Source organism: Enterobacter sp. 302C9 (assembly GCF_034106085.1).
In the GTDB taxonomy this organism is placed as follows: Bacteria; Pseudomonadota; Gammaproteobacteria; order Enterobacterales; family Enterobacteriaceae; genus Enterobacter; species Enterobacter asburiae_B.
The window spans coordinates 1-57,671 of the sequence record NZ_JAWNBW010000016.1 but is presented as its reverse complement, the minus strand read 5'-3'; the positions used below and the strand labels follow the sequence as shown (position 1 = coordinate 57,671).

At 56.1% G+C, this 57,671-nt stretch carries 49 protein-coding genes, 1 other RNA gene, 1 pseudogene and 1 other annotated feature (1 of these 52 running past the window's edge); of the genes and pseudogenes, 23 read left to right on the top strand and 28 right to left on the bottom strand.

The window, feature by feature from the left end; translation table 11 throughout:
- From UR289_RS20670 to UR289_RS20660, 3 genes are all read left to right on the top strand, one after another.
- Positions 1 to 254: the 3' end of a LysR family transcriptional regulator gene (locus tag UR289_RS20670; protein WP_033146345.1), read on the top strand. It extends 634 nt beyond the left edge of the window; the window shows 254 of its 888 coding nt (coding positions 635-888); its start codon lies beyond the left edge, outside the window; it ends in the stop codon at positions 252 to 254.
- Between the two features lie 20 nt (positions 255 to 274).
- Positions 275 to 1,456, top strand: coding sequence for a PLP-dependent aminotransferase family protein (locus tag UR289_RS20665; RefSeq protein WP_320711485.1), 1,182 nt, complete (start codon positions 275 to 277; stop codon positions 1,454 to 1,456).
- Positions 1,457 to 1,540: 84 nt separating this feature from the next.
- Positions 1,541 to 2,059 (top strand): DUF6622 family protein, encoded by a 519-nt coding sequence (locus tag UR289_RS20660; RefSeq protein ID WP_069303206.1) that lies wholly within the window; start codon positions 1,541 to 1,543, stop codon positions 2,057 to 2,059.
- 2 nt (positions 2,060 to 2,061) lie between these two features.
- On the opposite strand, the gene UR289_RS20655 is transcribed toward UR289_RS20660, so the two are convergent.
- Positions 2,062 to 2,481, bottom strand: coding sequence for a nuclear transport factor 2 family protein (locus UR289_RS20655; protein WP_039263434.1), 420 nt, complete (start codon positions 2,479 to 2,481; stop codon positions 2,062 to 2,064).
- Between the two features lie 97 nt (positions 2,482 to 2,578).
- On the opposite strand from UR289_RS20655, the gene UR289_RS20650 reads away from it, so the two are divergent.
- Positions 2,579 to 3,310, top strand: a complete 732-nt coding sequence (locus UR289_RS20650) for a helix-turn-helix transcriptional regulator (protein WP_320711482.1) — start codon at positions 2,579 to 2,581, stop codon at positions 3,308 to 3,310.
- On the opposite strand, the gene nudI is transcribed toward UR289_RS20650, so the two are convergent.
- The 7 genes from nudI to UR289_RS20615 form a co-directional block, all read right to left on the bottom strand.
- Positions 3,282 to 3,707 (bottom strand): nucleoside triphosphatase NudI, encoded by a 426-nt coding sequence (nudI, locus tag UR289_RS20645; RefSeq protein WP_064673552.1) that lies wholly within the window; start codon positions 3,705 to 3,707, stop codon positions 3,282 to 3,284. The two genes, UR289_RS20650 and nudI, sit on opposite strands and share 29 nt — an antisense overlap.
- 44 nt (positions 3,708 to 3,751) lie before the next feature.
- Positions 3,752 to 4,099, bottom strand: a complete 348-nt coding sequence (locus tag UR289_RS20640) for a HigA family addiction module antitoxin (protein WP_033146339.1) — start codon at positions 4,097 to 4,099, stop codon at positions 3,752 to 3,754.
- Between the two features lie 10 nt (positions 4,100 to 4,109).
- Positions 4,110 to 4,409, bottom strand: a complete 300-nt coding sequence (locus UR289_RS20635) for a type II toxin-antitoxin system RelE/ParE family toxin (protein ID WP_224979509.1) — start codon at positions 4,407 to 4,409, stop codon at positions 4,110 to 4,112.
- Between the two features lie 251 nt (positions 4,410 to 4,660).
- Entirely contained in the window at positions 4,661 to 5,830 is a 1,170-nt protein-coding gene (locus tag UR289_RS20630; RefSeq protein WP_320711505.1) for an HlyD family efflux transporter periplasmic adaptor subunit, read from the bottom strand.
- Positions 5,831 to 5,840: 10 nt separating this feature from the next.
- Entirely contained in the window at positions 5,841 to 8,039 is a 2,199-nt protein-coding gene (locus UR289_RS20625; RefSeq protein ID WP_048976740.1) for a type I secretion system permease/ATPase, read from the bottom strand.
- Positions 8,036 to 9,439 carry a TolC family outer membrane protein gene (locus UR289_RS20620; protein WP_039263438.1) on the bottom strand — a complete coding sequence of 468 codons (1,404 nt, stop codon included), beginning with the start codon at positions 9,437 to 9,439 and terminating at the stop codon, positions 8,036 to 8,038. The genes UR289_RS20625 and UR289_RS20620 overlap by 4 nt, the downstream gene beginning before the upstream one ends.
- An 81-nt stretch (positions 9,440 to 9,520) precedes the next feature.
- Entirely contained in the window at positions 9,521 to 19,576 is a 10,056-nt protein-coding gene (locus UR289_RS20615; protein ID WP_320711478.1) for a BapA/Bap/LapF family large adhesin, read from the bottom strand.
- 761 nt (positions 19,577 to 20,337) lie between these two features.
- Here UR289_RS20615 and UR289_RS20610 point away from each other — a divergent pair.
- From UR289_RS20610 to UR289_RS20600, 3 genes are read left to right on the top strand one after another with little or no spacing between them, the layout of a single operon-like run.
- On the top strand, positions 20,338 to 20,865 hold the full coding sequence (locus tag UR289_RS20610) for a tetratricopeptide repeat protein (protein ID WP_023294382.1): 528 nt from the start codon (positions 20,338 to 20,340) through the stop codon (positions 20,863 to 20,865).
- A gap of 7 nt (positions 20,866 to 20,872) precedes the next feature.
- Positions 20,873 to 21,403 (top strand): RNA polymerase sigma factor, encoded by a 531-nt coding sequence (locus UR289_RS20605; protein WP_318592465.1) that lies wholly within the window; start codon positions 20,873 to 20,875, stop codon positions 21,401 to 21,403.
- Positions 21,400 to 22,191: a hypothetical protein gene (locus tag UR289_RS20600; protein WP_320711475.1), complete on the top strand. Its 792-nt coding sequence runs from the start codon at positions 21,400 to 21,402 to the stop codon at positions 22,189 to 22,191. Before UR289_RS20605 ends, UR289_RS20600 begins: the two co-directional genes overlap by 4 nt.
- Here UR289_RS20600 and UR289_RS20595 read toward each other — a convergent pair.
- The 7 genes and pseudogenes from UR289_RS20595 to smpB all read right to left on the bottom strand — a co-directional run bounded on the left by UR289_RS20595 (position 22,183) and on the right by smpB (position 31,315).
- Positions 22,183 to 22,740 carry a YceI family protein gene (locus UR289_RS20595; protein ID WP_320711473.1) on the bottom strand — a complete coding sequence of 186 codons (558 nt, stop codon included), beginning with the start codon at positions 22,738 to 22,740 and terminating at the stop codon, positions 22,183 to 22,185. The two genes, UR289_RS20600 and UR289_RS20595, sit on opposite strands and share 9 nt — an antisense overlap.
- Positions 22,741 to 22,914: 174 nt before the next feature.
- Entirely contained in the window at positions 22,915 to 23,271 is a 357-nt protein-coding gene (locus UR289_RS20590; protein WP_029740047.1) for a hypothetical protein, read from the bottom strand.
- 692 nt (positions 23,272 to 23,963) lie between these two features.
- Positions 23,964 to 24,626: a DUF4225 domain-containing protein gene (locus tag UR289_RS20585; RefSeq protein ID WP_320711471.1), complete on the bottom strand. Its 663-nt coding sequence runs from the start codon at positions 24,624 to 24,626 to the stop codon at positions 23,964 to 23,966.
- A gap of 549 nt (positions 24,627 to 25,175) precedes the next feature.
- Positions 25,176 to 28,811 carry a DEAD/DEAH box helicase gene (locus UR289_RS20580; RefSeq protein ID WP_320711469.1) on the bottom strand — a complete coding sequence of 1,212 codons (3,636 nt, stop codon included), beginning with the start codon at positions 28,809 to 28,811 and terminating at the stop codon, positions 25,176 to 25,178.
- A 138-nt stretch (positions 28,812 to 28,949) separates the two neighbouring features.
- Positions 28,950 to 30,176 (bottom strand): annotated as a pseudogene (locus UR289_RS20575) (integrase domain-containing protein).
- A gap of 203 nt (positions 30,177 to 30,379) precedes the next feature.
- Positions 30,380 to 30,743: a transfer-messenger RNA gene (ssrA, locus tag UR289_RS20570) on the bottom strand.
- 89 nt (positions 30,744 to 30,832) lie between these two features.
- Positions 30,833 to 31,315 (bottom strand): SsrA-binding protein SmpB, encoded by a 483-nt coding sequence (smpB, locus tag UR289_RS20565; RefSeq protein WP_008502505.1) that lies wholly within the window; start codon positions 31,313 to 31,315, stop codon positions 30,833 to 30,835.
- A 156-nt stretch (positions 31,316 to 31,471) separates the two neighbouring features.
- Here smpB and UR289_RS20560 point away from each other — a divergent pair, with 156 nt between their 5' ends.
- Both UR289_RS20560 and UR289_RS20555 read left to right on the top strand, forming a co-directional pair.
- Positions 31,472 to 31,909: a type II toxin-antitoxin system RatA family toxin gene (locus UR289_RS20560; RefSeq protein WP_024908332.1), complete on the top strand. Its 438-nt coding sequence runs from the start codon at positions 31,472 to 31,474 to the stop codon at positions 31,907 to 31,909.
- Positions 31,899 to 32,186, top strand: coding sequence for an RnfH family protein (locus UR289_RS20555; RefSeq protein ID WP_025759268.1), 288 nt, complete (start codon positions 31,899 to 31,901; stop codon positions 32,184 to 32,186). The genes UR289_RS20560 and UR289_RS20555 overlap by 11 nt, the downstream gene beginning before the upstream one ends.
- 103 nt (positions 32,187 to 32,289) lie before the next feature.
- On the opposite strand, the gene bamE is transcribed toward UR289_RS20555, so the two are convergent.
- From bamE to nadK, 3 genes are all read right to left on the bottom strand, one after another.
- Complete coding sequence (bamE, locus tag UR289_RS20550) at positions 32,290 to 32,628, bottom strand: outer membrane protein assembly factor BamE (RefSeq protein WP_008502502.1); 339 nt, start codon at positions 32,626 to 32,628, stop codon at positions 32,290 to 32,292.
- A 138-nt stretch (positions 32,629 to 32,766) separates the two neighbouring features.
- The gene (gene recN, locus UR289_RS20545; protein WP_033146256.1) at positions 32,767 to 34,428 is read right to left on the bottom strand and encodes a DNA repair protein RecN; all 1,662 of its coding nucleotides are present in this window, start codon (positions 34,426 to 34,428) and stop codon (positions 32,767 to 32,769) included.
- An 85-nt stretch (positions 34,429 to 34,513) separates the two neighbouring features.
- Positions 34,514 to 35,392 (bottom strand): NAD(+) kinase, encoded by an 879-nt coding sequence (gene nadK / locus UR289_RS20540; protein WP_008502500.1) that lies wholly within the window; start codon positions 35,390 to 35,392, stop codon positions 34,514 to 34,516.
- Positions 35,393 to 35,514: 122 nt separating this feature from the next.
- Here nadK and grpE point away from each other — a divergent pair, with 122 nt between their 5' ends.
- Positions 35,515 to 36,108 carry a nucleotide exchange factor GrpE gene (gene grpE, locus UR289_RS20535; protein WP_023333122.1) on the top strand — a complete coding sequence of 198 codons (594 nt, stop codon included), beginning with the start codon at positions 35,515 to 35,517 and terminating at the stop codon, positions 36,106 to 36,108.
- A gap of 51 nt (positions 36,109 to 36,159) precedes the next feature.
- On the opposite strand, the gene UR289_RS20530 is transcribed toward grpE, so the two are convergent.
- Both UR289_RS20530 and UR289_RS20525 read right to left on the bottom strand, forming a co-directional pair.
- Positions 36,160 to 37,446 (bottom strand): HlyC/CorC family transporter, encoded by a 1,287-nt coding sequence (locus UR289_RS20530; protein ID WP_025759264.1) that lies wholly within the window; start codon positions 37,444 to 37,446, stop codon positions 36,160 to 36,162.
- An 18-nt stretch (positions 37,447 to 37,464) separates the two neighbouring features.
- Positions 37,465 to 38,256 (bottom strand): inner membrane protein YpjD, encoded by a 792-nt coding sequence (locus UR289_RS20525; RefSeq protein WP_014884879.1) that lies wholly within the window; start codon positions 38,254 to 38,256, stop codon positions 37,465 to 37,467.
- A gap of 166 nt (positions 38,257 to 38,422) precedes the next feature.
- Here UR289_RS20525 and ffh point away from each other — a divergent pair, with 166 nt between their 5' ends.
- The 7 genes from ffh to UR289_RS20490 all read left to right on the top strand — a co-directional run bounded on the left by ffh (position 38,423) and on the right by UR289_RS20490 (position 43,840).
- Complete coding sequence (ffh, locus tag UR289_RS20520; RefSeq protein WP_014884878.1) at positions 38,423 to 39,784, top strand: signal recognition particle protein; 1,362 nt, start codon at positions 38,423 to 38,425, stop codon at positions 39,782 to 39,784.
- Between the two features lie 116 nt (positions 39,785 to 39,900).
- Positions 39,901 to 40,149, top strand: a complete 249-nt coding sequence (gene rpsP, locus UR289_RS20515) for a 30S ribosomal protein S16 (protein ID WP_003863133.1) — start codon at positions 39,901 to 39,903, stop codon at positions 40,147 to 40,149.
- A gap of 15 nt (positions 40,150 to 40,164) precedes the next feature.
- A complete protein-coding gene (gene rimM, locus UR289_RS20510) occupies positions 40,165 to 40,704 on the top strand; it encodes a ribosome maturation factor RimM (RefSeq protein ID WP_029741020.1) in 540 nt (179 codons plus the stop codon).
- A gap of 31 nt (positions 40,705 to 40,735) precedes the next feature.
- Positions 40,736 to 41,503, top strand: coding sequence for a tRNA (guanosine(37)-N1)-methyltransferase TrmD (gene trmD / locus UR289_RS20505; protein WP_014832949.1), 768 nt, complete (start codon positions 40,736 to 40,738; stop codon positions 41,501 to 41,503).
- Between the two features lie 43 nt (positions 41,504 to 41,546).
- Positions 41,547 to 41,894: a 50S ribosomal protein L19 gene (gene rplS, locus UR289_RS20500; protein ID WP_002914145.1), complete on the top strand. Its 348-nt coding sequence runs from the start codon at positions 41,547 to 41,549 to the stop codon at positions 41,892 to 41,894.
- 132 nt (positions 41,895 to 42,026) lie between these two features.
- Positions 42,027 to 42,431, top strand: coding sequence for a DUF2946 domain-containing protein (locus tag UR289_RS20495; protein WP_058841144.1), 405 nt, complete (start codon positions 42,027 to 42,029; stop codon positions 42,429 to 42,431).
- 38 nt (positions 42,432 to 42,469) lie between these two features.
- On the top strand, positions 42,470 to 43,840 hold the full coding sequence (locus UR289_RS20490; protein WP_320711462.1) for a PepSY-associated TM helix domain-containing protein: 1,371 nt from the start codon (positions 42,470 to 42,472) through the stop codon (positions 43,838 to 43,840).
- 1 nt (position 43,841) lies between these two features.
- On the opposite strand, the gene UR289_RS20485 is transcribed toward UR289_RS20490, so the two are convergent.
- The 4 genes from UR289_RS20485 to UR289_RS20470 form a co-directional block, all read right to left on the bottom strand.
- Positions 43,842 to 44,327 carry an OmpA family protein gene (locus tag UR289_RS20485; protein WP_029741023.1) on the bottom strand — a complete coding sequence of 162 codons (486 nt, stop codon included), beginning with the start codon at positions 44,325 to 44,327 and terminating at the stop codon, positions 43,842 to 43,844.
- A gap of 12 nt (positions 44,328 to 44,339) precedes the next feature.
- A complete protein-coding gene (gene dgcN, locus UR289_RS20480; protein WP_029741024.1) occupies positions 44,340 to 45,560 on the bottom strand; it encodes a diguanylate cyclase DgcN in 1,221 nt (406 codons plus the stop codon).
- Positions 45,553 to 46,089, bottom strand: a complete 537-nt coding sequence (locus UR289_RS20475) for a YfiR family protein (protein ID WP_033146572.1) — start codon at positions 46,087 to 46,089, stop codon at positions 45,553 to 45,555. Before UR289_RS20475 ends, dgcN begins: the two co-directional genes overlap by 8 nt.
- 152 nt (positions 46,090 to 46,241) lie before the next feature.
- The gene (locus UR289_RS20470) at positions 46,242 to 46,616 is read right to left on the bottom strand and encodes a DUF2799 domain-containing protein (protein WP_047059300.1); all 375 of its coding nucleotides are present in this window, start codon (positions 46,614 to 46,616) and stop codon (positions 46,242 to 46,244) included.
- Positions 46,617 to 46,830: 214 nt separating this feature from the next.
- Between UR289_RS20470 and aroF the strand changes: the two genes are divergently transcribed.
- The 3 genes from aroF to UR289_RS20455 are packed head-to-tail and all read left to right on the top strand — an operon-like array spanning position 46,831 to position 49,966.
- Positions 46,831 to 47,901, top strand: coding sequence for a 3-deoxy-7-phosphoheptulonate synthase AroF (gene aroF / locus UR289_RS20465; protein WP_033146251.1), 1,071 nt, complete (start codon positions 46,831 to 46,833; stop codon positions 47,899 to 47,901).
- Between the two features lie 10 nt (positions 47,902 to 47,911).
- Positions 47,912 to 49,033, top strand: coding sequence for a bifunctional chorismate mutase/prephenate dehydrogenase (gene tyrA / locus UR289_RS20460; protein WP_033146250.1), 1,122 nt, complete (start codon positions 47,912 to 47,914; stop codon positions 49,031 to 49,033).
- Between the two features lie 60 nt (positions 49,034 to 49,093).
- Positions 49,094 to 49,966, top strand: a complete 873-nt coding sequence (locus tag UR289_RS20455) for an SMP-30/gluconolactonase/LRE family protein (protein ID WP_167819641.1) — start codon at positions 49,094 to 49,096, stop codon at positions 49,964 to 49,966.
- Here UR289_RS20455 and pheA read toward each other — a convergent pair.
- The 4 genes from pheA to bamD all read right to left on the bottom strand — a co-directional run bounded on the left by pheA (position 49,963) and on the right by bamD (position 52,737).
- Positions 49,963 to 51,123: a bifunctional chorismate mutase/prephenate dehydratase gene (pheA, locus tag UR289_RS20450; protein WP_069303190.1), complete on the bottom strand. Its 1,161-nt coding sequence runs from the start codon at positions 51,121 to 51,123 to the stop codon at positions 49,963 to 49,965. The two genes, UR289_RS20455 and pheA, sit on opposite strands and share 4 nt — an antisense overlap.
- A gap of 30 nt (positions 51,124 to 51,153) precedes the next feature.
- Positions 51,154 to 51,279, bottom strand: a sequence feature (Phe leader region).
- On the bottom strand, positions 51,231 to 51,278 hold the full coding sequence (pheL, locus tag UR289_RS20445) for a pheA operon leader peptide PheL (RefSeq protein WP_100249759.1): 48 nt from the start codon (positions 51,276 to 51,278) through the stop codon (positions 51,231 to 51,233). It overlaps the preceding feature by 48 nt.
- A 110-nt stretch (positions 51,280 to 51,389) precedes the next feature.
- Positions 51,390 to 51,731: a ribosome-associated translation inhibitor RaiA gene (raiA, locus tag UR289_RS20440; protein ID WP_003863162.1), complete on the bottom strand. Its 342-nt coding sequence runs from the start codon at positions 51,729 to 51,731 to the stop codon at positions 51,390 to 51,392.
- 268 nt (positions 51,732 to 51,999) lie between these two features.
- Positions 52,000 to 52,737 (bottom strand): outer membrane protein assembly factor BamD, encoded by a 738-nt coding sequence (gene bamD / locus UR289_RS20435; protein WP_023308867.1) that lies wholly within the window; start codon positions 52,735 to 52,737, stop codon positions 52,000 to 52,002.
- Between the two features lie 131 nt (positions 52,738 to 52,868).
- On the opposite strand from bamD, the gene rluD reads away from it, so the two are divergent.
- From rluD to clpB, 3 genes are all read left to right on the top strand, one after another.
- Complete coding sequence (gene rluD, locus UR289_RS20430) at positions 52,869 to 53,849, top strand: 23S rRNA pseudouridine(1911/1915/1917) synthase RluD (protein WP_033146247.1); 981 nt, start codon at positions 52,869 to 52,871, stop codon at positions 53,847 to 53,849.
- Positions 53,846 to 54,577 carry a purine nucleoside phosphorylase YfiH gene (gene yfiH, locus UR289_RS20425; protein ID WP_087823337.1) on the top strand — a complete coding sequence of 244 codons (732 nt, stop codon included), beginning with the start codon at positions 53,846 to 53,848 and terminating at the stop codon, positions 54,575 to 54,577. Before rluD ends, yfiH begins: the two co-directional genes overlap by 4 nt.
- Positions 54,578 to 54,706: 129 nt before the next feature.
- The gene (gene clpB / locus UR289_RS20420; protein ID WP_048977006.1) at positions 54,707 to 57,280 is read left to right on the top strand and encodes an ATP-dependent chaperone ClpB; all 2,574 of its coding nucleotides are present in this window, start codon (positions 54,707 to 54,709) and stop codon (positions 57,278 to 57,280) included.
- Positions 57,281 to 57,671: the final 391 nt, after the last annotated feature.

Sequence of the window (57,671 nt, the reverse complement as noted above, 5' to 3'; positions counted from 1 at the left end):
GGAAGCGGGACGCGGTCTTAAGATGCAACGACGGCTACGGGCTGCGGATGGCCGCGAGAGCCGGGGCGGGACTGCTGCTGCAGCCGGAAGTGCTGGTGGCGGAAGATCTGGAAAGCGGCAGGCTGGTGCGGGTGCTGGAGGCGTATATTCCGGCGCCGAGACCCGTGCATTTGCTGTGGCGTCAGGATTTACGACCTCTCCCTAAGCTAACGGAATTTATCGCCCATATTCTGCTAAGATTGGGCACACTATAAAAAAAGAAGGTATGCAAAGAATGTCTGTGAATAAACTCGCCAGCAGCGCGCAGGGCCTGCAATCATCTGCCATCCGTGAATTGTTAAAACATAGCAAAATGGCCGGCGTCATTTCGCTGGGTGGGGGGATTCCTAACCCGGCCTTGTTCGATCACGAAGGGCTGAAAATTGCCGCTGATGCCGTATTATCACAGCATTTTGGTGAGGCCTTTCAGTACGGTCTGACCGAAGGCGTACCGGGGCTACGGGAAGAAATTCAGCGCATCTGTGAAGGGCGCGGGATCCGCTGCAAGGCGGATGATGTGGTCGTGACCTCCGGTTCACAGCAGTCCCTCGACGTGCTGGCGCGTGCATTAATTAACCCGGGCGATACCGTTGTGGTTGAGCGTCCAACCTATCTTGCTGCGCTGCAGGTATTTGGCCTGGCGCAGGCGAATTTTGAATCCGTTGGCACCGACGGCGACGGAATGAAGGTCGACGAGCTTGAAGCGCTGGCGGCAAATAAAACCATCAAAGCGGTCTATATTGTTCCGACGTTTGGCAACCCTGGCGGGGTAACCCTTTCTGAGGCGCGTCGCAAACAGCTGGTGGAATTATCGAAGCGCTATGACTTCGTCATTATTGAAGACGATCCGTACAGCGAAATTAATTATACCGATGAAGTTTTCCGCCCGTTAATTGCCCATGCCAAAGATATCGGCAACGAAGAGAACGTGGTGTATACCTCAACCTTCTCCAAAATTCTTGCTCCAGGAACCCGCGTGGGCTGGGTGCTGGTGCCGGAATGGCTGAAGCGCGCAGTAGTAAACCTTAAGCAAACCACCGACCTGCACACCAGCACGCTGTCGCAGCTGATGACGTATGAATACCTGAAAACCGGTCGTCTGCCCGCTCAGATTAAAACGATCCGCGAAGCCTATCGCCAGAAATACCAGACGTTCGCAACCGAGCTGGAGGCCGAGCTGGGCGATGTGATGTCGTTCCACAAGCCGAAGGGCGGCATGTTCCTGTGGGCGAATATGAAAAATGGTAGTAATACCACCCGCTGGCTGGAAAAAACGTTAAGTAACGGCGTAGTATTTGTGCCGGGCGAATTTTTCTACTGCAATGAGCCAGACCATTCTACGCTGCGTATGTCGTTTGTCACGCCAACGGATGAAGAGCTGAAGGAAGCGGTTAAACGCCTGAAAAAATCGCTGTAAAAGACCTGCGCATAATGGTTTTCCTGCCGTTATGCGCAATACGCGTTCAGGCGGCACGGGCCGCGATCGTCCATGGAGATCTCCATGTTTGAATTTCTGTTCGGTGTCGTTACGCACACGCCCGCCTGGGTGTGGGTGCTGTTTATCTTCCTTATCTCTCGCGGCATTAAAGCCCGCAGGCCTGCCACCGTTACGCTGGAGAGGCTTGCCATCATTCCGGCAATATTTCTAATCTGGGATATCTACGATCTGGTGGTCTACCGCACCCTGACGCCCGGAACTGTCGCATTGTGGACGGCGGGGATCCTCGCCGGGGCCGCGCTGGGGTATATCCTGATTAAGCAGGCGGTTATCACCCGCGCAGATGCGCCGCGCACCCTTTACCGCCAGGCAGACTACACCGCGCTGCCGTTTATGATGCTGGCGTTCGGCGTCAAGTATGTGCTGGGCGTGATGAGCGCGGTCTCTCCCCAGACGATGCAGCAGCCCGCCATGAGCGCGCTGGCGATCGTCTCCGGCGGTGTGTTTGCCGGCGTGTTTCTCGGGAAATTTGCGCGTTACGTTGGGGTGTATAACAGCGCCGCACCGCGCCCGGCGGAGTAAGGTTATTCTGTCGCGTGTGCCAGCGTGCGATCTGCAGCATCGCCGCTGAGTGCTCGCGTGACTTCATGGATCCGCCAGATTTTCCCTTCACGCAGCGCGGCAAACAGGTAAACCTCGATCTCTGCCTGACGACCATCAGGATAGGTGACCGTTACGATATGCCGGTCAGCCAGAAGTTCGTCATGGCAGGCTATCTCCACCACGGTAAAGGCGATTGCGCGGATCTGTGAGCTGACGTGGCTCAGATGCTGGACAAAACCCCGGTAGTCAAGCGCGTGACCGTCCGTAAACTGCTGGTAATCGGGCGTAAATACCTCTGCCGGATCGATATCGCCGTTGAATAAGCGGGTTAACAGGCAGGCCATCTTTTCGCGCTGCGCGGCGTTGTCGGTGTGGGCTATCAGGGACGTGATAATGCTCATGCGGGCTCCTTATGTGGTTGAATCACCATTATCCTTGACAGCAGAAGTCGCAGTTTCTCTAATATGCCGAAGAATAACGATTTTCGGTCAAAATGATATGGTCAGTGTTGAAACGCTCCTTCATCCCGGCGGGTACCGAACGCCCTGGCACAGTCATCGCACCGGCCAGCTGTGGCGCATTGCAGCGGGGCTGCTGGTCATTGAGACGCAGCAGGCGCGAGCGGTCGTACCGGCAAAACACATCGGCTGGATCCCTCCGGATCGGCAGCACGCCGCTTTTTCCGAAAGTGCGGTAGAAGGCTGCGCTATCTTTCTTGACCCCGCCGGGTGCGCAATGCTTCCCGATGCGCCCGCGCTGTTCGAGCCCGACGATCTCACCCATGCACTGTTTTCCCGTTTATGCGATGCAGAGAGCGAGTACGATCCGCGAAAGCTTGCTTTGCTGCTGGATGAGCTTGCCCTGACGCCCCAGGCTCGCTTTTCTCTGCCCGTGCCGACGGATCCGCGTCTGAAGAACGTGGTCAGCCATTTGCTGCAGTTTGTCGATGATAACCAGACGGTCGAGAGCCATGCTATTCATGCTGGGATGAGCGTGCGTACGTTCAACCGTCGGTTTAGCGCCCAGACCGGAATGAGTTTTGTTAACTGGCGGCAGCTGGCTCGCGTCATGCGGGCAATGGAGTGGCTGGCGGCGGGGAAGCCGGTAGGGTGGATTGCGCTGTCCTGCGGCTACAGCAGCGTCAGCGCATTTATTGAGGTTTTCAGAGCATGGACCGGTAAAACGCCGGGGCAGTGGGTGATTAAAGAAGGCCCTTTTGGGCGAAGGTAACACGCGTGGCTGCGTTGAGATCCAGCTCTTTTAACGATTCCGGATTAACCCAGGCGATCTCCTGAAACTCTTCATTAAACGTGACTTCCCGGTTGGCGCTGATGCAGTCGAAGATCAGATAGATCATGTAAATCTCCTCAGTGGTGCCATCGGCGTAGGTTTTCACCCTGATGTCATCGCGAAAAGCCCATGGCGTAACCGAGACAATCTCCAGCGCTTCGCCCAGCTCTTCGCGGATCTCACGGCGCAACGCCTGTTCCATGGTTTCGCCCGGCTCCATTCCACCGCCGGAGAGAGCCCACTGGCCGGGGAACACGCCGCGATCGTCGGCCATTTTACACAGGAGGTAGGCACCGTCATTCTGGATGATGGGGCAGACAATGGTTCGTTGGCGCATGATTTCTTCCTGAAAAAGTATTAATAGGTGAAGTGTTTACCGAATCAGGCTACATCCGGCTGGCCAGATTTTCGCTTAGCCATGACGTCCGCAACGGTCTTTATACGGCTTAGCTCCTCCTGCGTCCTGGGGTTGGATTGCGCTTCCCAGATATCGACGTTCAGCTGTAAGTTAAGCCAAAATTCAATCGTGGTATCAAAGGCTTTTGCCAGTTTGATCGCCATATCGGCAGTCAGCTTGCGATTGTTATTGACCAGCGCGCTGATGGTGTTGCGGTGAACATTGAGCATCTCCGCCAGATCGCTGATTTTCAGATTGAGCGGTTCAAGATACTCATACTGCAACACGTCGCCCGGCGTGGTGGGTTTGCGGAGTGCCTGTTGAAGTGTCATAGGTGATGCCTCACTTGTGTTGCGTGTACTTGTGTGGAGAGAGGTAGAGATCTTCTGCTTTACCCTCTGTCCAGCGAAATACGAGCCTGTATTGCCTGTTTACCCGGATTGAGGAATATCCCTTCAGCGGAGGATTCAATGCTTCATACATATTGCCCGGTGGCGATCGCAAATCCCTGTGCGAGGTTGCTGCCCTGATGATATCGAGCTTTCTCGCAAGCGCTGTTTCCAGATTTGCAGGAATAACATTGTTCAATCTGCCGTAAAGAAAAAAATCCTCAAGCCATTGATCCCGAAAATAACTAATCATAATGGTGCTGAGCTCCAGTCCTTGAAGCTGATTGAATAGTAATGCACTCCCGCACTGTGCGCAAGTGCGTTTTTGTCTGCGGTTAATATTACCTTGGCGATGGCTGAAGGGAAGTGGGATGCATGACTAAAGATTAATATTTCGAGGTAGGTTCCAGTTCTGACGTGCGGTTAAATACCCGGCGGCGCTGCGCTTGCAAGGGCCTCCGGGTATGTAGGCCGGGTAAGGCGGAGCCGCCACCCGGCGATTGACTATCGCTCCCTCAGCGCCTCTTTCGCCCGGTTAAACGGCTTGATCAGATAATCCAGCACCGTTTTCTCGCCGGTCTTAATGTCCACCGTCGCAATCATCCCCGGCACAATCGAGAAGTGCCTGCCGGCCTTATTCACCAGGTAATCCTGGCTGGTGCGGATAAACACCCGGTAATAGAACACTTCCGGCTTGGCCTCGTCCTGGATGGTGTCCGGAGAGATTGTTTCGACGACCCCGTGCAGGCCGCCGTAAATGGCGTAATCGTAGGCGGTGATTTTAACCAGCGCCTCCTGGTTCGGGTGGATAAAGGCGATATCGCGCGGCGACAGGCGGGTTTCGATCAGCAGGTGATCGTCCACCGGCACAATCTCCATCAGCTCGCCGTTGGGCGGGATCACGCCGCCGATGGTGGTGACCTTAATGTTTTTCACGATCCCGCGCACCGGGGATTTTACCGTCAGACGGGTGAAGGAATCCTGGCGGCCTTTGAGGATCGCCGAAACCATATCCACCTCGGCGTTGGCCTTGGATAACGCCTCGCGCGCCTGAACGTAATACTGCGAGCGTACGTCGGTGAGCTTCAGCTCCAGATCGCTTTTCTGCCGCTGCAGGCGCAGCACCTCCACGTGGCTGGCGGCGCCGGTTTTGACCAGCCGCTGGGTGATGGCCAGCTCCTTATTGGCGAGATCTAACGCGGCGCGCAGCTCCCGCTGGGTATCCTCCAGCTGCGCGCGGCGGGAGTTGTAGAGGCGCGTTTCGTCAGCAATCAGATCCGGCCACTTTGCCAGCGAAGGGGGGAACTTCAACGGGAGATCGTTCACCTCGGCGTACAGGCGGGCGCTGGAGGCCAGTGAAGCCCGGTAGCGCGCCGCGCTTTCGCCGACGTTCGATTCGGAACGCGTCGGATCGAGCCGCGCCAGCACCTGTCCGGCCTGCACCTGATCGCCCTCGTGGACGTTCAGCTCGGTGAGGATCCCGCCGTCGAGAGACTGTAAGACCTGCTCGCGCGAGCTGGGGATCACTTTACCCGAGCCGGTTGATACCTCATCCAGCACGCCAAACCACGCCCAGACGCCCAGCACCACAAACATCAGCAGCGAGAAGATCACGATCCGACGCGCGCCGGTATAGCCGCTTTCGGAGTCGAGGGCGTTATCCAGATCGTCCATTGCCGCCACGTCACGCTGACTGATTTTCATTTTTCCACTCCCGTCCGGTTGCTGCCTGCTGCTGTTGCTGCTGCATACGGCTGTTGTTCAGCGCCTGGGCCTTTGGCGCGTCCATCACCAGCATCCCCTCTTTCAACACCACGACGCGCTCCACCAGTTCCAGCACCGGTACGCGATGCGTGGCGACAATCAGTGTGCGATGCCCGAGCCAGTCGCCAAGACGCTGGATGAATTCCCGCTCGGTGTGCTCGTCCAGCGACGCGGTGGGTTCATCCATCAGCACGATATTCGGATCGCGCAGGAGCATCCGCGCCAGCAGAATCGACTGGCGTTGCCCGCCGGATAATCCCACGCCGTTTTCCATGATCGGGTAGTCCAGCCCCTTGGGCAGCTTCTGCACGAAGCCTGCCGCGCCGGTCAGCTCCAGCGCCTCGAAAATCTCTTCGTCGGTGGCGCGCGGCATGCCGAGGGTGATGTTTTCGCGCAGGGTGCCGTAAAACAGCCGGGCGTTCTGGGTCATAAAGCCGACGTTGCGCCGGACGTCGGCGACGTCGAGATGCGGCAGGCTGAAGTTATCAAGCCGCAGCTCGCCGGCCGCCAGATCCATTCCGCCCGCCATGGCCTGCAGCAGGGTCGATTTGCCCGCGCCGTTGCGCCCGAGGATCGCCACTTTCTCACCCGGCCTGATCTCCAGCCGGTTAATGCGCAGCGCCATGCGCGGATCGTCCGGCTGATAGCGGAACTGCGCCTGCTCGAAGAGGTAATGACCGCGCAGCACGTCCTGGCGGATCGGCGTCTCCTCGCGCTGATTTTCGGTGGGAAGCTGCATGATGCTGTCCAGCCCTTCTTTTGCCGCTTTGACCTGCTGCCAGCGCGCCAGCACGCCGCACAGCGTCGCCATCGGGGCGATCATGCGGGAGGCCAGCATCGACGCGGCGACCACCGAACCGGTGGTGAGGGTGCCGTCGATCACCATCGGGGCGCCGACCACAATCACCCCGGCGTAGACCAGGCTCTGAATGGTCATCCCCCAGCTAATCAGGTTCTGCGTCAGCTCGCGGGTGCGCAGGCCGGATTCCGCGGTGATCTGGATATAGCTGTTCCACTGCTGCAAAAAGCGGTTTTCCGCCTGCATCAGCTTGATGTCCTCCAGCCCCTGCACGCTCTCCACCAGCACCGCGTTGCGCAGGGTCGATTCATGGGCCGACTGCTTTGCCAGCTCCGCCAGCTTCTTCTGCAGCAGCAGGCCGGGCAGGACCATGATCACCGCCGCGACCGGGGCGATCCACGCCAGCTGCGGGGCGATGATCGCCAGCACCACCACGAACAGGAGAAAGAACGGCAGGTCGACAATGGTCGAAATGGTGGACGAGGTGACCATCTCGCGGATCTGCTCCAGCTCGCGCAGCTGAGAGATAAAGCTGCCGGTGGAGCGGGGGATCGCGCTGTTGCGCAGCCGAAGCGCGTGGCCGAAGACGCGATCCGAAACGCGCATGTCCGAGCGCTTGCCGAGCAGATCCATAATGTGCCCGCGCGCCACGCGCAGCACAAAGCCAAACAGGGTGGCAATCAGCACCCCGATGGTCAGGACGTAAAGCGTCGGGTAGGACTGCGCGGGGATCACCCGGTCGTACACCTGCATGGAAAAGACGATCCCGGATAGCGACAGCACGTTGATAAAGAGGGCGGCCAGCATGACCCAGCTGTAGGGGCGCAGGTCGCGCATCACCAGCCGGTAGAGCCAGTCCGGGCGGTATTTTGAGATATAGGCATCCACGCGGCTGTCCTTCAGCGCGGCGAGTGGACGCAGGGCAATGACGTGGCGGATAGCGGGCAGCATCGCCGTCATCGACAGCCGGTTGGTGTAGGTGTCATCGTCGAAAAAGCTGACCTCCAGTGTATCGTCCCCGTCGAAATGCTCGATCACGCCGATCCTGCCGTCATGCATCGCCACTACCACCGGCAGACGCCAGCTGTTGATCGCCTGCCGATCGTCGGTAAGAAGCTGAAACGACAGCCCCGCTTCGCGGGCCAGCTGGGTGAGGGCGGGCACCATCGGTTTGCCTTTCAGCCACGGCGCGCCTGCGATCAGCGCGCCGGGAGAGCAGGCCACGCGGTAGCGCGTGGCGACAAAGCCAAAGGCCTGCGCCCACTGCGCCAGCGCCTCATCCGTCATCGTTTCGCCCTGCGGGATTTCGCGTTGCTTCATGGCTGGATCTCCACGGTCTGGATGGTGCGGTTATCAAGATCGAACGCGTGACGCAGCTGCCCGGTGTTATACAGGCAGTTGAGCTGCAGCTGGTGCAGCTGACCGAGGGTCTGCTGCTGGGTGAAGCGCGCCTGGTAGACCTCCTGCTCGGCGTTGAGCACGTCGAGGAGCGGGCGCGAGCCGAGATCGAGATACTGCTGCTGGTACAGTTCGCGGGTGCGGGCGCTGAGGGCTTCCTGGCGACCCTGGATTTGCAGCGTGCTTTGCAGGCTCATCACCTGGCTGCGGGCTTCCAGCAGTTTCTGGCGGACATCAAGGCGCGTACGCTGAACGGTGGACTGCGCCGCCTCCACCGCGTGTCCGGCAGCGTTACGCCGGGCGGTGAGGCCGCCGCCCTGGTAGAGCGGCATCTGCACTTTCACCCATGCGGAATACTGGGTGCGATCCCGGGTTTCGCTCCCCGCGTAGCGATCGTTCATGTAGTGACGCACCTCCGGCTCCAGCGAGACGGTTGGCGTCATCTGCGCGTCGGCGTAGTCGAGGTTAGCCTGGGCGACGTTAGCCTGCGCCCAGGCGGCAAGCACCGCGGGCACCAGACGGTCATCCGGCTCGGCAATGTCGCAGCTCCGGCCCAGCTTTTGCGGAAAGTCATTGCTGATTGCGTTCAGGCTGTTCCAGCCGAGAAAGCTCATCAGCGTGGCGCGGGCGCTGTCCAGGCTGGCCTGGTACTGCATCAGCTGGGCGCGCGCGCCTTCGATACGGGCATCGGTCTGCACCACGTCAGAGAGCGACGTGGCCCCTTCGTCGTTACGCTGGCGGGTCAGCGTGCCAATCGAGGAGAGGGCGTCGAGCTGCTCTTTAGCGGTCTCGACCATCTGCTGCCAGGTTTGCACCTGCACCATGGCGATGGCGGTATCGTGAGCGATGGTGTCGATACTCACCAGCACGTTGGCCTGCTGCTGGGCAACGCCCGCGCTCTCGGCCCGCACCTGGCTGTCCACTTTGCCAAAGTCGTAGAGCATTTGTGACAGAGAAAGCACCAGCGACGGGGTAAAGCCGTTCTGGTCGCCGTCATGGGAATAACCGTTGTCCACGCCGGCATTAATCTGCGGATAGTATTTTGATTTAGCGACGTCCACCTCTTCGCTCTGCTGGTAGAGTTTCCCCACGGCTTCGCTGATGGCCGGGTGCCAGGTGACGGCGCGGTTGACGGCATCGCCAAGCTGCAGCGAACCGGGGGCGGCTTTGCCAGCCGCAGGTGCGACGCGGCCATTGAGCGAGGGGAGTTCCTGCGTTTCGCGAAGCTGTCCGGTATTGATGATTGCCGCCGGGTTCGCGCAAAGAGCGGGCACAGATATCAGGCAGCACGAGAGCCACCAGTGAGGCATCTTCATTCCCATGTCATGTCCCTATTAAAAAGAGTATGTCTTTATTATTTATGCCCGGGCGCTGTGCGCCCGGGTCATCTCTTGCAGGTGCTATCAGGTAATGATGTGTTGCTGGTTAACAAGCTCGTCGTAGGTGGTCTGAACGCCATCAAGCGTAACGAGCGTGGTATTAGTGTAGGTGCCTCCCGCACCGTCACGGTCGATGGAGATCACGGTATTGCCATTACTATTAGTGACATGGAGATAATTCCCCAGCGTCGCGGCGCTACCGTTCCAGCCCACCAGCAGATCGCCGATGTCGATTTTGTCCCCCTGCGCCAGCGAGAAGCCGGTCCAGTGATCGCCCGCGGTGCTGCTGACGTTACCCGCCGTGGCATTCCCCACCGTACTGTTCAGCACCTGGTAAATCAGCGTATCGCCGTAAGCCGTACCGGTGATGGCGTCGTTATGTTCCGAACTGATGAACTGCGGCGCCATATTGATGGTCAGCGTGGCGCTGTCCGTTCTCCCGGTAGAGTCGGTCAGGGTGTAGTTGAAGGTCTCCTTCGACGTCATGGATGAGAGCGATACCCCGCTGTTGAGGGTATAGGTGTAATGGCCGTCAGCGCCGATCGCCAGGACGCCGTAATGGCCGGTGATGTTCACCGTTGCGCTGCCGGTATACGGATCCAGCGTGGTGGTCACGCCGTTGTACCCGGTCACGCTCAGACGGGTATCCACCGAGTGGAGCTGATCCAGCACGCCGCCAGAATCGGTGCCGTTAAAGATATTGCCGTTGACGGTGTGGCTGCCGGTGACGTCGAAATCACTCAGCGAGTAGGTGGTGCCGTTCACGCTTGGTGTGATGGTGATGTTCCCCACGCTCAGCCCCGGTACGCTACCGGTAAAGTTCAGCGTATAGGTTCCGGCGTTCAGATCCAGCCCGGTGAGCGGGATGTCGATATTGCCGCCCAGCAGTGAGCCGCCGCTGAAGGAGCCGCTGCGTATCACGCCCGAGCCGTCGCTGATGGACCAGTTTACCGTTAGCCCGCCCAGCGCCAGCAGCGAGGCCACGTTAAAGTGGAGCGACACGTTGTGCAGCGCGGTGTTCGCGTCGACCACGAAGGTTCCGCTGCCGGAGCCCTGGGTTGACGAGAGCAGGGCCGTCGTCCAGCTGGCGGTGCCCACGGTCGTATCCGAGTATGCCGACGTGTGGTGCACCGAGGTGAGGTCCATCGTGGCGCTGACATCGTTCACGGCATCCATCGCCCGGGGGGTTGGGGTGATGTTGAGCGATGCCGTATCCTTCGAGCCGTCAGGCGCGGTAACGGTGTAGACGAAAGTATCCGGCGTGCTGATATGGTCCGCTCCCACGCCGCTTCTCAGGGTGTAGGTGTACTGTCCGGACGAATTGATGGTCAGCGTGCCGTATTCCCCCTGAATGGTGGTGGTTCCACTGCTGTTGACCGCCACGCCGTTCACTTCGGTGACCAACGTGCCGGGAGGAACTGGGTCATTCGCCAGCACGTCGCCCGTGGTGGTTTCGCTGATGCTCGCCACGCTGTAGACATGATCCTGCAGGACGCTCAGCGTGTAGCCCGTCAGGACGGCGATCCCCGATGCGGTATTGAGTAAGAACAGGTACTCCCCGGCCGGCAGATTCAGCGTCAGCTGGGATGACGTGCCCCCCAGCAGCGGAGCGCGCAGCCAGCCCGACTCGACGCGAACCTGCTCGAAGGTCTGGGTGGCGTTGTTGAACTTATAGACGTACAGATCGAATACCGACGCCAGCGCCACGCCGCCCACGGAGGCCTGGATGGTCATGGTGCGGGTCGTGCCTTCCTCCACGTTGTAGATAATCGGGTTGGTCATGTCGTCCAGCAGGTTAAGCCCCAGCGTGCTGCCGAGATTAATGCCCACCAGGGTAAAACCGTTCTGAGACGAGGCGCCGTTATTAATCTCGCTCACGGTGGTGTCAAAGGTCAGCGAGGCCGTATCGTCCACCGCCACAATGCCGTTGATTACCGTACCGGCACCCAGAGACAGCACCAGCTGCGCCGATGCGCTGACGCCGTTATGGGTGATGGTGTAGGTGAAGTTCTCCGTCCGGCCAACGACCGCGGCGCTGGTGTCGGTCAGGTTGTAGGTGTAGCTGCCGTCGCGGTTGATGGTCAGCGTACCGTATTTGCCCTGGATCACCGTGCCGTCGGCGTTCACGCTGGTGGTGACGCCCTGGGCGTTAGTGACTGCGGAAATGGTGGTTCCGGCCGGCGCGTTGTCGCTGCCGGCTGTCGGGTCCGTATCGAGGATCACGTTGCCGTTGAGGCTGGTATCGCCCGTGACCGTACCCGGACCGGTCTCTTTCACCGCCACGTCGAGGCTGGTGTAGGAGCCGGTCGCCAGCAGGTTGGTGTTGTAGCTGAGCACGCGATAGTTGCCGTCGGCCAGCCCGGTCAGGTTCAGCGATACGCCGGTTGCGCCGAGGGTCAGGAGATCGGCAAACTGCGGTTGGCCGGTATCCACCACGGTGGTCCAGGCGCCGTTGACGTAATGCTGAACCACCAGCTCAAGGGTGTTGAGCAGAGAGAGCACCGCACCCGTGGCGTTGGCGTTCACCACGATATCCGCGCTGCCGCCGCTACCCACCGTGAAGTTGACCTGGGCCGTATCATTGCCCAGCAGCGTCAGGACGTTGCCCACGGCGCCGACCAGCAGGAAGCCGTAATCGCTGTACTGGCTGTTGGTCACGGTTGCCGTGGTGCTGAGGTTCAGCTCTTCGACGTTATTGCTGGCGGAGAGCGGCACCACCGGCGCAAGAGCGGAGCCCGGCAGCGAGGTGTTGCCCGCGGCGTCGGTGGCGGTGATCTGCAGCGTCTGGCCTTCGGTCTGTTTGTTAATGAAGGTGTAGGTGTAGGTGCCGTTGCTGCCCGCAATGGCGGTCACCGTCGAGCCGTCCGCAAGGCGGATCGCGACGGTGCTGCCTGCTTCCGCAGTCCCGGTCAGGACGCTACCGTCGGCGTTGAAGGTCCCGGTCGGCGCCGTTGGAGCGGTCGTATCGACGATAATCGTCGTCACGGCTGACGCCACGCTGGTGTTGCCCGCCGCATCGGTGGCCGTGGCGGTGAAGTTATGCGTGCCTTGCGCCAGCGTGGTGGTTTGCGGCAGGGTCCAGTTGCCGCTGCCGTCGGCGGTCACCGTGCCCACCAGCGTGATGCCATCGTAGATCCGCACCGTGGCATTCGCTTCGGCGGTTCCGCTCAGCGTTGGGCGCGTGTCGTTGGTCGGATTCGTACCGGTCACCGGGCCGGTAACGCTGCCGACGTCATCAATCACTGAAATGATGGCCGGTGCGCCCGGCGCGAGGGTATCGACGTTAATCACATACCCGGCGGTAGGCGCGCTCGCGTTGCCCACCGCATCGGTGGCGGTAAAGGTTAAATTGTGCGGACCGTTGCCCAGCGCCGGGGATGGCGTAAAGCTCCACGCCCCGCCGGTCGCCGTCACGCTGCCGATTTGTACGCCGTTATCGAATATTTTCACCGTCGACCCGGCTTCCGCCGTACCGCTGAGGGTTGGCTGCGCGTCGTTGGTGAACCCGCCGTTCGCCACCGGCGTCGCCGCATTGCCCACGTCATCCAGAATGCTGGTCAGCACCGGCAGCGCAGGTGGCGTGGTGTCGACGGTGAGGCTAAAGCTGGTGGACGACACGCTGGTGTTGCCTGCCGCATCCGTCGCCTGCGCGGTGAAGCTGTGCGCGCCAGCGGTCAGCGTGGTGTTGAGCAAGATACTCCAGCTTCCGTTGCCATCCGCGGTGCCCGTTCCGACAAGGGTAGTTCCCTCATAGATCTTCACGGTGGCAAACGGTTCGCTGGTTCCGACAAGGCGCGGTACCGTATCGTCGGTTGTTTGCCCGGACGTAAGCGGGCCGGTGATGGTGCCCACGTCGTCTATCGCCTGGCTGATAACCGGCGCGTTCGGTGCGGTGGTATCCACAATCAGGGTAAAGTCCGGCGAGTTCAGGCTGACGTTGCCCGCTGCATCGGTGACCGTGGCGGTCCAGGTATGGCTGCCGTTGGTCAGCGGCGTTGACGGCGTAAAGCTCCATGCGCCGGTACCGTCCGCCTGAACGGTGCCGACCGGCTGCCCGTTCTCATACACGGTGACCGTGGCGTTGGCGGTCGCGGTGCCGTTGAGCGTCGGCGTGGTGTCGTCGGTGCTCTGCCCGGAAGAGAGCGAAGTTTGAATGCTGCCCGCGTTGTCACCCGCGGTCGAAATGACCGGCGCCGACGGCACGCCCGTATCCACCGTCAGGTTAAACGGTGTCGTCGTGCTGCCGGTATTGCCAGCCACGTCGGTGGCATTGAAGGTGATGGCGTGTGGACCTTCGCCCAGATCGGTACCCGGGGTGAAGGTCCAGCTGCCCTGGGCATTCACCACCGCAGTGCCAATTTCGTTGCCATCAACGATCACGTGCACGGTAGAACCCACCTCGCCCGTACCGTTGAAGGTTGGGCGCGCGTCGTTGGTGCTGTTACCCGACGTGAGCGCCCCGGTGACCGGACCGACGTCGTCAATCACGCTGGTCACCACCGGTACGCCGGGGGCTGCGGTATCAATGGTAAAGGCGAAGACCGATGAGTTAGCCGAGGCGTTGCCTGCGGTATCCGTTGCATACGCGCGCAGGGAGTAGCTGCCGTCGCCCAGCGGCGCGGTCGGCGTAAAGGACCAGTTCCCGCTGCCGTCAACGATCGTCGTGCCAATCTGCGTGCCGTTATTCATGATGTGAATCGTGCTGCCCGCCTGCCCGGTACCGCTGATGGTCGGGGTGCTGTCGTTGGTCACCTGGCCGCTGGTGAGGTTACCCTGGACGCCGCCAGGGACGTTGTCGCTCACATTATCCAGCGTCGGAACCGTCGGTGCCGTCAGGTCAACCACCACGCTCCAGGGAGCTGAGACCGCGCTGACGTTGCCCAGCGGATCGGTCGCCCGGACGGTGAAGCTGTGCGAGCCTTCGCCGAGCGCGGTGTCAGGGGTAAACGTCCATGTACCATTGTTGTCAGCCGTCACCACGGCAATCTGGGTGCCGCCGTCGAAAATGGTCACCACGCTGTTTGCGTCCGCTGTCCCCGAAAGGGTTGGCGTGGCGTCGTTCGTTTCGCTGCCGCTGACCACCGTGGTGGCGGCGTTACCGACGTTATCCGTGACGTTGGTGATGACCGGCGTGGCGGAAACGGAGTCCACCACGACGGTGAAGCCCGCCGAAGGACCGCTCTGATTCCCCGCCGGATCGGTCTCGCGGATGGTCAGGATATGGTTGCCTTCTGTCAGGACGGGCGTGGTGTAGCTCCAGGTGCCCGTATTGCCGACCTCCGCGGTCCCCAGCAGCACGCCGTTGTTGTAGATGGAGATGGTATCGCCGACCGCGCCGGTGCCGGTGAGGGTCGGCTGGTTGTCGTTGGTGGTCTGGCCGCTGGTCAGCGGTCCGGTGCCCGGACCGACGTCGTCAATCACCGCGCCGATAGCTGGCGTGCCCGGTGCGGTGAGGTCGACGGTGACGCTGGCCGCCGGAGAGCGGCCGCTGGTCTGGCCGTTGAGGGTCGCCGTCACCTCAAAGGTGTGCAGCCCTTCGCCAAGCGCGGCTGGCGTATAGCTCCAGTTGCCGCTGCCGTCGGCGGTCACCGTCGTCAATGGCGTCGCGCTACCGTCCTGATAGATGGTAATCAGGCTGCCCGCTTCGGCCGTACCGGTAAGCGTTGGCGTGGTGTCATTAGTGGTTTTGCCTTTCACATCGCCAGTAATCGGGTCTGCGTCATCGACGATCGCCGTGATGACGGGCACCTGCGGCAGGTCGAGCGGTGAATCGACGACGACAAAAGGCACGCCCGCGCTGGCATTCCCTGCGGCATCCGTAGCGGTCACGGTCAGCGTGGTCGGATCCAGCTGCGCCGGGCTCAGCGCAATGGAGAAGTTGCCGTCGCTGCCGACAACGCCGGTACCAATGACCGTGGAACCGTTTGTCACGGTAATGATGCTTCCCACGTCACCGGTACCGGTCAGCGGTGTTCCTTCATCAGCCAGCAGCATGTTGCCCGGATCTGCCGGGGCGACGGTATCTACCGTCACGCTCAGCGGCGCTGAATCACCGGAGGAGTTACCCGCTGGATCGCTGGAAGAGACGGTGAAGGTATGCGGGCCATCCAACAGCGTCGTGTCGGCAGTCCAGCTCCAGGTGCCGCCCGGCTGGACCGTCACCAGCACCGTAGATGGCGTGCCGTCTACGGAAACGATAACCGTGGTACCGGGTTCACCGGTCCCGGTAAGGGTTGGCGTGCCGTCCTTCGTGTAGAGCACGTTATTAGACAACTGGCTGTCAGCTACGGCGCTAATGACGGGGATCTCAGGCGCAACGGTATCGAGGGTAACGGTAAAGACCGAACTCGGCGCGCTGACGTTACCCGCTGCGTCCACGCCCGCCACGGTAATGTTGAGCGGACCGTCCGTTTGCGTTGGAAGCGTCAGGTTCCATTCCCCGTTAGCCACCACGACACGGCCCACTTCGACGCCGTTGTTGTAGACGATCACCGTCTCACCGTTGACGCCGGTTCCGCCCACGGTCGGTGTGGTATCCGTGATGTAGCCACCGTTAGGCTCACCGCCCACTGCACTAATCACCGGCGTATCCGGCGCCAGGGTATCCACGACGATCGTAATCGCTGGCGACGGGTCAGAGACGTTGCCCGCTTCATCGGTGGCGGTGGCGGTATAGGCGTGGCTGCCCTCGGCAATGTCGCTGCCAGGGCGCCAGCTCCAGTTGCCGCTGCTGTCTACCGTGACGGTGCCCACGACGGTCGATATGCCGTTGACGGTGTCAGTGATGTTGATGACGTCGTTCGGCGTGCCGGTGCCGCTCAGGACCGGGCGCGGATCGTTGGTGGTTCCGCCATCGGGTACGGGGCCGGTGATCTGGGAGACGCTGTCGGTGACGGTCGGTGCCGCAGGCGTAGCCGGCGCTTCGGTATCAATGGTGATGGTTACCGGCTGCGACGGGGCGCTTTCGTTGCCCGTGCCGTCCACGTTGGTGACGGTCAGGGTGATGTCATAGGTACCGCCGGGCAGTGGGGTTGATGGCGTCCACGACCAGCTGCCGGTACTGTCCACGACAGCGTCGCCGATTTTGGCGCCGTTGTTGTAGATCGTCACGGTATCGCCCGCCGTGCCGGTACCGCTCAGGGTTGGCGTGGTGTCGCGGGTGGTTTCGCCCGGGTTCAGCGTTGTTGTTGTTCCGTCAGGATTGACGGTGATGGCCGGGATATCCGGCGTGGCAGGCGCGACGGTATCTACCGTCAACACAAACGGGCTGGAGATGGTGGTATTGCCTGCGGCATCCGTGGCGTGAACCGTCAGCGTATGCGGGCCGTCGGTGAGCGGGGTAACGGGCGTAAAGCTCCAGCCCCCGCTGCCGTCGAGGGTGGCGGTACCGAGCAGGGTGGCGCCGTCATAGACGGTGATCACCGCATCAGCCGGGGCGATGCCCTGCAGCAGCGGTGTGGTGTCATCCGTGGTATCGCCGCTGATGAGCGTGCCCTGAACGCCGCCGACGTCATCGGTCACGGTGGCGATGGTTGCCGCCGCAGGTGGCGTGGTATCGACGGTCAGGGTAAAGCCGCCTGACGGCTGGCTGGTGTTACCCGCCGCATCGGTGGCGACAACGGTAAAGGTATGAGGCCCGCTGCCAAGAGGCGTGGTGAGGGTATAGGTCCACGTGCCGTTGTCGTCGACCAGGACCGTGAAAAGATCGGTGCCATCCAGGCGGATGGTGACGCTTGAGCCAGGTTCAGCCGTGCCGTTGAGCGTCGGCGTGGTGTCGTTGGTGCTGTCGTTGGGGTTGAGCGCGCCGAGGCGTTCCGGCACATCATCCAGCACCTGTGTAATGACCGGGGCGGCAGGCGCGACGCTGTCAATCGTCAGAGTCCAGGTGTTGGAGACGCCGCTGGTGTTACCTGCCGCATCGGTCGCGACGGCGGTCAGGGCGTGCGGGCCCTCGGCGATAGGCGAGGAAGGCGTAAAGATCCATACGCCAAGACCATTGGCGACGGTCGTACCAATAGCAACACCGTCCACGCGCACGGTGACCGTCGCGTTTGCTTCGGCGGTACCGCTGAGCGTCGGGGTGGCGTCGTTAGTGGTCTCATAAATGTCGAGCGAGCCGGTGCGACCGGGAACATCGTCCACAACTTGTGAAATCACCGGGGCGCCAGGTGCCGTGCCGTCGACGTTAATTGTCCACGGGTCTGATAACCCGCTCGGGTTACCGGCGGGATCCGTCGCCTTCGCGGTCAGCACCCAGGTGCCATCGGTCAGCGGTGCGGGCGGCGTAAAGCTCCACAGGCCGGAGGAGGGAACAACCGTCGTACCGAGGACATCGCTGCCGTTATAAATCGTGATGGTCGAGCCCGCTTCGCCCGTCCCGTTCACGGTCGGGGCCCGGTCGTTGGTGAGGCCGTTCTGGCCCACGGGGCCGGTGGTGGCCTGCACGTCATCCATCACCGACACGATAATTGGCGTCTGCGGTGGGGTAATATCCGGTGACGCCGCGGAGGTTGCGGGCCCCGTGTTGCCCGCCGTGTCGGTGGCGTCAGCGGTCAGGATTTCGCCGTTGAGCTTCGGCGGGGTCAGCGTCAGGCTAAAGTTCCCTTCGCTGTCGGCAATAACAGTGCCAAGGGTGACATTACCTTCACGGATGGTCACCGTGCTGCCAGCTTCCGCGATGCCGCTGATGGTGCCGCCATCATTCGAAACCTCGAGATTACCCGGGGCAGACGGCGGCGTGGTGTCCACGGTGAAGATGACGGGCTCTGAGGTCGCGCTCAGGTTTCCGGCGGCATCGGTTTCAGTGACGGTTATGGAGTGTGTCCCGTCCGGGAGCGGGCCGTTCGGCGTGACGCTCCAGGTGCCGTTGGGCAACACCGTCGTTGTGCCAACCACCACGCCGTTATCGTAGATGGTGATGGTTCCGCCGGGCTCGCCGGTTCCCGCGAGGATGGGCAGTGAAGCATCGGTTGGCGCGACAGACGTGATGGTTCCCTTGATAAGGCCCGTATCGTCGGTCAACACAATCGCGCTCGGCGCGTCCGGCGGAGTAAGATCCACCGTCAGGGTAAACACCGGCGAGGCTGGCCCGGTGTTGCCGGCGGCGTCGGTTGCCCGCACGGTAATCTGGTGAGTGCTTTCGCTCAGGTCAACCGACGGGGTAAAGGTCCAGGTGCCGTTGCTGGCGACGACCGCTGTACCAATGGCGACCCCGCCGTCATAAATCGTCACGGTCGAGCCCGCTTCGCCGGTGCCGGTAAGCTGCGGGCGCTGATCGTTGGTGCTGCCGCCGTTGCTGACTGCTCCCGTCTGCGGGGCGATATCATCCGTTACGCTGGTGATTGCTGGCGCATCGGGCGCGGTGGTGTCCGGCGCGTTGAGCGTTGTGCCCGGGCTGGTATTCCCGGCGTTATCCGTGGCGGTGGCGGTCACCTGCTCGCCGTTAGTCAACGGTGTGCCGAGAGAGACGGTAAAGCTGCCGTCGCTGCCCGTTTTTCCTGTGCCAATGACGTTGCCGTTCGCGTCTCTCAGCGTGATGGTACTGCCGGGTTCTGCGGTACCGGTGACGGTTTTGCCATCTGAAGAGAACTTAAGGCCGGAAGGCGCGTTCGGTGCTGTCGTATCCGCATTGGCCGAATTGTTACTGCCGCCACTATCACCGCCGCCGGTGCTTGCCGCCGCCGCGATGCCGCCCGCGGCGGCAATGCCGCCCAGTGCCCATGGCCAGATGGCGGCACCACCGGCGTCGCTCCCGGAGGCCGCAAGCAGCACGTCCGTGGACGCGATAGATTCGTACGTGGCGGCTCCGGTCGGATCTTCAATCCACCATAATGCGCCGTTGCTGTCCTGCAGTACCAGCTGGCTCACGCCCTGCGCGTCCGTGACGTAGAAGTTTTTAAGGGTGATCACCTCGCCGGAGTGCAGCGTAACCAGCAGATCGTTACCGTTTCGCGCGAAGTGGGAGACGCTCGCTCGCTCGACATTAAGCTCAACGATAGAGGAATGGCTCAGGGTAACCTGTGTGCCTTCCGTGGTCGTTTCCACGCCAGTAAGTTTCGATATAACAGAGATTTGGCTCATTTAGGCATTACTCCAGCAGATGTGTCATGAACGGCGAGCAAGACGAGCCAACTCTGCAGAAGGTAAAGGGCGCCCCCGGCGCAGTTGCTGTTATTACGCAGCACTGACCGTTGTTTTTAGCGCGCACGATGCCCGCCAGAATTCAGAGTGGCAACATCAGAGCGAATCTAATGACTTATAAAAGAGAACAGTTTTTATGGGTGTTTTGTGTCTTGTAAAACCCTGTAATTAATAGAGGAATTATTTTTTAGAATATAAAAATGATATAGACAGAAAACGAAGGTTGTGCAAATTAAGCTTTCGTAAATAAGTGCAAAAACAATGAAGAGGGCATTAATGTATTGGGGTGGTTAATAATTTACTCGGCTCAACCTTTTGTTTTATATGATTTTAGTTTTAACCTGTGGCGTTGATTCTGAATATGATTTACGCAGTATGATAATTGGTAGGGAACATTTTTAATATAATGTAAAACGTTATTGTTTAAGCGCGCTTAATATGCATTTAAGTTAGGGTAACGTTTTTGATATAAGATATATTATGTCACCCACACAATAAAATATATTCTTATGCAGGCTTAAAACTCTGCTATCACGCGAAAATAATAGCGTTAAGTAAAGGGTGAAATAACCTGATTTATTTCCATTGGGGCTACGACGTCAGCATGATTTTGCGACAGCAAAAAATTCACGGGGAGAATGAATAAAAATCGTCAGTCGGGCGTTTACTGACGTCACTCCCTTCTTACCCTGGAGCTTTATATGAACACGACCTCGTTTCGTTTGATCCCGGTGCTGATTTTTTCCCTGCTGTCCCCCCTGGCGCTGGCAATGGGCAATAATAGTACCGAGAGCAAAACGCCCGATTGTCCTTCCGGACAGGTGTATGACAGCGCCACCCAGAAATGCGTGCCGGACAAGAGCAGCAGCCTCAGCGACCAGGACAAAACCAACTATGCGTACCATCTCGCGAAGAAAGGCGAGTACCAGGCGGCGCTGAACCTGCTTGATTCGCTGAAAAATGGCAATACGGCTGAAGCGTGGAACTATCGCGGGTTCGCCACGCGCAAGCTTGGCCGCACGGACGAAGGGATTGGTTACTACCAGCGCGCGCTGGCTATCGCACCGGATTATGCCAAAGCCCGGGAATACCTCGGTGAAGCGTGGATGGTAAAAGGACGTCCTGACCTCGCGAAAGAACAGCTGAAGGTGATTGCCGGTATTTGTGGCCAGTCCTGCGAGGAGTACCGTGACCTGCAGGCCGCCATCAACGGACATCCGGAATCCTGATTTTCTCGTGGAGGGAAAACACATCGCTACCAGTGAGGTTCGTCAACAGTTAGCCGCGCACCTGCCGCGTCTCTGGCGCTATGGGCTGGTGCTGTCGCGAAACAGGGATATCGCCGAAGAGCTGGTTCAGTCCACCTGCGTGCGTGCGCTTGAAAGGAGCAGCCAGTATACGCCGGGCACGCGCATCGACAGGTGGCTGTTCGCGATACTGCACTCCATCTGGATCTCTGAGCTTCGGGCACGACACGTGCGTCAGGGGCAGGGATTTGTGGCCAGCGACGAGCTTCTGGCGCCGGATACCCGCGAACAGGATGAGACGCGTCTGCATTACATGAAGGTGATGCAGCGCGTTAACGCGCTGCCTGAAGCCCAGCGCAACGCGGTATTTTTGGTTTATGTCGAAGGCTTTACCTACCAGGAGGCGGCGGACACTCTGGCGGTGCCTGTCGGTACCGTGATGAGCCGGCTGGCGACGGCGCGGGCTCGGCTTGCCAGGTCCGCTGACGCACTGCCTCCGGTAAAGGAGAAACGCTCTTGAACTCGCACCGTTTTGCACCGCCCTATAACGACGACGCTATCGTGGCATGGATAGATGGCGAGATGTGCCGCGCCGACGCGCAGCAATTTGAAGAACAGTTGAAAAGTGACGAACGCCTCTCCGGGCGAACCAACGAACTGATGAAAAGCAGCCAGGATTTCGCCGGGGCGTTTGCCCCCCTGCTGGATGAGGCACCTCTGGAGGCAATGCAGGCGCGTCTGGCGGCACTTCCCGATCCACAATCCTCCACGCCTGCTGGCGTCAGCAGGCGGGCGCTGATCGCCGCGTCGGCCAGCTTTTTGATGGTCGGATCCGGGCTGGGCTACCTGCTGCGGCCCGCTTCCGCGCCAGCGGATGAGAATGCCCATATTCGCGACCTCGAAGCGCAATATATGTCCCTGTACAGCGTTGAGACGCTGCTGGATATGGACAGCGTAACGCCGGTCCTGCAGCGCGGGCTGGAACGAGCCTCGCAGGACATCGGCATCAAGCTGCACATGTCGCAGCTTGTCCTGCAGGGGGCAGAGCTGAAAATGGTGCGAATGCTGCGCTATGAAACCACCTCGATCGCGCAGATTGCCTGGATCAACGCCGACTACGGCCCGATGGCGCTCTGTATCTCTCCTGTAGATGAGAAGACTATGGCCTCTCTGCGCCAGGAGCAGCGGCACGGCATGAACCTGGCGTGGTGGCAGGAGGCGGGCTACCAGTTTGTCCTGATTGGCCGCAACCCGCCGTCTCACCTGCGGGGAAACGCGGAGCAGCTACAGCGCCTCATCTCAGGATGACGGCACGTCGTTCGTCTGAATCGCAATAGCGATGGCAATACGATCGTCCACGACCAGCGCAAACTTATCCATCCCGTAGGCCGCGCGCGAGATCGCCGTCGTGGCATCCAGCGTGAGGGCCTGCGCGTGCGGGTCTTTCACGACAGCCTCCAGGATCACCGGGCGGGCGATGTTTCGTACGGTCAGCGTGCCGAACACCCTGAACCGCCCGTCGCCCTGGGCGACCACGCGAGAGCTGATGAACTCGATAGTTGGATAACGCTCGGATTCAAAAAACATATCGCTTTTCAGCTGCCAGGTGAGCAGCTTGTTTGAGGCTACGAGAGTCGCTACGGGAATGGTGACGTGAATATGGTCGTCGACGTCGTTTTCCGGGTTGAGCGTCACGGCGCCCGTCACGCCGCTGAACGTCGCCCAGGAGAGGATGCCGCCAAAGGCATGCCACGACAGCCGAATGGCGGTGTTATCGGCGTCAATTATGTAGCTCTTCGGGGCAGCCATCGCCCACGGACAAACCAAAACAAGCACTATCACCAGGCGTCGCAGCATCTCAGGATCTCTTTTAGGGGGGCAGGGAGTAAACGCGTCACCCCCGGGATCTATTCGGCTTTGTTGACATTATTTCAACCGGAGCGCGATAACCGGACCTGGTGACAAGTGTAGCCTTGAGAGCGCAGAGCTGTGGGGAATAAAAAAGGCCGCTTGCGCGGCCTTTCGAAGGGATTACTCAGTGACTTTCTTTTCCAGCTCGCTGGCACCTTCTTTGGTTTTGTTCCAGCCTTTCTCAGCGCCTTCTTTGGTGGCATCCCACCCTTTCTCGGTGCCTTGTTTGGTTTTATGCCAGGCTTTCTGGGAATCTTCGCTGACCTTGCTGCCCAGGCTTTCGCTTTTACCCTCCGCAGCATGCTTCTGTTTCAGCTTCAGCTCTTCACCTTTGTTCTGCTCTTCGTGCAGTTTTTGCTTCGCCTCGTTGGCGTTTGCGTTCGCCGCAGCGACGGTATCGTCAGTTGCATGTGTGGTCGCAGCAAATACTGGGGAAGCCAGCAGAACGGCAGATAATGCGATAATTGTTTTTTTCATAATATCCTCATTTAACGTTATCGGTTATGAGCGTGATTCAGCATGGCACAGGCGAAACGGGATGGCTTTAGGAAAAAACTGTAATGAGATCAATGTTCCCTGAAGAGGGATATTTCGCCTGAGGATTATCCAAAGGATAAAAAGCCTATTTCAGCAAGGGCGGCGAGGGTCAGGAGAATGAAGATAATAACGGTTATGGGTCTGTACATGGTGGGGTTCCTTCCGGGTTGAGCGGCTATTCCGTAGCGCTAGGTGGTGTGGGTAATTTTGCACAGGAGAAGGGGGAAGGGGTTGATGTTTGTCAATGTCAGGGGGGACCAATATAAACTACCGGCCGGCTGGTCGGTTTTTTGCGCAAAGATCACGGTATACTGGTTTCGAATATAGAAGGAGGAATGGTATGGCGATAACGGAAGAAGCGTTGCTTAGGTCTGGTTTCACGCAAGAAGAGCTGTAAAAGCTTAAACGCTATGTGGATACTCAGCGTTCGACTCTGGATATTTTGCTTCCTGCGCTTTCAAATCGGTTTAAAGGGACTGTTATACTTTCAGTCGTACTGACTGTTCTGTTCATACTGGCGGTTTGCTTCGCTTCCCGAGAAAATATCATCTCATCAGGCGTTGCTGTGCTATTTATCTTTGGCATCTTCTGCTGGATGACTCCTCTCAAATTAACGTATAAAGTCTGGTGTTTTAAGAGGGATTATTATCAATAGACAGTAAGTCAAAAACAATTTTTTCGTTTATGCCATATCCGATGATTTTCATAGTAAGTTTTGGTCGACTCATTGAGTCCATTTTTCTGTAAAAATTTGAGCGCATAAAATAAAACAGACGCCAGGAACCAGGTTTGCGAAGTAAACCAAATACGCTGTAAGCATTGGCTGCAAGGCTTACCGTTTTATACGCAGCCAGACCAGTCTCACTGCGAAACCCCATAAACTCTACAACCGACATCGCTGTGTCAGCGACAAATCGCTGCGAGCCAGGTTTGTTAAGTATTTGATTATTCACTTCTCTGGATACGGCATTAGCCGCATCAATCACCAGTGTGGCACCTAACAACACACCGACCGGTGTCATCGAGCTCGCAAGGAGTAATCTGCCTGCGGCTTGTAAACCAGCAAAAACAACCTGTACAGCGGAAATGAAATAACTAACAACTTTATTGTTTTCCTTGATGAACTCAACCCTGGCATAAAGCTGCGCTGCTTTCGTTCTGAGCAGGCGATCTTGTTCAAGTAGATTTTTATTCTTTGCCCTGAGATTCTTGATATAGGAAATCCCTTCTTCGTCGGATTTCGCTTCACGGGCAAGAGAAAATTGCTCAGTTATAAAAGTCTTAATATCTTCCATAACTGAATTCTGATGAGTCCATCCTTGAGATGGTTAGCCGCTACCATGTTTGCAGTATTAATAAGTTTCCGAGCTTCCAGATTAACCATGTGACCTGCTCCCGGCAAACTAACATAGCATGATGTAAGCAAGTTCCGCTTATGGCAATAAATGGGATAAATCTGACAGATTTGACGAGATAAGGATATTGATGAATTCTCTATACCCTTGAACCATTACTTTCCACATGATTTGCTTGTTTTCAATCCTGGGGTATTGCCGCGTGTATCCTTATTATCACGTCTGCGTTGATCGAGTTTTCCTGTTGATTTTGCAATTGGTTTTGGACCGGGCTTAAGCCCCATAATCGTGCTCCTTAGCATTGTCAGAGGTTATTTCTCAGTGTGGGTGCTGTAAGAATAATCAAGCCAGGATAGGCGGTCGCTAATGACTACTAGACTATTATGTGAGCAATGTCTGTTTTTGACATGTAGCGACCGGTCCGATACTTAAGTAGGGTGTAGATTGTTCGCGATCAGCCCTCAACAATGAGGGCCACCTCGGAGATTGTCAGCCTGATTGCGCCAATTGCCGATGCAGGACCTGCAGACTAGTTCCCGCCCCTGCCCATGCAGCAACCGAGCCGACCACATACAGGTTTTGCTTGGCGCGTGAAACGGCTACATTGATTATGTTTGGCGGGCTTGCCGCCCACTGACGCGCCCTTTGCTGACTCGCTTTCGGCGCGCCCAGCAACAGGATGACCGTGTCCGCCTCTCGGCCCTGGAACGTGTGGATCGTGCCTACACGATCACGGCACCACTCATCCAACTTTACGCCGAACGCCCGCAGCAGATCAGTTTCACTGTCGAGACGCCGACGCATGTTCTGTTCTACGATCTTGAATGGTGTAATTATAAATACGTCCGGATTTGTAATACCCGATGCTGCCAGCTCTTTGAGCATTCGTACAACCGCTTCGCCCTCGTCGGGACACCACTTCGTCTCAGCATCGCCATTAATATCCACCCAGTGAGAGCTCCCCAAAGCCGAGCCGATAGATCCGGGTTTTTTAGGCCCGACAGCATGGACCATCTGCCCGGCATAGGCGATGGAGTTAGAAACGTCGAACATTGGGTTCTGGCAACGCCTGTGAACGAGCAGTGGCAGCCCGACCTCTCGATCACCTACGTCCATGACGAAGGTGGATTTGAAGCGCGATGCCTGATCAGCAAGGGTCTGCGTAGATGCTGCGGGGGCAGACCATTCGATTTGGTCAATGTCAAAGAACTTGCAGATTTCGGCGTTCAGCTTTTCAGGAAGTGAAACTACAGGTGGGATTTGCAACGGGTCACCTACCACGATGGAGCGCTTTGCCCGCATGATAGCTCCAACTGCTGCCTGAGGAACGGACTGGCCCGCTTCATCTACCAGAAGCCAGCCAATACTCTCTGGTGGCAGATCCCCGAACATCGTCCGAACAGAAGCGAATGTCGTGGACACGGTCGGCACAACCATGAAAAGGCTCGACCAAAGGTCGGGGAGAAGTTCACGGTGAGTGGAAGACTGGAAGGCACCAGCCACCATGCCCGACATCAATAGCCCAAGATTGTGTTGCAGGCGGCTGGCCGAAGCATCGATGAACGTTTTATGCACAGTCAGGGCAGCGGCGAAAAGATCCTCCCGCAGGCGATGAACCTCATCGGGAAGCCATGGCGCAGTCAGGTGGATAGCCTCGTGCTCGCGCTCGAAGAATCTCTCATCAACGACCCTGTCTCCCATGCGGTTTCGTGCCTCTGCCTCGGTTGCCTTCAATTTCGAGACAGCCTGACATTTGCTGGAAATTTCCTGGTCGAGTTGCTTTAACTGGGACTCAGTATTGCTCCACTCAGTCCTTGCAAGCTCCAGGGCACCGTCCGTCTCCTGCGCCCGCAAGACTGATTGCTGCAAGGTCGCCGAGAGCTTCTGCAGTGTCGATCTCCACGACTTCCAGGCCGCAGTTGCGAACAAACGGGAGAAGAAACCTGGACGGCAAGCAAGATGGCTGTCGAGCATGATCTTATCCTGCTCGATCTGCGATTTTGCCTTCTCATGCTCCCGTTGGCAGGATTCAGCAGTCTGGTGTGCCTCTTCGACGGCTTGAGTCAGACTCGGACGACGCTGTTTCACCCTTTGAAGTTCGGTGGTTGCTCCCTTGAGCGCCTGGATATCCCGTCGCATCTCTTCGATGCTGGCGATTTCGGCGTCTACCGTCTCCTTGAGTTTAAGGAAAACGGTTCGCGCTTTCTGCCAGGCCGCTAAAGCGTCCACTTCGTTGGTGCTGGGCCGCTCATTGACGACCACGCTGGGCATCACGCGATCGATGATTTCGCCAGTTTGTTCGTCCTTGATCTCACGCAAGACGTTTAAGCCGCGAGCTGCTTTCAGGTAGGTAAGGAAACCACCGTCTTCATTCCACCAGAAACTTTGCTGGAAAGCGCCTCGGTTGCTGCTCTTGCCGAGAGCCGCGGCGATCAATCCCCAGGTTTCGACAGGGTCGGAGGGGATGTCCCCCTCGGCCTCGGCCTCGGCTTCGAAATAGCCGGCGCGTTTAGGATTCGCAATCAGGTCGCTGATGGACCGGAAGTAGGCGATCTGTTCATGGCGACCATTGGCTTCCTTGAGAGGAAGCTCTTTACTGACGTTTTCGACCGCTTTGTTATTGGAGGAGGCTACGACGATCTCATGGCCCCTCAAGGATGCATGTAACTTGTAGAAGTGCAGGAATGCATTGGAACCGAATGCCAGCTTTTCGCCTGTTGTGCAAAAGGCATCCTGCGGTTTATTGAAGCCGCACATCGCCGTGGCCCGATCGAGAATGCACCCAACGACAATATCTCGCAGAAGAGTGGTCTTTCCAGTACCCGGAGGCCCATTGACGCCGATGATACCTGGAGCATCATTCAGCTCAGCACGCGCCGCATTCACGGCAGCCTGTTGAAGCAGCACTAATGGATGGCCGCCTTTCGAAGGCCAACGAGCCTGCGGCATGAGCGACGGTGCGACGAAAGGCTCAACTGCGGAAATGGGCGATAGCACGTCGATTTTTTGGTCAGGCCTGCCAATTCCCATATAGCGGCGCAAACCGGTTCCGGCTTTGCCCGTCTCGAGCAGTTTGGTTGCTTCACCGAGATCTTCAAGATAGAAGGAATTCAGTAATGAAGGTTCAGGCGGCGCCTTGGCCTTGAAATGATGAAACACCTTAATCGCGAATGTGGGTGGCTCAACCAAATGCTCGGGTACACCGAAATGAGACACAAGCCATTTATAAGCGTTAAGAACGACATCCAAATCGATCGGTATGGGTTCTCCATCCTCGTTTTGACGGCGAACTATTCGATCCAGATGCTCGATAATGCGCGGCTCAACATTCGGCCAATTCCCTAAGCTCCCAAGCTTCAGATTGAGAGCCGGCTTGAGTGCCCAGGCAAAACTGGAAACGGCAACGCCTTTGTCCTCAAGCACATAGCCTTCTTTGTCGATCAGGATCGAGCCGATGGCCGCTTTCTTACCGTCCGGGCGTGAACCCTCCTCATCCTCGCCAAAAACCTTGACCAGCTCGTCCGTCGCCTTGTCGAGAGCGATGGCGCCGAGGATGACCTCGAAATAAAGCTTATAACTGGGCTTGCTGCGGGCATTTGGTCCCCATGGAACACCTCGCTCCAATAGAGCAACCCTGGAGCGGTCGCCCGTTGCCATATCCTCTGGGCGTTTATAACCTTGAGGCGACAGTGCTTCGAGGGCTGTCCATGCCGCCAGTATTCCTCGCGCATCATTCGCCTTATTTGGCGGAGAAAAAGACGGGAGCGGACCTGGATCGATTTGGTCTTCGTCGAATTGCTCTCGCATGGCAGAGTCTGGGCTGGCCTTCAGTTGCAGTTGCTCTACAGCTGCAGGTGCAGTGTGGGGCACAGCTTGAGAAAATTGTATGGACGCCGAATCGGGATGGCGTATTGATGGGCTGGAAGCCGACAGGGCGACCACGCTGTGGCCGCTAAGTGCAAATAGCGATTGCTCGATTTTAGCCGTTAGCGTCCGCGCCCTGGCAGTGTTGCGAAAGGTCAGTTCGCTCAACAACTGTTCAAGTTCACTAACATTGTTGCTGGACTGCTCGAAGATTGCTTCCAGATCGAAGATTGATTTTTGCGCATACTGCCGTGTATTCATTTATTTCTGCGGCTCCATATCCCTTCAATTAAGAGATATTATGCTAATTAGCTTGATTTCTAAAACTATTAACTTCCGCTTGAAATATAAAGTCTCATTCGGCCCACTACTAAAGTGGGAAACGTCATTAATTATCTGTCACCCCGCTAAACGCATTTCTCTCATTCCTCCCTCAATCAGCAGCCATAACAAAATCAGCCGACCATTGCATCATAGGACGACGTTGCTAAATAAAGGTAATCACTGCGGTTGTAAGCGCGACGTACCTCATTTTTGTCCATATGAGCCAGTGCTGCTTCAATGACATCAGGCGGAAATCCTTCCTACTTGAGTACCGTACTAGCGATAGAATGTAAATCGTCTGATACGAGTACGCCTCTTGGGCCAGCACGCTTGAGTGCTACATTCACTGTTTGGCTGTTCATTGGCTGGGTTGGTTTGATGCGACTGGGAAAGATAAATTCTCGACCGCCACTGAGAGACTTCATCATTTCCAGAATAGCGAGTGCCCCATCAGATAATGGAACCATATGATCCCGGTTCATCTTCATTCGAGCAGCAGGAATTATCCATTCGCTAGGATTGAAATCGAGCTCATCCCATCGAGCCTCAGCAGCTTCGGCAGGGGGGAGTGAGAAGCTGCCACATGAACAAGCGCCGCGTTGACACACTGACACTTGCCGTACGCATTGTTTGCATTAACTGTGGAAGCTGAGCCGGACGGATACTCGGCATGTTTTTCTTTTGCGGTTTCTCGAACGCTTTTCCGATATTTACACTGGGAACTGTATCTATCAGGCCTGTGTTCTGCGCATAAATCATGGCTTCGTTAATACGCTGACAAAGACATCGGACTGTCTCTAATTCACCTCTGGCCTGAACCGGCTGCACTGCTTTAACCAGAGTATGAGCCTTAATCTCAGTGACACTGATATCACCGATTGCTGGGAAAACATCTCTCTCAAGCGAACGCCAGATGTCGTCGGCATAGTCCTCTGTTACGCTGGCTTTCTTCACATTCCACCAACGCTCAGCAACTAACAGGAAAGTGTTGGTTTTGGCCTCTTGAGAATTTTTCATCTGTTCTTTCTGATGTTCCTGAGGATCAATGTCTTTCGCCAACAAAACTCGAGATTCACCTCTGAGTTTACGCGCATCAGAAAGTGAGACTGCAGGGTAGGCACCGAAGCTCTGTTTGGTTCGCTGTTTGGTTAGAGGCCGATAGTAACGGAACTGCCAGAGCTTACTACCGCTGGACTTTATTAACAGGGTCAGCCCATCACCATCATACAGCTGGTAATCGGTATCTTTAGGTTTGGCGGCTTTGATTTCCGTATCAGTTAACGGCTTGGTTTTTCTTGCCATGGGGAGTCTCCATGCGTTTAGGCCCAACGAAAACAATAGAGCTTTTCGTTGGGCCTATCAATGGGCCTAAAAGGTTCGGATTTAATTAGTTTTCTTCGGACTTCGCGGGACAAATTGAGGGCACAAAAAAGCCCGCACGGCTTGCGACGTGCGGGCTCTTAGGACTTCATCGGATGACTCTGGTAATCACCGATGGAGAATTTTGGTGGAGCTGGCGGGAGTTGAACCCGCGTCCGAAATTTCTACATCCTCGGTACTACATGCTTAGTTTGTCTTTACATTCGCACGCCAGCTGCGGACAGACACGCCACTAACGAACTAGCCTGATTAGTTTTAACGCTTCAACCCCAGGCAGGGCTTCCACGCGATCTCTTTTGGGTTTGACCTCTCTTTGATCCCCGTCTTAAGAGCGGAAGCTAGGGAGAGAGGGCTCAGAGCAGGTTATTAAGCTGCTAAAGCGTAGTTTTCGTCGTTTGCGACTATTTTTTTGCGGCTTTTAACGAGGCAAACCGCCCCTCGGCATGCACCTTGGGTTTCGCAAATCCCGTCGAATCCAGAATCAGCCCCAATAGTGTTGAACTGAGTATACCAGATTTCACTTCCTGGATACCAGCCCGGAACGCTAACTTATTGAATAGTACAATAAGTGTGCAGAATCAACGTCCTGCGTTTTTCATGATGCGCGCTTTATCAAGCTGCCACTCGCGCTCTTTCAGGTCAGTACGTTTGTCGTGCTGTTTTTTACCCTTCGCAACGCCAACTTTCACTTTGCACCATGCGTTTTTCCAGTACAGCGACAGGGCGACCACGGTGAAACCTTCACGGTTGATGCGTCCGTAGAGGGATTCCAGCTCACGCTTGTTCAGCAGCAATTTACGGGTGCGCGTTGGGTCACACACGTAGTGTGAGGAGGCGACGGTCAGCGGCGTAAAGTTCGCGCCGAACAGGAAGGCTTCGCCATCTTTCAGGATCACGTAGCTATCGCCGATGTTGGCTTTCCCGGCGCGCAGCGATTTTACTTCCCAGCCCTGCAACGCAAGGCCAGCTTCGAATTCTTCTTCAATGAAATACTCGTGGCGAGCACGCTTGTTGAGCGCAATGGTCGCCGAGCCTGGTTTATGTGCTTTTTTCTTCGTCATAAGTGTCGTAAAGCCGTCGGTAATCTGATTTCAAAAAGTCACCTCATTGCGTCCTGTGAGGTCTAACGCGCTATCTTAGCACGAGATGAGGCTTAGCGTTTTTTTAACAGGTGATAAATGTTATTATTTGTCCGTTGTGTGACCATGGGAAATGCTATGCCTCAGATTAGCCGTACTGCGCTTGTGCCTTACAGCGCGGAACAAATGTATCAGTTAGTGAACGACGTTCAGTCTTATCCAGAATTTATTCCGGGGTGCACCGGGAGCCGCGTTCTGGAGTCCGGCCCGACGCAGATGACTGCGGCGGTGGATGTCTCCAAAGCGGGGATCAGCAAGACGTTCACCACCCGCAATACGCTGACCAGCAATCAGAGTATTTTGATGCATCTGGTGGATGGTCCGTTTAAAACCCTTATGGGGGGCTGGAAGTTTACGCCGCTGAGCGCTGACGCCTGTCGCATCGAGTTCCAGCTGGACTTTGAATTTACCAATAAGCTGATTGAGCTGGCGTTTGGCCGCATTTTTAAAGAGCTGGCTTCGAATATGGTTCAGGCGTTCACCACCCGCGCCAAAGAGGTTTACAGTGTCGCATAAGATTGCTGTAGAAGTGGTGTATGCGCTGCCGGAGAAGCAGTATCTGCAGCGCGTGACGCTGGAAGAGGGGGCAACCGTTGAGGCAGCTATCCGCGCTTCCGGCATCCTCGAACTTCGCAGCGATATCGACCTGGCGAAAAATAAGGTCGGGATTTATAGCCGTCCGGTGAAGCTGGGTGATGTGCTGAAAGAGGGCGACCGGGTCGAAATTTATCGCCCGCTGATCGCTGATCCGAAAGAACTGCGACGTCAGCGTGCGGAGAAATCGGGTAAGTAGCGTGTTTTCCCCTCACCCTGACCCTCTCCCCAAAGGGGCGAGGGGATAAAAGAAAAACAAAAAAGGTGCTCAATGAGCACCTTTTTGCATTTCTGACTTCTGATTATTTGGTCAGGGCAGGCTTGTTGTCGATGTTGGTCAACACACCGGCGCTGCTGAAGGTCAGCGTCAGGGTCTGCTGGGTCGCATCTTCGTGGCCCGGCTTCTGACGGAATACATAGAACCAGGTATTAGTGCCGAACGGATCGGACATCATCGGGGTTCCCAGTGCATAAGCGACCTGCTGTTGTGTCATCCCCACACGGATTTTGGACACATCGTTAGGGGTAAGGTAGTTCCCCTGGTTGATGTCAGGACGGTAAACCACTTTCTCCAGAGTGGAACAGCCTGCGGTCAACATCAGAAGAACCGCTGCGGCAGCGGTCAGCATTTTACAACGCATAGTGATTTGATTCCTTTTCGGGCCCGAGCAGAACGCGGCTCATATGTAATATGCCGATGATAATAGACCTTGCCCCACTTTGAAACCGGTCTGGCGGCGTTTTTGTTGTTCTGTATGACCCTGAGATCCCGAAAAAGTTTATGCCGCCAGCAGTTCTTTCGCGTTCGCGAGCGTATTGCGGGTGACTTCGCTGCCGCCGAGCAGGCGAGCAAGCTCCTGCAGACGCGCACGTTTATCCAGCGGCTTCATATGCGTTTCGGTCATTTCACCGTCAGTTTCTTTGCTGACGATAAAGTGATGATGACCACAGCCTGCGACCTGCGGCAGGTGGGTGACACACATCACCTGCGTTGATTCGCCTAGCTGGCGCAGCAGTTTACCCACCACCGCCGCCGTTGGGCCGCTGATGCCGACATCCACTTCATCGAAAATCAGCGCCGGGGTTTCCATTTTACGCGCGGTAATCACCTGAATCGCCAGCGCAATACGCGAAAGTTCACCACCGGAGGCCACTTTGGAGATAGCCTGCAGCGGCTGCCCCGGGTTGGTGGTGACGCGGAACTCAATGCGGTCCGCACCTTCCGCCGTCAGGTGGTTCTCTTCAAAGCGAACATCGATGGTGAAGATGCCGTGCGGCATCGCCAGCGTGTGCATGCTGTCGGTGATGTGCTGGCTTAGCTCCTGAGCGTAATGCTGACGGATTTCGTGCAGCTTTTGCGCTGTCGCCAGCGCCTGTTCATGATGCAGGTTCACCGCGAGAGAGAGGGTCTCCTGCGAGTCAGCCTGATCGTCAAGCTGCTGCTGTTCTTCCAGCAGAGACTGATAGAATCCTGGCAGCTCTTCCGGCGTGACGTGGTGCTTGCGCGCCAGTGAAATTTGACGGGAAATGCGCTGCTCCAGCTCAAACAGACGGTTCGGGTCGAGATCCAGACGTTCACAGTAGTGGCGCAGTTCGTCACTGGCTTCGGAGATCTGAATCGCCGCTTCTTCCAGCATATCCAGGACGCCTGAAAGCTTGCTGTCCATGCCGACCAGTTCGGTAATGAGCTGGCGGACGTTATACAGCTGGCTTTGCAGGTTCACGTCTTCGCCGTCCGCCAGCAGGTTGAGCGCATTCTGGCTGGTTGAGAGCAGGTGGCCGCTGTTCGCCAGACGTTTGTACTCTTCGTCGATTTGCTCAAACTCACCCGGCTGCGGGTTGAATTCGTTCAGCTCTTTAAGCTGGTACGCCAGCAGCTCCGCACGTGCTGCGCGCTCCTGGCTTTGCTGCTGGTGCTGGGCAAGTTCACGGCAGCTCTGATGCCACTGGCGATAGTGCTCCGCCATAAGCTGAGTAAGCGCGTACTCACCCGCATAGCCATCGAGCAGCGCTTTCTGCTGTTCAGGTTTGACGAGTTGCTGGTGCGCGTGCTGACCATGGATCTGGATAAGCAGCTGGCCGAGTTCGCGAAGCTGGGAGAGCGGGACCGCCGTGCCGTTGATAAAGCCACGTGAACGACCGTCGCTGCTGATCACGCGGCGAAGTAAACACTCACGTCCATCTTCAAGCTGGTTCTGTTCCAGCCAGCGCTGGGCGGCAGGGGTGTCTTTCAGGGAGAAACGGGCGCACAGGTCGGCACGGTTTGCGCCCATGCGCACCATGTCGCCCTCTGCGCGGCCACCAAGGCACAAGCCGAGGGCATCAATGGCAATGGATTTACCTGCACCGGTTTCCCCGGTGATCGCCGTCATGCCGCTGTGGAAATCGATCTCAAGCTCACGAACAATGGCAAAGTTGCTGATGGTCAGTTGTGCCAGCATAATTGTTTTCCTGTATGAAAAACCATAACTGTGTTTTCATACAGTATAAACTGGTTTTTTATACAGTAAAGTACTGGATGCAAAATCAGAACAATTTTTTTGACCAGCCAAGCTTCGAGCTTAATGTGTTGAAATAGCTGTAATCTTTCGGATGAATCAGATTAAGGTGGTAATCACATCGACGAATGAGAACATCTTCACCTTCCTGGATCGGCAGCGCTATCTGGCTGTCGCAGCTGATCTCCAGGTCGTTACGGCGGTGCGAGAAGCGCAGACGTATCGTGCTGTCGCCGTTGATGACCAGCGGGCGGGCGGAGAGCGTGTGCGGAAACATCGGCACAAGGGTGATGGCATCCAGCGAAGGCGTCAGGATCGGGCCGCCGGCAGAAAGCGAGTAGGCGGTTGAGCCGGTCGGAGTGGAGATAATCAGCCCGTCGGAACGCTGGGAGAAAGCAAAGATTTCGTCGATATAAACTTCGAATTCAATCATGTGCGCCACTTTCCCGGGGTGAAGAACCACCTCGTTAATCGCGGTGCTGATGCGCTTCTGGCAGTCCTGCTGACACACCTGCGCTTCCAGTAAAAAGCGTTTCTCACTGATATAGTGGCCTTCCAGCACGTCGGCCAGCTGCTGCTGCGCATTGTCCGGGTCGAGATCGGTTAAAAAGCCGAGATTGCCACGGTTGATGCCGATGACCTTAATGTCATAACGCGCCAGCGTGCGGGCTGCGCCGAGCATGTTGCCGTCGCCGCCCACCACCACGGCGAGATCGGCCTGTTGACCAATTTCCGCCAGCGTGCCGGTTTTGACGCTCTTCAGCTGCAGCTCCTGCGCAATCTGCTGCTCGACCATCACTTCATAGCCTTTGCTACACAACCAGCGATACAACATTTCATGTGTCGTTAGTGCGGTAGGGTGACGCGGATGCCCGACGATCCCAATACACCTGAAATGATTATTCATTTTCTGGAGGTCCTTGTGCCTGATGAATGATGACAATCTGTCTTGTTCCCTTGAATCCCGGAAACTGATCCCCATAATAAGCGAAGTTAGCGAGATGAATGCAGAAAAACGCGGAGAAATTCATGAGTAGTAAAGAACAGAAAACGCCTGAGGGGCAAGCCCCTGAAGAAATTATCACGGAACAGCACGATGAAGTTGAGGCTGTAGAGCCAGACGCATCTGCTGAGCAGGTGGACCCGCGCGATGAAAAAATTGCGAATCTGGAAGCCCAGCTGGTAGAAGCACAGAATCGCGAACGCGATGGTGTTCTGCGCATCAAGGCGGAAATGGAAAACCTGCGTCGTCGTACCGAGCAGGACGTTGAGAAGGCGCATAAATTTGCGCTGGAGAAATTCGTCAACGAACTGCTGCCGGTAATCGATAGCCTCGATCGCGCGCTGGAAGTGGCTGACAAAGCGAATCCGGACAACGCGGCGATGATCGAAGGTATTGAACTGACGCTGAAATCCATGCTCGACGTGGTGCGTAAGTTTGGCGTGGAAGTGATTGCCGATACCAACGTACCGCTGGATCCAAACGTCCATCAGGCGATTGCAATGGTGGAGTCCGAAGAGGTCGAAGCCGGTAAAGTGCTGGGCGTGATGCAGAAAGGTTACACCCTGAACGGCCGTACCATTCGCGCTGCGATGGTGACCGTGGCGAAAGCGAAAGCGTAATTTGCCATTCGTAGTGCCGGGTGGCGGTTTCGCCTTACCCGGCCTACAGCCTTACTCAGCGATACTTTCGCGCAGGGGTTTTACGGGCAGGACTTTCACCTGCTTAATCATATTGTCCTGCACGTCCAGGATATCAATATCGTACTGCTCAATGCGCACCCGCGTGCCCGCCGCCGGGATCTCTTCCAGCGCTTCCAGAATCATCCCGTTAATCGTGCGAGCCTCATCTTCCGGCAAATGCCAGTTAAAGGCTTTGTTGAGTTCGCGAATGTTCGCGCTACCGTCAATCAGCACCGAGCCGTCGTTTTGCGGGGTGACCTCTTCCGCGAGGGAAGGCGACATTGACGTAGTAAAGTCCCCGACAATCTCTTCCAGAATATCTTCGACCGTCACCAGCCCCTGAATGTCGCCGTACTCATTGACCACCAGGCCGACTTTTTTCTTGTTGCGCTGGAATTTCACCAGCTGCGTGCTGAGCGGCGTTCCTTCCGGCACGTAGTAAATCTCGTCGGCGGCGCGCAGCATTACCTCTTTGGTGAACTCTTTTTTCTCGGTCATCAGACGGTAGGCTTCGCGCACGCGAAGCATGCTGATGGCGTCATCCAGCGAATCGCGATACAGCACAATGCGCCCGTGCGGGGAGTGCGTCAGCTGGCGGACGATGGCTTTCCAGTCGTCATTAATGTCGATACCGACGATTTCGTTACGCGGCACCATAATGTCGTTGACGCTCACCTTTTCCAGATCCAGCACTGACAGGAGCATGTCCTGATTGCGCCGGGAGATCTGCGAGCGGGATTCATTCACGATGGTGCGCAGCTCCTCTTTGCTGAGCGCGCTGCTGATGGTGACATCGGCTTTGATTCCCACCATCCGCATCAGTACGCGCGTTACCATGTTCAGCAGCCAGACCAGGGGCATCATCAGGATCTGCAGCGGTGCCAGCAGGAAGCTGCTCGGGTAGGCGACTTTCTCCGGGTAAAGCGCGGCAATGGTTTTCGGCAGCACTTCCGCAAACACCAGTACCACAAACGTCAGCACGCCGGTGGCAATCGCCACCCCGGCGTTGCCGTACAGGCGCATCCCAACGATGGTGCCGAGGGCGGAGGCCAGAATGTTGACAAGGTTGTTGCCGATGAGCACCAGGCTTATCAGGCGATCCGGCTTGCGAAGCAGTTTTTCAACGCGACGAGCGGCACGGTTACCCTGTTTAGCACGATGACGTAACCGGTAGCGGTTTAGGGTCATCATGCCGGTTTCCGAGCCGGAGAAATAGGCGGAGATGACCACCATGACGATCAGGATAACGATCAGCGTGGTGGTAGAGATGTGTTCCAGGGGGAACTCCTTTGTTTCTTAGCCAGCAAATTGCTGTATGAAGCGGCTGCCAAAATAGGCAAGGGTGAGAATGCCCGCACCCGCGACGTTGAACCAGACCACGCGACGACCGCGCCAGCCTTCATGATAATGGCCCCATAACAGGACAATATAGACAAACCACGCGATGATGGAGAGCACCGCTTTATCGATGTTCTCCACGCTGAACAGGTTCTTCATGTAAAACAGGCCCGTGCAGAGCGTCAGCGTCAGCAGCACAACGCCCACCTGGGTGATGTGGAACATCTTACGCTCAATGACCATCAGCGGCGGCATCTCATGGTTAAACGCCAGCTTTTTGTTTTTCAGCTGATAGTCAATCCAGGCGAGCTGCATGGCGTAAAGCGCGGCGATGATCAGCGTCGCGTAGGCAAAGAGCGACAGGCCGATATGCACCAGCATCCCCGGCGTCGCCTCCAGATGCGTAATGAATTCATTAGGCATAAAGGTGGCGAGGGCCAGATTGATCAGCGCGAAGGTATAGACAATCGGCAGCAGCAGCCAGCCGCGATTTTTAGACGCGACGATGGTCATTACCGTGCAGATCATCAGGCTGACCAGCGAGCCGACGTTAAGGACGCTCAGGTTTTGCACGCTGCCGTCGCCGGGAATGATGCGTGATTCCAGCGCAAACGCGTGGCTGATCAGTGCGATCACCGCGGAAAGAATAGCCATGCGCCGCCAGCCGCTGTTTTTTTGCAGCAGTCCGGGAACGATCAGCGCGAGGCTGACAGAGTAGGCAACAAGGGCGATCAGTGCGAAAACAGGCATATAGGCATCGACAGTTGTCTTAATAAGAAAGAGAAGCAGTATAACGTTACGTGACGCCTGCTCCAACCGTTGCATAACAACAAAGGCGCCTTCATGTTATACTCCGGCAAAATTCTGTGTATGTGTCGCCCATGGCGGCCCAACGTTTCTACTCAGGCGAGAGACAATGTTTGATAATTTAACCGATCGTTTGTCGCGCACGCTGCGCAACATCAGCGGCCGCGGACGCCTTACTGAAGAGAACATCAAGGAAACGCTGCGCGAAGTGCGCATGGCGCTGCTGGAAGCAGACGTCGCGTTGCCGGTTGTTCGTGATTTTATCAACCGCGTAAAAGAGAAAGCGGTTGGTCATGAAGTTAACAAGAGCCTGACCCCGGGTCAGGAGTTCGTCAAAATCGTTCGTAATGAACTGGTTTCGGCGATGGGCGAAGAGAACCAGGTGCTTAACCTGGCGGCTCAGCCGCCGGCCGTGGTGCTGATGGCGGGCCTGCAGGGTGCGGGTAAAACGACCAGCGTCGGTAAGCTGGGTAAATTCCTGCGTGAAAAGCACAAGAAGAAAGTGCTGGTGGTTTCTGCGGACGTCTATCGCCCGGCGGCGATCAAACAGCTGGAAACTCTGGCCGAACAGGTCGGCGTAGATTTCTTCCCGTCCGACGTGGCGCAGAAGCCTGTCGACATCGTTAACGCGGCGCTGAAAGAAGCGAAGCTGAAATTCTACGACGTGCTGCTGGTGGATACCGCCGGTCGTCTACACGTTGACGAAGCGATGATGGACGAGATCAAGCAGGTACATGCCTCTATCAACCCGGTAGAGACCCTGTTCGTTGTCGATGCCATGACCGGTCAGGATGCGGCGAATACCGCGAAAGCGTTTAACGAAGCGCTGCCGCTAACCGGCGTGGTGCTGACCAAAGTGGACGGTGACGCCCGCGGCGGTGCGGCGCTCTCCATTCGTCACATCACCGGTAAGCCGATTAAATTCCTCGGCGTGGGCGAGAAAACTGAAGCGCTCGAGCCGTTCCACCCGGATCGTATTGCCTCCCGTATCCTCGGCATGGGCGACGTGCTGTCGCTGATCGAAGATATCGAGAGCAAGGTTGACCGCGCGCAGGCCGAGAAGCTTGCCAGCAAGCTGAAAAAAGGCGACGGTTTCGATCTCACCGATTTCCTTGAGCAGCTGCGTCAGATGAAAAACATGGGCGGCATGGCCAGCCTGATGGGCAAACTGCCGGGCATGGGCCAGATCCCTGACAACGTGAAAGCGCAGATGGATGACAAGGTGCTGGTGCGTATGGAGGCGATCATCAACTCGATGACCCTCAAAGAGCGCGCTAACCCGGATATCATCAAAGGTTCCCGTAAACGCCGTATCGCAGCCGGTTGCGGCATGCAGGTGCAGGACGTTAACCGTCTTCTTAAACAGTTCGACGACATGCAGCGCATGATGAAGAAAATGAAGAAAGGCGGCATGGCGAAGATGATGCGCGGCATGAAAGGCATGATGCCACCCGGTTTTCCAGGGCGTTAATCGCTTTTGAGATTGCTTTTTGCCCGAAAATGAGTAAAATTTTCGGGCTTTTAATATGACACCCGGGCTCCGTTCCTCGATGGGGCCCGGTTGTTTTATTCACACAAGAGGATGTTATGGTAACTATTCGTTTAGCTCGTCACGGCGCTAAAAAGCGTCCGTTCTACCAGGTTGTTGTGACTGACAGCCGTAATGCACGCAACGGTCGCTTCATCGAGCGCGTTGGTTTCTTCAACCCACTGGCCGCTGGCGCAGAAGAAGAAACTCGTCTGGATCTGGATCGTATCGCTCACTGGGTTGGCCAGGGCGCTACTGTTTCCGATCGCGTTGCTACGCTGATCAAAGCAGCAAACAAAGCAGCTTAATCTGTCACGGTGGTCATGATGAGCAATAAAGCACCTGTTGAACCGATCGTATTGGGAAAAATGGGTTCTTGCTACGGTATCCGTGGTTGGCTCAGAGTGTTTTCCTCCACTGAAGACGCTGATAGCATTTTTGATTACCAGCCCTGGTTTATCCAGAAAGGCGGTAAGTGGGAAGAGGTCGAGCTGGAAAGCTGGCGTCACCACAATCAGGACATCATCATCAAGCTGAAAGGCGTTGACGATCGTGATGCCGCGAATGCGCTGACTAATTGTGAAATTGTCGTGGATTCGTCGCAGTTGCCACAGCTGGAAGAGGGCGACTACTACTGGAAAGACCTTATGGGTTGCCAGGTAGTCACTACCGAAGGCTACAGCCTGGGGAAAGTCATCGATATGATGGAAACCGGGTCAAATGACGTTCTCGTCATTAAGGCAAACCTGAAAGATGCATTTGGCATCAAGGAGCGGTTGGTTCCGTTCCTCGATGGACAGGTTATCAAGAAAGTCGATCTCACTACTCAAACCATTGAAGTAGATTGGGATCCTGGTTTTTAAATTCTCCGGATAAACGGTAAAAGACGGCGCTATGTGGATTGGCATAATTAGCCTGTTTCCTGAAATGTTCCGCGCGATTACCGATTACGGGGTAACTGGCCGGGCAGTAAAGAATGGCCTGCTGAGCATCCAGAGCTGGAGTCCTCGTGACTTTACTCATGACCGGCACCGTACCGTGGACGATCGTCCTTACGGCGGCGGACCGGGGATGCTAATGATGGTGCAACCCTTACGGGACGCCATTCACACAGCAAAAGCCGCGGCAGGTGAAGGCGCAAAGGTGATTTATCTGTCACCTCAGGGACGCAAGCTTGATCAAGCGGGCGTGAGCGAACTGGCGACGAATCAAAAGCTGATTCTGGTCTGTGGGCGCTACGAAGGGATAGATGAGCGCGTAATTCAAACCGAGATTGACGAAGAATGGTCTATCGGCGATTACGTTCTCAGCGGTGGTGAGTTACCCGCAATGACGCTGATTGACTCCGTCGCCCGGTTCATTCCGGGAGTTCTGGGCCATGAAGCTTCGGCAACGGAAGATTCCTTTGCCGATGGGTTGCTGGACTGTCCACACTATACTCGTCCTGAAGTGTTAGAAGGGATGGAAGTACCGGCAGTGTTACTGTCTGGAAACCATGCCGAGATACGTCGCTGGCGTTTGAAGCAGTCGCTGGGCCGAACCTGGCTTAGAAGACCTGAACTTCTGGAAAACCTGGCTCTGACTGAAGAGCAAGCAAAGTTGCTGGCCGAGTTCAAAACTGAACACGCGCACCAGCAGCATGAACATGATGGGAATGCGTAATACGCTCCCGAATATCAGTTTACCCAGGATAAGAGATTAAATTATGAGCAACATTATTAAGCAACTTGAACAAGAGCAGATGAAGCAGGACGTACCTTCCTTCCGTCCAGGTGACACCGTGGAAGTGAAAGTATGGGTTGTTGAAGGTTCCAAAAAACGTCTGCAGGCATTCGAGGGCGTGGTTATCGCTATTCGTAACCGCGGTCTGCACTCTGCATTCACTGTTCGTAAAATTTCCAACGGCGAAGGCGTTGAGCGTGTCTTCCAGACTCACTCTCCGGTAGTTGACAGCATTGCTGTTAAACGTCGTGGTGCTGTACGTAAAGCTAAACTGTACTACCTGCGTGAGCGTACTGGTAAGTCTGCTCGTATTAAAGAGCGTCTGAACTAAGATTCGCTTAAGCGACATCCTGTTAGAAAGGGCTGGCCGAAAGGCTGGCCCTTTTTTTATCCCTGCGCACCTCTCGCGTTAACCCTTTTGTCATAAATCATTTACAATGCTTGCCTCTTGAAAGGAGGAGAAGTGGATAACGTACTGCATCAGCCTGGCCGGAAACGCGCAGCGGCATTGACCGCGCTGTTTGCGATCCTGCTGATCGTGGTGGCGCCGCTTATCTCCGTCTCCTTGCAGAAAGATCCCATGAGCGCGATGCCGGGCATGCATCATGACATGAGCATGATGTCGATGGACGAGCATCAGGGCGATATGCCGCATACGATGCCTGTCGACCATGCGGAAGCGTGCGGCTACTGCGTGCTGTTAGCGCATGTCCCTGGCGTGATGCTGGCGCTGATCGTCCTGCTCAGCGCGGTATTACAGAGGCTTCGCATTAAGCCGCCGCGCCAGGCGGTCAGCCACTGGCACTTTTTCCCCTGGCTTTACCCTGATACCCGCGCGCCGCCGCGGCAGTCTGCTTTTTCCCTTTAAAACTAGATCGATAACTTTTTGCCTTAAAAAGGAAAAGTATGACTACCTGCACTCCGCGCGCGGCATGGGGAAACCTGCTGCGTCGCCTCCATTTCTACGTCGGGCTTTTTGTTGGTCCGTTTATCTTCTTTGCCGCGCTGACCGGTACGCTGTATGTGGCGACCCCGCAGCTGGAGAATGCGCTCTACCGGCACGCGCTCCACACGGATTCCGTGGGCGTGCCGCAGCCGCTGGCGGAACAAATTGCCGTGGCGGAAAAAAACGTTGGATCAGATGTGCATTTGCACGCCGTGCGTCCGGGGCTGGCTGAAGGCGAAACCACCCGCGTGATGTTTGCCGATCCGACGCTTGGCCCATCGGAGAACCGGGCTATCTTTATTGATCCAGTAAGCCTGGCGGTGCTGGGAGATATGACGGTATACGGCACCAGCGGGATTTTACCGCTGCGTCAGACCATTGATTATCTGCATACCTCTTTGATGCTGGGCGACGTAGGGCGGCTCTACAGCGAGCTTGCCGCCTCCTGGATGTGGGTTGCCGCGCTGGGCGGTGCTGCCTTGTGGTTTTATACCCGACCTAAACGGCGGATCAATAATCGCTTCCAGAATCGTCGTCGGATGCACGTGATACTTGGCTGGAGTCTGCTGGGCGGAATGCTGTTGTTCTCAGCAACCGGCCTGACCTGGTCCCAGTGGGCTGGCGGGAATGTTGATAAGCTGCGGGCAGAGATGAACTGGCTTACCCCGCAGGTGAACACGACGCTTTCCGGCCAACAGGAGATCGTGGATGAGCATGCCGAACACCGAGGCCATCACGGCGGAATGATGATGCCGGAAATGGCGATGGATCTGACGCAGTTTGACAGAGTATTAAGCGCGGCCCGTAACGCGGGAATTGATGCCAACAGGCTGGAGATCCGACCGGCAAAAACGGCGGATCGCGCCTGGACCGTGACGGAAATCGATCGCAGTTGGCCGACCCAGGTGGACGCCGTTGCGGTTGATCCTTCGACGATGCAGGTTCTGGACAGAACCCGATTCGAGGATTTCCCGTTAATGGCAAAACTGACCCGCTGGGGCGTGGATTTCCATATGGGGATCTTATTCGGGCTGGTGAATCAGCTGCTGTTGGTGGCGTTCGGCCTCGCCCTGTGCGTGCTCATCGTCTGGGGTTACCGGATGTGGTGGATGCGTCGTCCGGCACAGTCGGCGGTGGATCCGGTGCAGACGCTTTGGCAGAGCTGGCTGGCGCTGTCAGGGTGGGGAAGAGGGATTACGGTGATAATCAGCATACTGCTGGGGCTGGCCTTGCCGGTTATGGGCGTGAGTCTGGCGCTGTTTGTTGTGGTGGACTGGCTGCGCTGGCGAGCGGCAACCAGGGTGACGCTCGCCGAATCTTCCGCTAAATAACCTATGGCGTGCTGATAACCACTGCGACGCGGCGGTTTTCAGCGCGCCCTTGCGGAGTGCTGTTGCTCGCAACCGGGTATTTTTGACCTAACCCCCGCGTGGTGAGATTGCTGCGCGGGATATTTGCCCCCTTCGCCCAGGCATCGGCCACGGCATTGGCGCGTTTTAACGACAGCGCTTCGTTGTAGCTTTCTTCACCGTAGTTATCCGTGTGACCGTCCATTCGCGCGTGGTTCAGGCCGGTTTCCGCCAGGCGAGAGGCCATGGACTGGATCTGCGTTTCACTTTCCGGGCGCAGTCTGGCGTCATTTTTATCAAACAGGATGGTGTCCGACATGCCAAGTGACCAGTCACCGTTCAGTTCGTTAAAACCGTAAGACTTCATCGCCGAAATTTGCTCAGGAGTGAATTTGCCTTCCGGGGGCGACTGACAGCCTGCCAGAACCAGTGAGGCCAGAACTATCGGCGCGAAGTAACGTTTTAACATAGTGTATCCTTTCTAACTTGTTGTTTTCGTACGCTGGTTTTTCACCTGATACATGTTGCGGTCAGCCCTCTCCAGTAATGCTTCCACGGAAGCATTTTCCCACGCCAGAGCAAAGCCAATGCTGAGTGACATCGATGCTTTTTGTCCGTTATGAAGATCAAACGGACGGATAAACTGCTGCGATAGCGCAGCACAAATGTGTTGAACCTCGAGCTCAGAGTGTACGCCGTACAGCACCATAGCGAATTCGTCACCGCCAAGGCGGTATGCCTGGTGACGTTTGTCGCCAAACTCCATCATCCTGCTGGCGACTTCTATCAGCACGCAGTCACCTGCCGCGTGTCCCCAGGTGTCGTTAATAAACTTAAAATTATCACCGTCGAGGAAGAGCAGGGCCGAGTTTGTTTTGGCTGAAGGGTCGTTCATTAAGGCTGCAATGCTGTTACGAAACGCAGCGCGGTTGGCAAGACCGGTGAGCGGGTCGTGCATGGCGGTACGCAGCAGCTGGGCATTTTTCGCCTGAAGCTTCAGTTGCCACTCCTCCATCTCATCCAGAAGGCTGTTGAAGTCCTCACCAAACTGGTGAAACTCTTCGATACGGCCGTCTTTCACCCGGCGGGAGAAGTTGCGGTTAGTACGAACGTCATGCACGACGTCAGTGATGTTTTGCAGGGCCGTGACCATCCCATGGTGCAAAGACTGGGTAATGGTGAGCGCGACGACGGTTGCAAAGAGAATGCAGCCGGTCAGAACGGCAAACGACATCCAGATGAAATGGCCGATCAGACTGTCACGCGCGGTCAGGCGAATTTCGCCGATCGTTGCGCCGTTATGCATGATGGGCTGCGCAACCGGTACGGGGAAAAGCCAGCGGCTGACCAGTGCGCCCAGCGTGTCGTTGTTGTCCTCCGGGTTCCAGGACCAGTAGGCAAACCGCTTTTTATGCGCGTTAATAACCTCGGCCACGGCAAACTGCCCCTGTTTGCCCAGCGCAGCCAGCGTTTCGTTGGCCGCCAGCGAGTCGTTGAACACCAGCGAGGCTTCCAGGCTGTGGCTCATTGTTGCGCCGGTTAATTCGAGATTCTTTTGCGCGTATTGTTTTAACGTCACGACGGAAGCAAAACAGAGCAGCAGCCATATTAGCGTCATCGTGATGATGACGCTTATCATGCTGTTTCGCCTCAACGTTCTTTTAAACGTCGGACGTGGCGTTGAAGTGAAATCTTTATCCATGCTGCTTATTCCGTGCAAGCATTAATACATCCGGATTGACTCTTACGCCACTGCGCGTCAATGCATCCAGATTGACGGCGAACCGTACCTGGCCGCGATCGATTATCAGGCAAAAGGCACTGCCAATTACACATTCCGGATTTTGCTCTGAGATTAATAGCAACGCTCTGCCCTGATATTGACTTATTAATTCAAGTTGTTTTGCCGGTGATTCAGACCCGAAATAGATCGCATCGCACGTCGCGGCCAGGGCTTCCTGATCGTTACGTACAATAACGGGAGTATAAGGTAACTCGCTATGCCCCTCATCGCCGCTGAGGGCGTGCGTATAGTGCGAAGTGGCGTAGACGCAGAGTTTAGGCTGACCGGAAAGTGACGGCCATCGTGTATAGCTCACGATGCCTGAGACAATCGAGCGTACCGATTTATCCGTTTCCGTAAGCGTGCCTGCCGCCGCAGGGCCCACCATAAGGAACAGCATTATCACCAGAGTGAGTCGGAAAAAAGAGATCAAGAATAAATTTCTCACCAGAATCCGCCACATCGCTCTGGAAATAGATGTCCTTAAGAGTTGCGGGCAGAATACCATTGTTTATCAGGGCCGTCATTATGTCAGAAATAGCATGAGGCCGACCTAAGCTAAATCCTACAGTTGTTTATTTTCCGGTGGATAAAAATAGATTAATTCAGTCTGCTGGAGCGCATACTTTCATCCATCCCTTGCTGCCATGACGCACGCAGTTTTGCCGCGTTTTCGGCTGTATCGCAACTGGCAGGGAAAGATTTGCCTGCTAATCCCCAGGCGTGAATAAACCCTTCTTCGCAGACTTTCTTCTGACCATCAGCATAGCCGCGAAGATATTCACTGCGATCAACGTGTGTGTCGTTAAAGCTATCGGCCAGGGTCTGGTTATCTTTAACCGGCAGGCCATTCATGGCGTCTTCTTTACCTGCATCAAACCAGGATGGGCTGGTCCAGTCTGGCTGGAAGGTGTAAGGATTGATCTGACAGCCCGTTAAAAACAGCGACAACAGCGCGAGAGCAATTGAACGCATAGCCATTCTCCTTTTTTCTTCAGCATAGCCTGGCTAAAGAAAATCTGTCTGTAATTTAAAGTTTACGTTTTTATCGGCTGATTTTTGCAATAAATTGGCTTGTGTAAACTAATGTGTACGTATTTTGGATTGAAATGTTTACTTTTTATGGTATCGTGGTTTCACCTCATTGAGGAATACAACTATCGCAAACGAGCTTTACAGGATCGCCATCATGCAAAAAGACGCGCTGAACAACGTACATATCACTGACGAACAGGTGTTAATCACTCCGGATCAACTGAAAGCGGAATTTCCGCTGAGCGTCGCGCAGGAGGCTCAGATCGAGCACTCTCGCCAGACCATTTCTGACATTATCGCCGGCCGCGATCCGCGCCTGCTGGTGGTATGCGGTCCTTGCTCCATTCACGATCCTGAAACCGCCATTGAATATGCTCGTCGATTTAAAGCGTTAGCGGAGGAGGTCAGCGATAGCCTCTATCTGGTGATGCGCGTCTATTTTGAGAAGCCACGTACGACCGTCGGCTGGAAAGGGTTGATTAACGATCCGCACATGGATGGCTCGTTTGATGTGGAAGCAGGCCTGAAGATTGCGCGTCGCCTGCTGGTGGAGCTGGTCAGCATGGGGTTGCCGCTGGCAACCGAAGCGCTGGACCCGAACAGCCCGCAGTACCTGGGCGATCTGTTCAGCTGGTCGGCGATTGGCGCGCGTACCACGGAATCGCAAACCCACCGCGAGATGGCGTCTGGCCTGTCAATGCCGGTTGGCTTTAAAAACGGTACCGATGGCAGCCTGGCGACGGCAATCAACGCCATGCGCGCTGCTGCGATGCCACACCGTTTCGTCGGTATCAACCAGGCGGGCCAGGTCTGCCTCCTGCAAACGCAGGGTAACCCGGACGGCCATGTGATCCTGCGCGGCGGTAAAGCACCAAACTACAGCCCGGCGGACGTGGCGCAGTGTGAAAAAGAGATGGAGCAGGCGGGACTGCGCCCGGCACTGATGGTAGATTGCAGTCATGGTAATTCAAATAAAGATTACCGTCGCCAGCCTGCGGTTGCGGAATCCGTGGTCGCACAGATCAAAGATGGCAACCGTTCGATTATCGGTCTGATGATTGAGAGCAATATTCATGAAGGCAATCAGTCATCTGAACAACCGCGCAGTGCAATGAAGCACGGCGTCTCCGTGACGGATGCTTGCATCAGCTGGGAAACCACCGATGCGCTGCTGCGTGAGATCCACAAAGATTTGAAAGGCCAGCTGGCGACGCGTCTGGCTTAAGAGGTTAGTTATGGTTGCTGAATTGACCGCACTGCGCGATCAAATTGATGAAGTGGATAAGGCGCTGCTGGACCTGCTGGCGCGCCGCATGGCGCTGGTTGCCGAAGTCGGTGAGGTGAAAAGCAAATACGGCCTGCCGATTTACGTCCCGGAGCGCGAAGCCTCAATGCTGGCCTCTCGTCGCAAAGAGGCCCAGGCGCTGGGCGTTTCGCCGGATTTAATTGAAGATGTTCTGCGTCGCGTGATGCGGGAATCCTATTCCAGCGAAAACGACAAGGGCTTTAAAACCCTCTGCCCGTCCCTGCGGCCGGTGGTGATTGTCGGCGGGGCAGGACAGATGGGGCGTCTGTTTGAAAAAATGCTGACGCTTTCTGGCTATCAGGTGCGCATTCTGGAAAAAGAGGACTGGGCGCATGCTCCGGAACTCATGAAAGATGCCGGGATGGTTATCGTCAGCGTGCCGATCCACGTGACGGAGCAGATCATCGGGAAGCTTCCTGCTTTACCGAAAGATTGCATCCTGGTGGATCTGGCCTCCGTCAAAAATGGTCCGCTGCAGGCGATGCTGGCTGCGCATACGGGCCCGGTGCTGGGTCTGCACCCGATGTTTGGCCCGGACAGCGGCAGCCTGGCTAAGCAGGTGGTGGTTTACTGCGACGGTCGTCAGCCGGAAGCCTATCAGTGGTTCCTGGAACAGATTCAGGTATGGGGCGCGCGATTGCATCGTATCAGCGCGGTCGAGCACGATCAGAACATGGCGTTCATTCAGGCGCTGCGCCACTTTGCGACGTTTGCCTACGGCCTGCATCTGGCGGAAGAGAACGTGCAGCTTGAACAGCTGCTGGCGCTCTCTTCGCCTATCTATCGTCTGGAGCTGGCGATGGTCGGGCGCCTGTTTGCTCAGGATCCGCAGCTTTACGCGGACATTATTATGTCCTCCGAGAACAATCTGGCGCTCATCAAGCGCTACTATCAGCGCTTTGGTGAAGCCATTACGCTGCTGGAGCACGGAGACAAGCAGGCGTTTATCGACAGCTTCCGCAAGGTCGAGCACTGGTTTGGCGATTACGCTCAGCGTTTCCAGAGTGAGAGCCGGACGCTGTTGCGCCAGGCAAATGACAGTCGCCAGTAATGCGATGATGTATATACTGAAAGCCAGCAATGCTGGCTTTTTTTATTTTGGGGAACTGTCATGGCCGAACCGCAGCTGCTGTTGAATTACACCGGGCATCTGCCTGAATGCCCGACGTGGAGCGCAGAAGAGCGCGCGCTCTACTGGGCCGATATTCTGGAAGGGGAGATCCACCGCTACCATCTGCCGACGGCAGAACACACCGTACTCTCTTTCCATGAGGAGGTGGGCTGTTTCGCGCTGCGCGAGCAGGGTGGTTTTATCGTTGCGATGCGAACGGGTATCTGGCTGACCGATAAACACGGCCTGCTGCGCCGCAAGGTGTGCGATAACCCCTCTAACCCGCAGCTCGCACGCTTTAACGACGGCGGCACCGATTCTCTGGGACGATTCTACGCGGGCACGTTTTGGGGGCCGGGAGATTACAACGGTGCCCTGCTGATGCGCATCGACAACGACCTGACGCCGAAAGTGATCCAGTGCGATATTCACGGGCACAACGGCTTAGCGTTTAGCCCTGATAATCAATGGATGTTTACTTCAGATACGCCAAACGGCGTTATTTACCGAACGCCGCTTGATGAGAAGGGCGAACCCGGCAGGCGCGAGGTGTTTCGTCAGTTTAAAGAGGGCGAAGGGATACCGGACGGCGCGGCAATGGATGTGGAAGGCTGCTACTGGAGCGCGCTATTTGACGGCTGGCGTATTGCGCGTTTTTCTCCGCAAGGGGAGCAGCTGGAAGAATATCGCATGCCGGTGCGTTGCCCGACGATGGTCTGCTTTGGGGGCGATGACATGAAAACACTGTTTATTACCACCACGCGGGAAAATATGGATGCGGACGAGGTGGCGAAGTATCCGCTCTCCGGCGCCATCTTCACCCTGCCGGCGAACGTGGCAGGGATGAAGAAAAGCCGCTTTATCGAACGTTAAGCCGGGTCAACCGGGACCACGTTCTCGCTCGGATAGCAGCCCAGCACCTTCATGGAACGCGTGATCTCGCCCAGTTCGCGCAGGGCCTTCTGCATGGAAGCAGATTCCAGGTTGGCCTGGATATCGAGGTAGAACATCTCTTCCCACGGGTTACCGTGGATTGGGCGTGATTCCAGCCTGGTCATGATCAGGTTGTGGTTACGCAGCACCAGCAGGGCTTCAACCAGCGCCCCGGCCTGTTGGCCGGTCGCCATCAGCAGCGTGGTTTTCGCTGGCACCTGGTCTGACACATTGATTGCCTTGCGGGCCAGCACCACGAAGCGGGTGATATTTTGCGTCTGGTTCGCCAGATTGCGTTCCAGCACCTGTAAACCATACAGCGCCCCGCCTGCTTCGCTGCCGAGCGCGGCGACGGTTGGGGTGTTAGCCTGCGCCACTTTTTCCATCGCCGCCGAGGTGCTTTCGGTGTACTCAATTTTCCAGCTCGGATAGCGGTTCAGGAACTGGCTGCACTGCTGGAACGGCTGTGGATGACTGTAAACCGTTTCGATCTTGCTCAGGTCCGTTGAGCCGGCGACCAGCACGCAGTGATCGATTGGGATCGTCAGCTCGCCAACCAGCGACAGGCTGGTGTGCTGCAGCAAATCGTAGACGTCGTTGATGGCGCCGGAGCTGGTGTTTTCAATCGGTACGACGGCGTAATCCGCCTGGCCGGTCTCAACCTGGTTAAAAATGTCGGCAAACTTCGCGCAGCCGCTCTCAATAAATTCTTCGAAATGGCGTGCGGCATACTGACGTGCGGCCAGGTGAGAATAAGATCCCTTCGGACCGAGGAAGGCAATACGCGCAGAGTGTGGATTGGTTTTGTTCAGATGCTGCTGGAGCAGCGCTTGCTGAGTGAGAACGGAGTCTTCGATGATGAGCTGGAACAACCGGGTAATGTAGTGGGCATCGAGGTGATGCGCTTTGCCGAGCTGAATGAGACGTTCCAGCAGATCGCGCTCGCGGTCGATATCGCGTACCGGGCGATGGGAGTCCAGCTTGGCTTTGCCCACTTCAACGGCAAGGGCGCGGCGTTCGGCCAGCAGCGCCAGCAGTTTCTCATCCAGCGCGCTGATTTTTACTCGCAGATCCAGTAACGGGTTTTCCGGTGTCATAGTGTTGCCTGTCTCATTTTATCGTTATCAATAAAAAAGGCCCCCCGGTGTGGGAGGCCTTGTTGTTCGTCTTCGCATTCTTTATCACACGACGAAACGCCTCCCGTTCAGGGGAAGGTAAAAAAGAATGCGAAGAAGAACGGCGTAAGTTTCATAAAGTCATCCTTTGATTGATACCGTTAAAGTACCCGTACTGTTTTCACCCTGTCAATAAAAAACAAAAAACGCGCCCGAAGGCGCGTTGGCGGTACACTCAATTTAAAGGATTACTCTTCTTCAACTTCTTCCGCGAAGCTGGCGTCTTTCACCGATGTTGCGGCGCGACGGGCTTCACCTTTGTGTTGCACTTTATTGAGCTGCCGTTCCAGCTTGTTGATCAAATCGTTAATTGCTGTGTACATATCCTCATGTTTTGCGCTGGCGACCAGATGGCCGTTTGGAGTATTGATAGTTGCGTCAGCGATGAAACCCTGCGGCTCCTTGGACAGGATGATATGTGGATTAATCAAATGAGTTTGCCATTTATCCAGTTTGGCGAGACGGTCTGCGACGTGCTGGCGGATTGCCGGAGTAATTTCCATTTGTTTACTGGTAATGTTCATTGTCATAAATTTTACCTCTTGTCTTTCCGTCTTGGTGATTCCAGCATACCCGACCTAATGTCAAAATGTGTGATTTAGATCACGTTATTTTGTCGGTTTTTGTCAGGGAATCTTTTTTGTGAGGCAGGGCAGGAAGAGGTGAGATTTACCTTGTCGAAGGCAAAAATTGGGGCCATAGTTGACTGGATGTGTTGAGGCTTAAGCGCTTCAGCGACGCGGTAAAATGAATAAAAAAACGGCAGCCTTCGGGCTGCCGTTTTGCATTGAGGCAATATCAGGTGTTGCTGCTGTTCGCGGCGATGATTTTCGCCACTTTTTCAGCCTGAGCGGTCATCTGCATCTGACGGTAAGCATTTTCCATCAGCTTCAGGCCGTCGCGCGTTGCCTGAGTATCCGGATAATCACGCAGCATACCTTCTACGCGGTTAACCACGGCAACCCATGCGCCACGGCGGGTATAGTATTCCGCTACGGAGTATTCATATTTAGCCAGACGATCTTTCAGGAACACCAGACGTTTGGTCGCGTCGGTCACGTACTGACTGTTCGGATAGCCGCGCACCAGCTTGGAGAAGTCATTGAAGGCATCACGCGCATGCTGCGGGTCACGGTCTGAACGATCCACGCCGAAGAAGCCCTGCAGCGCACTGTCGTCCAGCGCCATGTTGGTGAGGCCGCGCATGTACATCACATAGTCGATGTTAGGATGAGTCGGGTTCAGACGCATGAAACGATCGATGGTTGCCTGAGCCAGCGGCAGATCGGCATTTTTATAGTATGCGTAGATGAGATCTAACTGTACCTGCTGCGAATATGGACCAAATGGATAGCGATTATCCAACGCTTCCAGTTGCGTTATCGCCTGTTTCCAGTTACCGTCCTGCAACTTTTGTTGTGCAGTCGCATAGATTTCATTCGGCGGATTGTCAGGGACCTGTTCATTCGAACCGGAGCAGCCCACCAAAGCCAGGCTCAACGTGGCCGCTGCCACCAGATATTTCATGCGCGTCATGACGTTTTGACTTTCCTCAAATGTTTGTCCGGGAGAAACTCTGTTCCTGCTCCCGATTAAGACCAGCTACAATAGCACACTATATTAAACGGCAAAGCCGTAAAACCCAACGTTAAACGAAGAAGCAGTTTATGGCACAACGAGTAGAACTCACCGCAACAGTCTCCGAAAATCAGCTCGGTCAACGCTTAGATCAGGCTTTGGCCGAATTGTTCCCTGATTATTCGCGTTCACGCATAAAAGAATGGATCCTTGACCAGCGCGTGCTGGTAAACGGCAAGATCTGGGACAAACCAAAAGAGAAAGTGTTAGGTGGGGAAGCTGTCGCCATCAATGCTGAAATCGAAGAGGAAATCCGCTTCGAGCCGCAGGATATCCCACTGGACATCATCTATGAAGATGATGACATTCTGGTGATCAACAAGCCGCGCGACCTGGTTGTTCATCCGGGCGCGGGGAACCCTGACGGTACGGTACTTAACGCACTTCTCCATTATTATCCGCCGATCGCGGATGTTCCGCGCGCGGGCATCGTGCACCGTCTGGATAAAGACACCACCGGTTTGATGGTGGTGGCGAAGACCGTTCCTGCTCAGACCCGTCTGGTGGAATCGCTGCAGCTGCGCGAAATCACCCGCGAGTATGAAGCGGTAGCCATTGGGCATATGACCTCTGGCGGAACGGTGGAAGAGCCAATCAGCCGTCACCCAACCAAACGTACCCATATGTCGGTGCATCCGATGGGTAAACCGGCGGTGACGCACTATCGCATTATGGAGCACTTCCGTATTCATACGCGCCTGCGTCTGCGTCTGGAAACCGGACGTACTCACCAGATCCGCGTGCATATGGCCCACATTACCCATCCGCTGGTCGGGGATCAGGTATACGGTGGCCGCCCGCGTCCACCTAAAGGCGCATCGGATGAGTTCATCAGCGTATTGCGTAAATTCGATCGTCAGGCGCTGCACGCGACCATGCTGCGTCTTTACCACCCTATCACCGGTATTCAGATGGAGTGGCATGCGCCTATCCCGCAGGATATGGTGGATCTTATCGACGCCATGCGTGCTGATTTCGAAGAACATAAGGATCAAGTGGACTGGTTATGACCAAACTGATTGTCCCGGAGTGGCCATTGCCTGCTGGCGTGGCTGCCTGCAGTTCAACCCGTATTGGCGGTGTTAGCCAGGGCGCGTGGGAGTCTTTGAACCTCGGTGCGCACTGTGGCGACAACCTGGAACATGTTGAAGAGAACCGCCGACGTCTGTTTGCTGCGGGGAACTTGCCGTCGAAACCGGTCTGGCTGGAACAGGTTCATGGTAACGCGGTGCTGAAGTTGACGGGAGAACCCTATGCTTCTAAACGCGCTGATGCCTCTTACAGTAATACTCCGGGAACCGTTTGTGCCGTGATGACCGCCGATTGTCTGCCGGTTCTGTTCTGTAACCGTGCAGGTACCGAGGTGGCTGCAGCACACGCGGGCTGGCGTGGTCTGTGTGAAGGCGTGCTCGAAGAAACTGTCGCCTGCTTTAGCGATGAGCCAGCCAATATTATGGCCTGGCTTGGCCCGGCCATTGGTCCTTGCGCTTTTGAAGTGGGACCAGAGGTTCGCGAAGCCTTTATGGAAAAAGATCCGCAAGCGGTTGAAGCCTTCCTGCCTTCGGGAGATAAATATCTGGCCGATATTTACCAGCTCGCCCGCCAGCGTCTGAATAACGTTGGCGTGACGCAGATCTTCGGCGGCGATCGCTGCACATTCACCGAAAAGGGTGATTTTTTCTCCTATCGTCGCGACAAGACCACGGGGCGTATGGCAAGTTTCATTTGGCTGATATAACCTAAAGAATCAAGACGATCCGGTACGTGCCGTTTTCTTTTCACATAATTCAGGTCATTAACCTTGAATAATTGAGGGATGACCTCATTTAATCTCCAGTAGCAAATTTGACCTGTTATGGGAGGAGTTATGCGTCTGGATCGTCTTACTAATAAATTCCAGCTTGCTCTCGCCGATGCCCAGTCCCTCGCACTGGGGCACGACAACCAGTTTATCGAACCTCTTCATTTAATGAGCGCCTTGCTGAATCAGGAAGGGGGATCGGTACGTCCTTTATTAACGTCCGCTGGCATTAATGCTGGCCAGTTACGCACCGCTATCGATCAGGCGCTGAGCCGTTTACCGCAGGTAGAAGGTACCGGCGGCGACGTTCAGCCGTCGCAGGATCTGGTGCGCGTGCTTAACCTTTGCGACAAGCTGGCGCAAAAACGTGGGGACAACTTTATTTCGTCAGAGCTGTTTGTTCTGGCGGCGCTTGAATCACGCGGTACCTTGACCGACCTGCTGAAATCTGCCGGTGCGACCACCGTCAATGTGACTCAGGCGATTGAGAAAATGCGCGGAGGTGAAAGCGTGAACGATCAGGGAGCCGAAGACCAACGTCAGGCTTTGAAGAAATTTACGGTCGATCTGACCGAGCGTGCTGAGCAGGGCAAACTTGATCCGGTTATCGGCCGTGACGAAGAAATCCGCCGTACGATTCAGGTACTGCAGCGTCGTACCAAGAACAACCCGGTGCTGATTGGTGAACCGGGTGTCGGTAAAACCGCCATTGTTGAAGGGCTGGCGCAGCGTATCGTCAACGGCGAAGTGCCGGAAGGCCTGAAAGGTCGCCGCGTACTGGCGCTGGATATGGGCGCGCTGGTGGCCGGTGCGAAATACCGCGGTGAGTTCGAAGAGCGTCTGAAAGGCGTGCTTAACGACCTGGCGAAGCAGGAAGGCAACGTTATCCTGTTTATCGACGAACTGCACACTATGGTCGGTGCGGGTAAAGCGGACGGCGCGATGGATGCCGGGAACATGCTGAAACCTGCGCTGGCGCGCGGTGAACTTCACTGCGTCGGTGCCACCACGCTCGACGAGTACCGTCAGTACATTGAGAAAGATGCTGCGCTGGAACGTCGTTTCCAGAAAGTGTTTGTTGCTGAGCCAAGCGTTGAAGATACCATCGCGATCCTGCGTGGTTTGAAGGAGCGCTATGAACTGCACCACCACGTGCAGATCACTGACCCGGCTATCGTTGCGGCAGCGACGCTTTCACACCGTTACATTGCTGACCGCCAGCTGCCGGATAAAGCGATCGACCTTATTGATGAAGCGGCTTCGAGCATTCGTATGCAGATTGACTCGAAACCGGAAGAGCTGGATAGGCTCGACCGACGCATCATTCAGCTCAAGCTGGAACAGCAGGCGCTGAAGAAAGAGTCTGATGAAGCCAGTAAGAAACGCCTGGATATGCTCAATGAAGAACTGGACGATAAAGAGCGCCAGTATTCTGAGCTGGAAGAAGAGTGGAAAGCCGAGAAAGCATCCCTTTCCGGCACTCAGACCATTAAAGCTGAACTCGAACAGGCAAAAATTGCCATTGAGCAGGCTCGCCGTGTCGGCGATCTGGCGCGGATGTCTGAACTGCAGTACGGCAAAATTCCTGAGCTGGAAAAACAGCTTGAGATAGCGACGCAGTCAGAAGGGAAAACGATGCGTCTGTTACGTAATAAAGTGACGGATGCGGAAATCGCGGAAGTGCTTGCTCGCTGGACCGGTATTCCGGTGGCGCGCATGCTGGAAGGCGAGCGTGAAAAACTGCTGCGCATGGAGCAGGATCTCCACAATCGGGTGATTGGTCAGAACGAAGCGGTTGAGGCGGTTTCCAACGCCATTCGCCGTAGCCGCGCAGGGTTGTCCGATCCAAACCGTCCGATTGGTTCGTTCCTGTTCCTGGGGCCGACGGGGGTCGGTAAAACCGAGCTGTGTAAAGCGCTGGCTAACTTTATGTTCGACAGCGACGATGCGATGGTACGTATCGACATGTCCGAGTTTATGGAAAAACACTCCGTCTCACGTCTGGTCGGCGCGCCTCCGGGATACGTAGGTTATGAAGAAGGGGGGTACCTGACGGAAGCGGTTCGCCGTCGCCCTTATTCCGTCATCCTGCTGGATGAGGTGGAAAAAGCGCACCCTGATGTGTTCAACATCCTGCTTCAGGTGCTGGATGATGGCCGTCTGACCGACGGGCAGGGGAGAACGGTCGACTTCCGTAATACGGTTGTCATCATGACCTCGAACCTGGGTTCCGATTTGATTCAGGAACGTTTCGGTGAACTGGACTATAGCCATATGAAGGATCTGGTGCTCGGTGTCGTGAGCCATAACTTCCGTCCGGAGTTCATCAACCGTATTGATGAAGTGGTGGTATTCCATCCTCTGGGTGAGAAACACATTGCGTCGATTGCGCAGATCCAGCTGCAGCGTCTGTACAAACGTCTGGAAGAGCGTGGATATGAAATTCACATCTCCGACGAGGCCCTGAAGCTGCTGAGCGAGAATGGTTACGATCCGGTGTACGGTGCGCGTCCATTGAAACGTGCTATCCAGCAGCAGATCGAAAACCCGCTGGCGCAGCAGATCCTCTCCGGAGAGCTGATTCCTGGCAAAGTTATCCGTCTGGAAGCTAACGACGATCGCATTGTGGCAGTGCAGTAAGTCACAAAACGCAAAAACGAGCCGCTTGCGGCTCGTTTTTGTTTAAAAACCAGGCGAAAATTGAGGTCTGGAGTAAGATTTGCCTGGAAAGTGAGCAGTCAGTAAATAAATGTCACTTTATCCTTGCAGCTTCGGAATTACTCCCTATAATGCGCCTCCACTGATACGGAACAACGGCACACACGCCGCCGGGTCAGCAGAGAAAAGCGAAATTAATCACTTGACTCTGAAGCGGGAAAGCGTAATATGCACACCCCGCGCCGCTGCGAAAAGCGAAGCGGCACTGCTCTTTAACAATTTATCAGACAATCTGTGTGGGCACTCAAAGTGACATGGATTCTTAATGTCTTCGGACAATAAATGAATACCAAGTCTCTGAGTGAACATACGT

Coding starts and splice junctions, on each gene's coding strand:
- rimM (WP_029741020.1), top strand. CDS start 40,165: ATGATGAGCAATAAAGCACCTGTTGAACCGATCGTATTGGGAAAAATG.
- UR289_RS20640 (WP_033146339.1), bottom strand. CDS start 4,099: ATGACACTTCAACAGGCACTCCGCAAACCCACCACGCCGGGCGACGTG.
- aroF (WP_033146251.1), top strand. CDS start 46,831: ATGCAAAAAGACGCGCTGAACAACGTACATATCACTGACGAACAGGTG.
- grpE (WP_023333122.1), top strand. CDS start 35,515: ATGAGTAGTAAAGAACAGAAAACGCCTGAGGGGCAAGCCCCTGAAGAA.
- UR289_RS20630 (WP_320711505.1), bottom strand. CDS start 5,830: ATGGACGATCTGGATAACGCCCTCGACTCCGAAAGCGGCTATACCGGC.
- rluD (WP_033146247.1), top strand. CDS start 52,869: ATGGCACAACGAGTAGAACTCACCGCAACAGTCTCCGAAAATCAGCTC.
- nadK (WP_008502500.1), bottom strand. CDS start 35,392: ATGAATAATCATTTCAGGTGTATTGGGATCGTCGGGCATCCGCGTCAC.
- UR289_RS20490 (WP_320711462.1), top strand. CDS start 42,470: ATGACTACCTGCACTCCGCGCGCGGCATGGGGAAACCTGCTGCGTCGC.
- UR289_RS20610 (WP_023294382.1), top strand. CDS start 20,338: ATGAACACGACCTCGTTTCGTTTGATCCCGGTGCTGATTTTTTCCCTG.
- UR289_RS20625 (WP_048976740.1), bottom strand. CDS start 8,039: ATGAAGCAACGCGAAATCCCGCAGGGCGAAACGATGACGGATGAGGCG.
- UR289_RS20590 (WP_029740047.1), bottom strand. CDS start 23,271: ATGAAAAAAACAATTATCGCATTATCTGCCGTTCTGCTGGCTTCCCCA.
- UR289_RS20615 (WP_320711478.1), bottom strand. CDS start 19,576: ATGAGCCAAATCTCTGTTATATCGAAACTTACTGGCGTGGAAACGACC.
- UR289_RS20650 (WP_320711482.1), top strand. CDS start 2,579: ATGGTCAGTGTTGAAACGCTCCTTCATCCCGGCGGGTACCGAACGCCC.
- UR289_RS20655 (WP_039263434.1), bottom strand. CDS start 2,481: ATGAGCATTATCACGTCCCTGATAGCCCACACCGACAACGCCGCGCAG.
- pheA (WP_069303190.1), bottom strand. CDS start 51,123: ATGACACCGGAAAACCCGTTACTGGATCTGCGAGTAAAAATCAGCGCG.
- UR289_RS20470 (WP_047059300.1), bottom strand. CDS start 46,616: ATGCGTTCAATTGCTCTCGCGCTGTTGTCGCTGTTTTTAACGGGCTGT.
- yfiH (WP_087823337.1), top strand. CDS start 53,846: ATGACCAAACTGATTGTCCCGGAGTGGCCATTGCCTGCTGGCGTGGCT.
- smpB (WP_008502505.1), bottom strand. CDS start 31,315: ATGACGAAGAAAAAAGCACATAAACCAGGCTCGGCGACCATTGCGCTC.
- UR289_RS20585 (WP_320711471.1), bottom strand. CDS start 24,626: ATGGAAGATATTAAGACTTTTATAACTGAGCAATTTTCTCTTGCCCGT.
- UR289_RS20455 (WP_167819641.1), top strand. CDS start 49,094: ATGGCCGAACCGCAGCTGCTGTTGAATTACACCGGGCATCTGCCTGAA.
- bamE (WP_008502502.1), bottom strand. CDS start 32,628: ATGCGTTGTAAAATGCTGACCGCTGCCGCAGCGGTTCTTCTGATGTTG.
- dgcN (WP_029741024.1), bottom strand. CDS start 45,560: ATGGATAAAGATTTCACTTCAACGCCACGTCCGACGTTTAAAAGAACG.
- tyrA (WP_033146250.1), top strand. CDS start 47,912: ATGGTTGCTGAATTGACCGCACTGCGCGATCAAATTGATGAAGTGGAT.
- UR289_RS20635 (WP_224979509.1), bottom strand. CDS start 4,409: ATGATTAGTTATTTTCGGGATCAATGGCTTGAGGATTTTTTTCTTTAC.
- UR289_RS20580 (WP_320711469.1), bottom strand. CDS start 28,811: ATGAATACACGGCAGTATGCGCAAAAATCAATCTTCGATCTGGAAGCA.
- raiA (WP_003863162.1), bottom strand. CDS start 51,731: ATGACAATGAACATTACCAGTAAACAAATGGAAATTACTCCGGCAATC.
- recN (WP_033146256.1), bottom strand. CDS start 34,428: ATGCTGGCACAACTGACCATCAGCAACTTTGCCATTGTTCGTGAGCTT.
- bamD (WP_023308867.1), bottom strand. CDS start 52,737: ATGACGCGCATGAAATATCTGGTGGCAGCGGCCACGTTGAGCCTGGCT.
- UR289_RS20595 (WP_320711473.1), bottom strand. CDS start 22,740: ATGCTGCGACGCCTGGTGATAGTGCTTGTTTTGGTTTGTCCGTGGGCG.
- rplS (WP_002914145.1), top strand. CDS start 41,547: ATGAGCAACATTATTAAGCAACTTGAACAAGAGCAGATGAAGCAGGAC.
- UR289_RS20620 (WP_039263438.1), bottom strand. CDS start 9,439: ATGGGAATGAAGATGCCTCACTGGTGGCTCTCGTGCTGCCTGATATCT.
- UR289_RS20525 (WP_014884879.1), bottom strand. CDS start 38,256: ATGCCTGTTTTCGCACTGATCGCCCTTGTTGCCTACTCTGTCAGCCTC.
- UR289_RS20560 (WP_024908332.1), top strand. CDS start 31,472: ATGCCTCAGATTAGCCGTACTGCGCTTGTGCCTTACAGCGCGGAACAA.
- clpB (WP_048977006.1), top strand. CDS start 54,707: ATGCGTCTGGATCGTCTTACTAATAAATTCCAGCTTGCTCTCGCCGAT.
- trmD (WP_014832949.1), top strand. CDS start 40,736: ATGTGGATTGGCATAATTAGCCTGTTTCCTGAAATGTTCCGCGCGATT.
- nudI (WP_064673552.1), bottom strand. CDS start 3,707: ATGCGCCAACGAACCATTGTCTGCCCCATCATCCAGAATGACGGTGCC.
- UR289_RS20665 (WP_320711485.1), top strand. CDS start 275: ATGTCTGTGAATAAACTCGCCAGCAGCGCGCAGGGCCTGCAATCATCT.
- UR289_RS20660 (WP_069303206.1), top strand. CDS start 1,541: ATGTTTGAATTTCTGTTCGGTGTCGTTACGCACACGCCCGCCTGGGTG.
- ffh (WP_014884878.1), top strand. CDS start 38,423: ATGTTTGATAATTTAACCGATCGTTTGTCGCGCACGCTGCGCAACATC.
- rpsP (WP_003863133.1), top strand. CDS start 39,901: ATGGTAACTATTCGTTTAGCTCGTCACGGCGCTAAAAAGCGTCCGTTC.
- UR289_RS20485 (WP_029741023.1), bottom strand. CDS start 44,327: ATGTTAAAACGTTACTTCGCGCCGATAGTTCTGGCCTCACTGGTTCTG.